Annotated in this window: 55 protein-coding genes and 1 pseudogene (2 of these 56 cut by a window edge); 35 read left to right on the forward strand and 21 right to left on the reverse strand. The window is 60.3% G+C overall.

Features of this window, described 5'->3' with window-relative positions:
* Both AC1D17_RS03290 and AC1D17_RS03295 read right to left on the reverse strand, forming a co-directional pair.
* On the reverse strand, positions 1–371 hold the start of the coding sequence (locus tag AC1D17_RS03290) for an AraC family transcriptional regulator (RefSeq protein WP_477564001.1). It extends 469 nt beyond the left edge of the window; only the first 371 of its 840 coding nucleotides appear in the window; its start codon is at positions 369–371; the stop codon falls past the left edge of the window.
* A 96-nt stretch (positions 372–467) separates the two neighbouring features.
* Positions 468–1,166: a TetR/AcrR family transcriptional regulator gene (locus AC1D17_RS03295; RefSeq protein ID WP_477564002.1), complete on the reverse strand. Its 699-nt coding sequence runs from the start codon at positions 1,164–1,166 to the stop codon at positions 468–470.
* A gap of 128 nt (positions 1,167–1,294) precedes the next feature.
* Between AC1D17_RS03295 and AC1D17_RS03300 the strand changes: the two genes are divergently transcribed.
* From AC1D17_RS03300 to AC1D17_RS03330, 7 genes and pseudogenes are all read left to right on the forward strand, one after another.
* Positions 1,295–2,521, forward strand: a complete 1,227-nt coding sequence (locus AC1D17_RS03300) for an HlyD family secretion protein (protein ID WP_477564003.1) — start codon at positions 1,295–1,297, stop codon at positions 2,519–2,521.
* Positions 2,522–2,667: 146 nt separating this feature from the next.
* A complete protein-coding gene (locus AC1D17_RS03305; protein ID WP_477564004.1) occupies positions 2,668–4,263 on the forward strand; it encodes a DHA2 family efflux MFS transporter permease subunit in 1,596 nt (531 codons plus the stop codon).
* Between the two features lie 86 nt (positions 4,264–4,349).
* Complete coding sequence (locus AC1D17_RS03310) at positions 4,350–5,483, forward strand: metallophosphoesterase (protein ID WP_477564005.1); 1,134 nt, start codon at positions 4,350–4,352, stop codon at positions 5,481–5,483.
* 106 nt (positions 5,484–5,589) lie between these two features.
* Positions 5,590–6,612, forward strand: a pseudogene (locus tag AC1D17_RS03315) (LacI family DNA-binding transcriptional regulator); the annotation flags it as partial.
* 88 nt (positions 6,613–6,700) lie between these two features.
* Entirely contained in the window at positions 6,701–8,155 is a 1,455-nt protein-coding gene (xylB, locus tag AC1D17_RS03320) for a xylulokinase (protein WP_477564006.1), read from the forward strand.
* Positions 8,156–8,324: 169 nt separating this feature from the next.
* Entirely contained in the window at positions 8,325–9,632 is a 1,308-nt protein-coding gene (gene xylA / locus AC1D17_RS03325) for a xylose isomerase (RefSeq protein ID WP_477564007.1), read from the forward strand.
* Positions 9,633–9,927: 295 nt separating this feature from the next.
* Positions 9,928–11,442: a methyl-accepting chemotaxis protein gene (locus AC1D17_RS03330; protein ID WP_477564008.1), complete on the forward strand. Its 1,515-nt coding sequence runs from the start codon at positions 9,928–9,930 to the stop codon at positions 11,440–11,442.
* A gap of 46 nt (positions 11,443–11,488) precedes the next feature.
* Here AC1D17_RS03330 and AC1D17_RS03335 read toward each other — a convergent pair whose 3' ends face one another.
* Complete coding sequence (locus AC1D17_RS03335) at positions 11,489–12,520, reverse strand: LacI family DNA-binding transcriptional regulator (RefSeq protein WP_477564009.1); 1,032 nt, start codon at positions 12,518–12,520, stop codon at positions 11,489–11,491.
* Between the two features lie 165 nt (positions 12,521–12,685).
* Here AC1D17_RS03335 and AC1D17_RS03340 point away from each other — a divergent pair, with 165 nt between their 5' ends.
* The 5 genes from AC1D17_RS03340 to AC1D17_RS03360 all read left to right on the forward strand — a co-directional run bounded on the left by AC1D17_RS03340 (position 12,686) and on the right by AC1D17_RS03360 (position 18,957).
* Positions 12,686–14,215 carry a sugar ABC transporter ATP-binding protein gene (locus AC1D17_RS03340; RefSeq protein WP_477564010.1) on the forward strand — a complete coding sequence of 510 codons (1,530 nt, stop codon included), beginning with the start codon at positions 12,686–12,688 and terminating at the stop codon, positions 14,213–14,215.
* 45 nt (positions 14,216–14,260) lie between these two features.
* Positions 14,261–15,289, forward strand: a complete 1,029-nt coding sequence (locus tag AC1D17_RS03345) for an ABC transporter permease (protein ID WP_477564011.1) — start codon at positions 14,261–14,263, stop codon at positions 15,287–15,289.
* A gap of 69 nt (positions 15,290–15,358) precedes the next feature.
* Positions 15,359–16,309: a substrate-binding domain-containing protein gene (locus AC1D17_RS03350; protein ID WP_477564012.1), complete on the forward strand. Its 951-nt coding sequence runs from the start codon at positions 15,359–15,361 to the stop codon at positions 16,307–16,309.
* 246 nt (positions 16,310–16,555) lie between these two features.
* Positions 16,556–17,608 (forward strand): sugar phosphate isomerase/epimerase family protein, encoded by a 1,053-nt coding sequence (locus tag AC1D17_RS03355; protein WP_264220108.1) that lies wholly within the window; start codon positions 16,556–16,558, stop codon positions 17,606–17,608.
* Positions 17,609–17,775: 167 nt separating this feature from the next.
* Positions 17,776–18,957 (forward strand): Gfo/Idh/MocA family protein, encoded by a 1,182-nt coding sequence (locus AC1D17_RS03360; RefSeq protein WP_477564013.1) that lies wholly within the window; start codon positions 17,776–17,778, stop codon positions 18,955–18,957.
* Between the two features lie 15 nt (positions 18,958–18,972).
* Here AC1D17_RS03360 and AC1D17_RS03365 read toward each other — a convergent pair whose 3' ends face one another.
* Genes AC1D17_RS03365 through AC1D17_RS03375 form a run of 3 tightly spaced genes read right to left on the reverse strand, consistent with a single transcriptional unit; the run spans position 18,973 to position 20,295 of the window.
* A complete protein-coding gene (locus AC1D17_RS03365) occupies positions 18,973–19,356 on the reverse strand; it encodes a TfoX/Sxy family protein (protein ID WP_477564014.1) in 384 nt (127 codons plus the stop codon).
* The gene (locus AC1D17_RS03370) at positions 19,353–19,718 is read right to left on the reverse strand and encodes a nuclear transport factor 2 family protein (protein ID WP_477564015.1); all 366 of its coding nucleotides are present in this window, start codon (positions 19,716–19,718) and stop codon (positions 19,353–19,355) included. Before AC1D17_RS03370 ends, AC1D17_RS03365 begins: the two co-directional genes overlap by 4 nt.
* Entirely contained in the window at positions 19,708–20,295 is a 588-nt protein-coding gene (locus AC1D17_RS03375; protein ID WP_477564259.1) for a TetR/AcrR family transcriptional regulator, read from the reverse strand. The genes AC1D17_RS03370 and AC1D17_RS03375 overlap by 11 nt, the downstream gene beginning before the upstream one ends.
* Before the next feature lie 226 nt (positions 20,296–20,521).
* Between AC1D17_RS03375 and AC1D17_RS03380 the strand changes: the two genes are divergently transcribed.
* Both AC1D17_RS03380 and AC1D17_RS03385 read left to right on the forward strand, forming a co-directional pair.
* Complete coding sequence (locus tag AC1D17_RS03380; protein WP_477564016.1) at positions 20,522–21,895, forward strand: GH1 family beta-glucosidase; 1,374 nt, start codon at positions 20,522–20,524, stop codon at positions 21,893–21,895.
* Positions 21,896–21,950: 55 nt separating this feature from the next.
* A complete protein-coding gene (locus AC1D17_RS03385) occupies positions 21,951–22,520 on the forward strand; it encodes an NADPH-dependent FMN reductase (RefSeq protein WP_477564260.1) in 570 nt (189 codons plus the stop codon).
* A gap of 62 nt (positions 22,521–22,582) precedes the next feature.
* Here the strand turns inward: AC1D17_RS03385 and trhO are convergent, their stop codons facing one another.
* The 5 genes from trhO to AC1D17_RS03410 form a co-directional block, all read right to left on the reverse strand.
* Positions 22,583–23,527 (reverse strand): oxygen-dependent tRNA uridine(34) hydroxylase TrhO, encoded by a 945-nt coding sequence (gene trhO, locus AC1D17_RS03390; protein ID WP_477564017.1) that lies wholly within the window; start codon positions 23,525–23,527, stop codon positions 22,583–22,585.
* 98 nt (positions 23,528–23,625) lie between these two features.
* Positions 23,626–23,994 (reverse strand): VOC family protein, encoded by a 369-nt coding sequence (locus tag AC1D17_RS03395; protein ID WP_477564018.1) that lies wholly within the window; start codon positions 23,992–23,994, stop codon positions 23,626–23,628.
* A 66-nt stretch (positions 23,995–24,060) separates the two neighbouring features.
* Entirely contained in the window at positions 24,061–24,753 is a 693-nt protein-coding gene (locus AC1D17_RS03400; protein WP_477564019.1) for a helix-turn-helix transcriptional regulator, read from the reverse strand.
* A gap of 30 nt (positions 24,754–24,783) precedes the next feature.
* Positions 24,784–25,707, reverse strand: coding sequence for a CHAD domain-containing protein (locus tag AC1D17_RS03405; protein ID WP_477564020.1), 924 nt, complete (start codon positions 25,705–25,707; stop codon positions 24,784–24,786).
* Positions 25,682–26,179 carry a CYTH domain-containing protein gene (locus tag AC1D17_RS03410; RefSeq protein WP_477564021.1) on the reverse strand — a complete coding sequence of 166 codons (498 nt, stop codon included), beginning with the start codon at positions 26,177–26,179 and terminating at the stop codon, positions 25,682–25,684. Before AC1D17_RS03410 ends, AC1D17_RS03405 begins: the two co-directional genes overlap by 26 nt.
* A 224-nt stretch (positions 26,180–26,403) precedes the next feature.
* On the opposite strand from AC1D17_RS03410, the gene AC1D17_RS03415 reads away from it, so the two are divergent.
* The 4 genes from AC1D17_RS03415 to AC1D17_RS03430 all read left to right on the forward strand — a co-directional run bounded on the left by AC1D17_RS03415 (position 26,404) and on the right by AC1D17_RS03430 (position 29,077).
* Positions 26,404–27,042 carry a 2-dehydro-3-deoxy-phosphogluconate aldolase gene (locus AC1D17_RS03415; RefSeq protein WP_477564022.1) on the forward strand — a complete coding sequence of 213 codons (639 nt, stop codon included), beginning with the start codon at positions 26,404–26,406 and terminating at the stop codon, positions 27,040–27,042.
* A 213-nt stretch (positions 27,043–27,255) separates the two neighbouring features.
* Positions 27,256–28,035, forward strand: a complete 780-nt coding sequence (locus tag AC1D17_RS03420; protein ID WP_477564023.1) for a tellurite resistance TerB family protein — start codon at positions 27,256–27,258, stop codon at positions 28,033–28,035.
* Positions 28,036–28,172: 137 nt separating this feature from the next.
* Positions 28,173–28,865 (forward strand): GNAT family N-acetyltransferase, encoded by a 693-nt coding sequence (locus AC1D17_RS03425; protein WP_477564024.1) that lies wholly within the window; start codon positions 28,173–28,175, stop codon positions 28,863–28,865.
* Entirely contained in the window at positions 28,862–29,077 is a 216-nt protein-coding gene (locus AC1D17_RS03430) for a hypothetical protein (protein ID WP_477564025.1), read from the forward strand. Before AC1D17_RS03425 ends, AC1D17_RS03430 begins: the two co-directional genes overlap by 4 nt.
* Positions 29,078–29,275: 198 nt before the next feature.
* On the opposite strand, the gene AC1D17_RS03435 is transcribed toward AC1D17_RS03430, so the two are convergent.
* The 3 genes from AC1D17_RS03435 to AC1D17_RS03445 form a co-directional block, all read right to left on the reverse strand.
* Complete coding sequence (locus AC1D17_RS03435) at positions 29,276–30,301, reverse strand: nickel/cobalt transporter (protein ID WP_477564026.1); 1,026 nt, start codon at positions 30,299–30,301, stop codon at positions 29,276–29,278.
* A complete protein-coding gene (locus tag AC1D17_RS03440; protein ID WP_477564027.1) occupies positions 30,295–30,936 on the reverse strand; it encodes a DUF1007 family protein in 642 nt (213 codons plus the stop codon). Before AC1D17_RS03440 ends, AC1D17_RS03435 begins: the two co-directional genes overlap by 7 nt.
* Before the next feature lie 99 nt (positions 30,937–31,035).
* Positions 31,036–31,935 carry a LysR family transcriptional regulator gene (locus AC1D17_RS03445; protein WP_477564028.1) on the reverse strand — a complete coding sequence of 300 codons (900 nt, stop codon included), beginning with the start codon at positions 31,933–31,935 and terminating at the stop codon, positions 31,036–31,038.
* A 709-nt stretch (positions 31,936–32,644) separates the two neighbouring features.
* Here AC1D17_RS03445 and odc2 point away from each other — a divergent pair.
* Both odc2 and AC1D17_RS03455 read left to right on the forward strand, forming a co-directional pair.
* Positions 32,645–33,778, forward strand: coding sequence for an ornithine/lysine decarboxylase (gene odc2 / locus AC1D17_RS03450; protein ID WP_477564029.1), 1,134 nt, complete (start codon positions 32,645–32,647; stop codon positions 33,776–33,778).
* A 94-nt stretch (positions 33,779–33,872) separates the two neighbouring features.
* Positions 33,873–34,463, forward strand: a complete 591-nt coding sequence (locus tag AC1D17_RS03455; RefSeq protein ID WP_477564030.1) for a GNAT family N-acetyltransferase — start codon at positions 33,873–33,875, stop codon at positions 34,461–34,463.
* Positions 34,464–34,582: 119 nt separating this feature from the next.
* Here AC1D17_RS03455 and AC1D17_RS03460 read toward each other — a convergent pair whose 3' ends face one another.
* Positions 34,583–35,749 carry a hypothetical protein gene (locus tag AC1D17_RS03460; RefSeq protein ID WP_477564031.1) on the reverse strand — a complete coding sequence of 389 codons (1,167 nt, stop codon included), beginning with the start codon at positions 35,747–35,749 and terminating at the stop codon, positions 34,583–34,585.
* A gap of 264 nt (positions 35,750–36,013) precedes the next feature.
* Between AC1D17_RS03460 and AC1D17_RS03465 the strand changes: the two genes are divergently transcribed.
* Both AC1D17_RS03465 and AC1D17_RS03470 read left to right on the forward strand, forming a co-directional pair.
* On the forward strand, positions 36,014–36,319 hold the full coding sequence (locus tag AC1D17_RS03465) for a hypothetical protein (RefSeq protein ID WP_477564032.1): 306 nt from the start codon (positions 36,014–36,016) through the stop codon (positions 36,317–36,319).
* 296 nt (positions 36,320–36,615) lie between these two features.
* Positions 36,616–37,059, forward strand: a complete 444-nt coding sequence (locus AC1D17_RS03470) for a glyoxalase superfamily protein (RefSeq protein ID WP_477564033.1) — start codon at positions 36,616–36,618, stop codon at positions 37,057–37,059.
* A gap of 143 nt (positions 37,060–37,202) precedes the next feature.
* Here the strand turns inward: AC1D17_RS03470 and AC1D17_RS03475 are convergent, their stop codons facing one another.
* The 3 genes from AC1D17_RS03475 to AC1D17_RS03485 form a co-directional block, all read right to left on the reverse strand.
* Positions 37,203–38,192, reverse strand: a complete 990-nt coding sequence (locus AC1D17_RS03475; protein WP_477564034.1) for a WD40 repeat domain-containing protein — start codon at positions 38,190–38,192, stop codon at positions 37,203–37,205.
* Entirely contained in the window at positions 38,192–39,313 is a 1,122-nt protein-coding gene (locus AC1D17_RS03480) for a CobW family GTP-binding protein (RefSeq protein WP_477564035.1), read from the reverse strand. Before AC1D17_RS03480 ends, AC1D17_RS03475 begins: the two co-directional genes overlap by 1 nt.
* A gap of 144 nt (positions 39,314–39,457) precedes the next feature.
* A complete protein-coding gene (locus AC1D17_RS03485; RefSeq protein ID WP_477564036.1) occupies positions 39,458–40,249 on the reverse strand; it encodes a creatininase family protein in 792 nt (263 codons plus the stop codon).
* A gap of 94 nt (positions 40,250–40,343) precedes the next feature.
* On the opposite strand from AC1D17_RS03485, the gene AC1D17_RS03490 reads away from it, so the two are divergent.
* From AC1D17_RS03490 to AC1D17_RS03500, 3 genes are all read left to right on the forward strand, one after another.
* Positions 40,344–40,844, forward strand: coding sequence for a MarR family winged helix-turn-helix transcriptional regulator (locus tag AC1D17_RS03490; protein ID WP_477564037.1), 501 nt, complete (start codon positions 40,344–40,346; stop codon positions 40,842–40,844).
* A gap of 104 nt (positions 40,845–40,948) precedes the next feature.
* On the forward strand, positions 40,949–41,977 hold the full coding sequence (locus AC1D17_RS03495; protein WP_477564038.1) for a LacI family DNA-binding transcriptional regulator: 1,029 nt from the start codon (positions 40,949–40,951) through the stop codon (positions 41,975–41,977).
* Positions 41,978–42,004: 27 nt separating this feature from the next.
* Complete coding sequence (locus AC1D17_RS03500) at positions 42,005–42,976, forward strand: 2-hydroxyacid dehydrogenase (RefSeq protein WP_477564039.1); 972 nt, start codon at positions 42,005–42,007, stop codon at positions 42,974–42,976.
* 4 nt (positions 42,977–42,980) lie between these two features.
* Here AC1D17_RS03500 and AC1D17_RS03505 read toward each other — a convergent pair whose 3' ends face one another.
* Positions 42,981–43,739, reverse strand: a complete 759-nt coding sequence (locus AC1D17_RS03505) for a gamma-glutamyl-gamma-aminobutyrate hydrolase family protein (protein WP_477564040.1) — start codon at positions 43,737–43,739, stop codon at positions 42,981–42,983.
* A gap of 426 nt (positions 43,740–44,165) precedes the next feature.
* Between AC1D17_RS03505 and AC1D17_RS03510 the strand changes: the two genes are divergently transcribed.
* From AC1D17_RS03510 to AC1D17_RS03540, 7 genes are all read left to right on the forward strand, one after another.
* A complete protein-coding gene (locus tag AC1D17_RS03510) occupies positions 44,166–46,475 on the forward strand; it encodes a putative bifunctional diguanylate cyclase/phosphodiesterase (protein WP_477564041.1) in 2,310 nt (769 codons plus the stop codon).
* 229 nt (positions 46,476–46,704) lie between these two features.
* Positions 46,705–47,454, forward strand: a complete 750-nt coding sequence (locus AC1D17_RS03515; RefSeq protein ID WP_477564042.1) for an N-acyl amino acid synthase FeeM domain-containing protein — start codon at positions 46,705–46,707, stop codon at positions 47,452–47,454.
* 222 nt (positions 47,455–47,676) lie between these two features.
* Positions 47,677–47,901, forward strand: coding sequence for an aa3-type cytochrome c oxidase subunit IV (locus AC1D17_RS03520; protein ID WP_477564043.1), 225 nt, complete (start codon positions 47,677–47,679; stop codon positions 47,899–47,901).
* Between the two features lie 195 nt (positions 47,902–48,096).
* Entirely contained in the window at positions 48,097–49,254 is a 1,158-nt protein-coding gene (locus tag AC1D17_RS03525; RefSeq protein WP_477564044.1) for a Re/Si-specific NAD(P)(+) transhydrogenase subunit alpha, read from the forward strand.
* A 61-nt stretch (positions 49,255–49,315) separates the two neighbouring features.
* Entirely contained in the window at positions 49,316–49,726 is a 411-nt protein-coding gene (locus tag AC1D17_RS03530; protein ID WP_264220139.1) for a proton-translocating transhydrogenase family protein, read from the forward strand.
* 10 nt (positions 49,727–49,736) lie between these two features.
* Positions 49,737–51,137, forward strand: a complete 1,401-nt coding sequence (locus AC1D17_RS03535; RefSeq protein ID WP_477564045.1) for an NAD(P)(+) transhydrogenase (Re/Si-specific) subunit beta — start codon at positions 49,737–49,739, stop codon at positions 51,135–51,137.
* Positions 51,138–51,295: 158 nt separating this feature from the next.
* Positions 51,296–52,501, forward strand: a complete 1,206-nt coding sequence (locus AC1D17_RS03540; RefSeq protein ID WP_477564046.1) for a GGDEF domain-containing protein — start codon at positions 51,296–51,298, stop codon at positions 52,499–52,501.
* Positions 52,502–52,534: 33 nt separating this feature from the next.
* On the opposite strand, the gene AC1D17_RS03545 is transcribed toward AC1D17_RS03540, so the two are convergent.
* Both AC1D17_RS03545 and rpsU read right to left on the reverse strand, forming a co-directional pair.
* On the reverse strand, positions 52,535–53,431 hold the full coding sequence (locus AC1D17_RS03545) for a tetratricopeptide repeat protein (protein WP_477564047.1): 897 nt from the start codon (positions 53,429–53,431) through the stop codon (positions 52,535–52,537).
* Between the two features lie 262 nt (positions 53,432–53,693).
* Complete coding sequence (rpsU, locus tag AC1D17_RS03550) at positions 53,694–53,930, reverse strand: 30S ribosomal protein S21 (protein ID WP_264220143.1); 237 nt, start codon at positions 53,928–53,930, stop codon at positions 53,694–53,696.
* A gap of 429 nt (positions 53,931–54,359) precedes the next feature.
* Here rpsU and AC1D17_RS03555 point away from each other — a divergent pair, with 429 nt between their 5' ends.
* The 3 genes in view from AC1D17_RS03555 to AC1D17_RS03565 are tightly spaced (at most 12 nt apart) and all read left to right on the forward strand, a layout consistent with a single transcriptional unit that may run on beyond the window.
* Positions 54,360–55,613 carry a sarcosine oxidase subunit beta gene (locus tag AC1D17_RS03555; RefSeq protein WP_037164496.1) on the forward strand — a complete coding sequence of 418 codons (1,254 nt, stop codon included), beginning with the start codon at positions 54,360–54,362 and terminating at the stop codon, positions 55,611–55,613.
* A gap of 12 nt (positions 55,614–55,625) precedes the next feature.
* Entirely contained in the window at positions 55,626–55,970 is a 345-nt protein-coding gene (locus tag AC1D17_RS03560; RefSeq protein ID WP_477564048.1) for a sarcosine oxidase subunit delta, read from the forward strand.
* Positions 55,967–56,306 carry the beginning of a sarcosine oxidase subunit alpha gene (locus AC1D17_RS03565; protein WP_477564049.1) on the forward strand. The gene runs 2,654 nt beyond the window's last position, so only the first 340 of its 2,994 coding nucleotides appear in the window; it begins with the start codon at positions 55,967–55,969; the stop codon falls past the right edge of the window. Before AC1D17_RS03560 ends, AC1D17_RS03565 begins: the two co-directional genes overlap by 4 nt.

The raw sequence follows: 56,306 nt of genomic DNA on the forward strand, positions 1-56,306 counted from the left end.
TTCGGAAGGGGTGCGGTGTTCATGCGGATCGGCTCCATAAGATCGAGATCGCCAATATGCCCTCTGTTGCGAACCTCTTCCGGTGTCACGCCGAAATGATCGCGGAAGGCACGGGTGAAGGCTTCATGCGAGCTGTAGCCCGCATCAAGGGCGACTGCGAGAATGCTGGATGCGCCACCGGCAAGCGACACGGCCGCGGTGCTCAAGCGCCGGGCCCTGATGTAACCACTGATCGAAACGCCCGTGGTCAGGCCAAATACCCGCGACAGGTGATAGCGGGAAAGCCCCGCCGTCTCCGCGATGTCCTCAAGTGAAATGTCCGTGGCGTAGTGGCTTTCGATAAACCAGAGCGCCTTGCCGATTGCATTCATCCAACCTCCCACAGCAAACCGGATATGATCTTAGTGCCGATCAGGCAGCGTCATTTGATCGTGGTTGCTGGATTGATACCGGCATGCCCGCAGCTTTCAGGCCGTCTGCCGCGCTCCATAAGCGGCCATGAAAACGCGAACGGCGCCGCTGATGACCCGATCGATCTCCTCCGCCGGGGGTGGGGTCTCCATGGTTCCGAAGAGGCGAAGCTTGAAGAAGCCGCCACTGGAGAGGTCGAGGAACTGGCCTGCCGCCAGGTCGAGGTCATCGATCTTCAGGGCGCCGATCTCGACCTGATGCGCCAGGAACTCCTGGAGGACCGTCCGCAGATTTTCCGGTCCTTTGAAGAAGCGCTTGCACAAATCGGGCATGCGATCACGAACGCCGAGAACGGTGCGCATCGCGTTGATCACCTTTTCTTCGGTCATATGCGTGACGAAGCTGACGCCGAACCTGTAAAGGCCGGTTTCGACATCCTCATGGGCGGCCAACACCGTGCGAACCGCCGCGAGGAAAAGCGCACGCTCCTTTTCGACCATTGCCGAAAACAGGTCTTCCTTGTTCTCGAAATAGACATAGATCGTGCCCTTGGAAACGCCTGCTTCGCGCGTTATGTCGTTCATGCTGGCGGCATCGAAGCCGACGCTCATGAAAACGCGTTTTGCGCCCTCGATGATCTGCTCGCGCTTTGCCGGGTCTTCGCCGGCGGCACGGCGGCCGGAAAGCGAATAGCCTTCGCCGGGACAGCTGACGGCACCCGCTGGTTCTGCCAATTTTTCGTTATCCTCGGACATTTTTGTCTCATTGTTAACTTTTCGAACCGAACGGTTCGATTTGACTTGATATGTGCGTGTTTTCGCTCTATGTCAATCGAACTGAACGGTTCGGTTCGAATTTCTCATATTAGGACTGGTAGTGCAATATGTCAGTTTCAAGCAAATCCGCTGCTGCCCATGTCCGCCCCGTTGGCGATGACTACGAGGCTCCCGGCGAACAGATCGAGGCCCCTGAGGCCAAAAAGATAGCCGAGCCTGCAGCCGAAGCGCAAGCGCCGCCGCAGGCTGCCGTCGCGGCAGAAAAGCCGGCCCCCAAGCGCCGCAAGATGGTGTTTCCCGTCATGGTTATCGCCGCGCTCGCTGTCGGTGGCTGGTATGGTTACGAGTGGTGGACCAACGGCCGTTTCATGATCTCGACCGATGACGCCTATATCGAAGGCGATATCGCGTCGATCTCGCCGAAGGTGTCCGGCTATATCGAGAAGGTCAATGTCGTCGCCAACCAGCACGTTAAGGCTGGCGACCCGCTGATCACCCTCGACAAGGAAGATTACCGTATTGCTGCCGATCAGGCGCAGGCGCAGATCGAAACCGAAAAGCTGTCGCTGCAGCGTTTCGATGCGCAGATCGCTGGCGCCAAGGCCAGCTTGCAGCAGGCGCAGGCGCAGAAAACCGCCCTTGAGGCGACCGTCCGGGGTGCCCAGATCACGTTCAAGCGTGCGAGCGACCTCCAGTCAAAGGCAGTCGGTACGGTCGCCTCGCTCGACGACGCCACGGTTGCGCTCGATCAGGCCAAGGCAAACCTGATCGGTGCCGATGCCAGCATCGCCACGGCGAATGCCAATATCGCAGTCCTGGTTGCGCAGCGCGCCGAGGCCGAGAGCACCATCCGGTCGCTCGAACTGGCCCGCGACAAGGCTGAGCGCGACTTGGGCTTCACGGTTCTGAAGGCGCCCTATGATGGCGTCGTCGGCAATCTAGCCGTACAGGATGGCGATCTTGTTTCCGCCGGTCAGCGTCTGGCCGCGCTGGTGCCAACCAATCAGCTCTATATCGACGCCAATTTCAAGGAAACGCAGATCGCTCACATGGTTCCGGGCTCGAAGGTCAATATCCATGTGGATGCCTTCGACGAGGCGCCGATCGTCGGCACTGTGCAGTCGATTTCGCCGGCTTCCGGCTCGGTGTTCTCGCTGCTGCCGGCTGAAAACGCCACGGGCAACTTCACCAAGGTGATCCAGCGCGTTCCGGTCCGCATCGTCTTCCCGAAGGACGTGCTTGACAGCGGCCGCCTGCGCGCCGGTTTGAGCGTCGTTGTCGATGTCGATACCCGCACGGCGCCGAAGACGCAGGATACCGCAGCGGTCAACTGATCCGTGCGCTGCATCATTTAGGGTGCTGTTTCAACGGTTGAGAGAGACGTCCCGGGCAGACGCACCGGGACGATATGATGCACCATTTTCATGATCACGATCGCCGCCCCTTCGCTTGAGCAAGGGGCGCGCCAGGAGCAACGCCGATGGCTGCCACTGCAACAGCGGGTTCGATGCCGCTACCTGCCGCCCGCGCGGAAGAGAAGATGGATCCGAAACGGCTGATCGCCTTTTTCGCGATGGTCTTCGGCATGTTCATGTCGATCCTCGACATCCAGATTGTCTCGGCCTCGCTGGCCGAGATTCAGGCGGGCCTGTCTGCCGGTTCCGATGAAGTCGCCTGGGTGCAGACGGCCTATCTGATCGCAGAAGTCATCATGATCCCGCTGTCGGGCACTTTGGCCCGCATCGTTTCCACGCGCGTGCTGTTTTCGGTGTCGGCGGCCGGCTTCACGGCGGCGAGCGCGCTTGCGGCGACCGCGACCAATATCGACCAGATGATCGTCTATCGCGCGCTGCAGGGCTTCATCGGCGGCGGCATGATCCCGTCTGTTTTCGCGGCCGCCTTCACGATCTTCCCGCCGTCCAAGCGTAGCATCGTCTCGCCGATCATCGGCCTTGTCGCGACGCTGGCGCCGACCATCGGTCCGACCGTCGGCGGCTATCTCAGCCACGCCTTTTCCTGGCACTGGCTGTTCCTGGTCAATATCATCCCGGGCATTGTCGTCACGATCATCACCTGGAATTTCATCGACTTCGACAAGCCGGAACTCAGCCTGTTCAAGAAATTTGACTGGTGGGGCCTGTTGTCGATGGCGGTGTTCCTCGGCTCGCTGGAATATGTGCTGGAAGAGGGCAATGCCAACGACTGGTTCAGCGACGAATATATCTTCATGGGTGCAATCGCGTCGGCCATCGGTGCGCTGGTGTTTTTCTATCGAGCGTTCAAGGTCGATTTCCCCATCGTCGATTTAAGGGCCTTCGCCAATCGAAACTTCGCCTTCGGCTCTCTGTTCTCCTTCGTCATGGGCATCGGGCTCTATGGTCTGACCTATCTATATCCGCTCTATCTCGGCCGGATCCGCGATTACGATTCGCTGATGATCGGCGAGACGATGTTTGTTTCCGGCCTTGCGATGTTCTGCACCGCGCCGGTGGCCGGCAAGCTGTCGACCAAGCTCGATCCGCGCGTGATGATGGCGATCGGTTTTACCAGCTTTGCCTCGGGTACCTGGCTGATGAGCCACCTGACGACCGACTGGGATTTCTACGAACTCCTGATCCCACAGATCCTGCGCGGCGTCGGCCTGATGCTGTGTATGGTGCCGATCAACAACGTGGCGCTCGGTACGCTGTCACCGGAGCGCGTGCGTGGCGCGTCGGGCCTGTTCAACCTGACGCGTAACCTCGGTGGCGCTGTCGGCCTGGCTGCCATCAACACGATCCTGACCCAGCGCGAGCAGGTGCATTACGCCCGGCTGCAGGAACATGTGCAATGGGGCAACCCGGAAGCCATGGACCAGCTCAACAGCATGATCGCGAAATACAATTCGCATGGTCTCGATGGCGCGACGATCGCGATCCAGAAACTGTCGGGCATGGTGACGCAGCAGGCGGTGATCCTGTCGTTCATCGACGTGTTCCTGATCCTCACCGGCCTGTTCGGTACGCTGGTGGTTTGTGCCTTCCTGATCAAGAAGCCGCAGGCGGCGCCAACCGGCGGCGGTGGCGGCGGGCATTAGCCGCTGCGACCCCTGAACATCCGGTCTGTACGTCGTACCTTTCCTCCGCCAGAATGCCCTGAAGGTGAAACTTCAGGGCATTTAGCATGGCGGATCATCCATTTCCTCTGCTTCCCAGGCGTTCGTTTCTAGCCAATCTCCTTGGCCTCGGGGTCGTCTCGTCGGTTGGTCCGGCGCTTGCAGCTGTGGCCGCAAAGGCGGCCTGGCCTCCTATCGACGCAACATTCCTGTTTGCCGCTGATGTTCATACCTGCCTGATCTCCGGTGGCGTGCTCAGCCCCAATTGCGCGCAGGAGGGTAAGACCGATGCCAATCTTCTGCGGCACGTGGCGGCTCTAAACCATATTGCAGAGTTTGACTGGCCAACGGAGATCGGTGGCGTCGCGACCGGACTTGCGGGGGCAGGCAAGCGGATCGCCCAGCCGCTTGGCCTCGTCATCGGTGGAGACATGACCGATGACGGCGGCGGGCAGGTGAAAGTCCCCGGCGAAGGCCATCAGCTGCTGCAATTCTCCAGCCGTTACCAGAAAGGCACGGGTCCAGACCGGGTGCATTTCCCCGTTTATAATGGCCTTGGCAATCACGATCTCGATCAGGATGGCGCGCCGCCGCATATCGACTGGTACCGCCGCGAACTGCGCGACTATGTCGAACTCAATCATCGCCAGACGGTGTTCTACAAACCGCCGGTAGCGGTTCCCAATTACGATATCGATTCCGACAACTACTCGTGGGACTGGGGTGGCTTGCATCTGGTGCAGCTGCAGCGCTTTGGTGGTGATACCAACAAGGGCGCGATCAGCGGTCTGGACTGGCTGAAGCAGGATCTCGCCAGTTCGGCGGCCGATGGCAGGCCGGTGGTGGTATTCCAGCACTATGGCTGGGATTCCTTCTCGCTGGAAAAATGGGACTCGGCGAAGATGACCTTCGATGCTGAGGGCTCCGGCCATGCCCACTGGTGGGACGACGGCGATCGCGCCGCGTTGCTTGCGATCTTGAAAGGCTACAATGTCGCCGGCCTGTTTCACGGCCATGAGCATGATACGCCGATGATCTACAGGCAGGATGGCCTCGATCTGTTCAAGCCGGTCGCCGCCTTCAAGGGTGGCTTTGCCGTCGCCCATGTCACCAATCGATACATGGACGTCGTTCTCGCGCAGGCTGAGGAGACTGACGGTGACGTGACTTTTCTCAAGGCGTTCAGCAAGTGTTTTGCCTGATCCATGTTGGTACCGATTTCACAAAAACAGCGGGTACCGGTGTCGCTGGTAATTTTCTGATTTACGTACATCAAATTTTCCTCTAAGGCTCTTTCCCGGAGGAAACATGCGCCCGACAGTTCACGATATTGCCGCAGCGGCAGGGGTCAGCCTTGCGACCGTCGACCGCGTTTTGAATCAGCGCGCCGGCGTCCGGACCGTGACGCGCGAAAAGGTGGAGCAGGCGATCGAGCGCATCGGCTATGTCCGTGATGTTGCCGCCGCCAATCTTGCCAAGAGCCGCGTCTATCCGCTCGTGTTCATCCTGCCCTTTGGCGACAATTCTTTCATGCGCGGGCTTGAGGCGCAGGTGCGTGCGGCGATCAGCCGTTCAGCCGTCGAGCGCACCGACATTTCCATCGTCTCCGTCCCGGCATTCGATGTCGAAGCATTGGTCGTGGCTTTGGATGAGGCGCGTGCACGATCTCCAGCCGGTGTGGCGGTCGTGGCAATCGATTCTCCCGATGTCGTCGCCGCCGTCGATCGCCTGCGGTCAGATCGCATTCCGGTTGTCACCCTGGTTTCCGATCTGGCGGGTTCGAAGCGGGATCATTTCGCCGGCGTCGACAACATCGCCGCGGGCCGCACGGCAGCAAGCCTGATGGGACGCTTTCTCGGTGGCCGGTCCGGGCCGGTCGCAGTGCTGGCCGGTTCGATGCTGGTGCGCGACCATCGCGAACGACTGGATGGTTTCTGCGCTGTCATGAATGAGAGTTTCGCCGGGCATGCCGTGCTGCCGGTCATCGAAGGGCAGGACGATCCCGCTTTGGCGGAGCGGCTTGTCGGCGAGGCGCTTGCCGCATCGCCGGAGATCGCCGGTATCTACAGCCTCGGCGCCGGTAATCGCGGTCTGATCGCCGCCTTGAAGCAGCAAGGCGGCGGCTCGCCGGTCTGTGTCATCGCCCATGAACTGACGCAACATACGCGGGCGGCGCTGAGTGACGGTCTGATCGACGCGGTTCTCAACCAGGACGCCGGTCATGAGGTGCGCAGCGCCATCCGCGTGCTGAAGGCAAAGGCCGACGGGGTTGCCGTCATTGGCGCGCAGGAGCGTATCCGGATCGATATTTTCCTGAAAGACAACCTGCCCTTCGAAGCGGGTAGCGAAACAGATGTGCCCTTCGAGCAGGGCAGCAACCAAGAGCCCGAACAGGGCAGGCAAGACTAGGGAGACCACCATGTATCTCGGCATCGACCTCGGCACCTCCGGGGTGAAGGCACTGCTGATCGATGACGGCCAGCGGGTCGTCGGCTCGGCATCCGGCGCCATGGATGTGTCGCGTCCGCACCCCGGATGGTCGGAGCAGGATCCGGCTCATTGGGTCAGGGCAACGGAAGAGGCGATCGCCGGGTTGAAGGCGGCCCATCCCAAGGAGCTGGCCGCCGTCAAGGGCATCGGCCTCTCCGGCCACATGCATGGCGCGACGCTTTTGGATGAAAATGATAAAGTCCTGCGCCCCTGCATTCTCTGGAACGATACGCGCAGCCACAAGCAGGCGCTGGCGCTGGACGCCGATCCGCAGTTTAGGAGGCTGACCGGCAATATTGTCTTTCCGGGATTCACTGCACCGAAGCTCGCCTGGGTAGCCGAAAATGAGCCCGCTGTCTTCGACAAGGTCGACTGGGTTTTGCTGCCGAAGGATTATCTGCGCCTGTGGCTGACCGGTGAGCATATTTCCGAAATGTCGGATTCTGCCGGCACGTCCTGGCTCGATACGGGCAAACGCGCCTGGTCTGAAAGCTTGCTCGATGCGACAGGCCTGACTGAAAGGCAGATGCCGTCGCTGGTTGAAGGCACCGAATATGGCGGCACGCTGAAGGCTGATCTTGCCGCCAAATGGGGCATGGGCGCCGGCGTTATCGTTGCCGGCGGGGCAGGGGACAATGCTGCGTCCGCCTGCGGCATGGGCACGGTCGCCGAAGGCCATGCGTTCGTGTCGCTTGGCACATCCGGCGTGCTGTTTGCCGCCAATGCCAGCTATCTGCCCAATCCGGCCAGCGCCGTGCATGCGTTCTGCCATGCCCTGCCCAACACCTGGCACCAGATGGGCGTCATCCTCTCGGCAACCGATGCACTCAATTGGCATTCGCAGATCACCGGCAAGAGTGCAGCCGAGCTGACAGCGGAACTCGGCGATAGCCTCAACGCGCCGTCCGGCGTCACTTTCCTGCCGTATCTCTCTGGCGAGCGCACGCCGCATAATGACGCAGCCATCCGCGGTGTCTTTGCCGGGCTTGGCCATGAAAGCAGCCGCGCGGTTCTGACCCAGGCCGTCGTGGAAGGCGTTTCCTTTGCGCTCCGCGATAGTCTCGAGGCCCTGCGTGTGGCTGGCACCACCCTGTCCCGGGTCACCGCCATCGGCGGTGGTTCACGCTCGCGCTACTGGTTGAAGTCGATCGCGACTGCACTCGACCTGGCCGTCGATGTTCCTGCCGATGGCGATTTTGGTGCGGCTTTCGGCGCCGCCCGTCTCGGCCTTGTTGCTGCGACAAAGGCTGATCCGCTGTCGGTGTTCACGGCTCCGGCGACCGCGGAAACGGTTCAGCCGGAGGCTTCCCTGCGCGGCGCCTATGAAGATGCCTACCAGCGCTATCGCCGCGTCTATCCGGCGATCAAATCCGCAATGTTGTAACGTATTGCCCCCACCCCTCTCCCTGCAAGCGGGGAGAGGGGTAACCGAATTTTGCCGCTTGTTCCTTCACCCGTCACGACGGCGAGAAGGTGCCCGCCCTTCCTGTCAAACAGCTAGGGACGGATGAGGGGCATCGCTAGATCCAATTGCAAACCGAGAGGAAACACCCATGAGCACAGGTTTTTTCGGCGATATCGCCAAGATCAAATATGAAGGCCCCGACAGCACCAACCCGCTGGCCTTCCGCCATTACAATCCCGACGAAATCGTCATGGGCAAGCGCATGGAAGATCACCTGCGCTTTGCCGTCGCCTATTGGCACACCTTCGTCTGGCCGGGCGGCGACCCCTTTGGTGGTCAGACGTTCGAGCGCCCCTGGTTCGAAGACAGCATGAAGGCAGCCAAGCTGAAGGCCGACGTTGCCTTCGAATTCTTCTCGCTGCTCGGCGTGCCCTTCTATTGCTTCCATGACGCGGACGTGCGCCCGGAAGGCCGGAATTTTGCCGAGAACACCAAAAACCTCAAGGAGATCGTCGATTACTTCGCCAAGAAGCAGTCCGACACCGGCGTCAAGCTGCTCTGGGGCACGGCCAACTTGTTCTCCAACCGCCGTTATATGTCAGGTGCTGCCACCAACCCGGATCCGGATGTCTTTGCCTTTGCTGCGGCAACGGTGAAGACCTGCATGGATGCGACGCTGAAGCTTGGTGGCGACAATTACGTGCTGTGGGGCGGCCGCGAAGGCTATGAGACCCTTCTCAACACCAACCTGAAGCAGGAACTCGACCAGCTCGGCCGCTTCGTCAACATGGTCGTGGAATACAAGCACAAGATCGGCTTCAAGGGTGCGATCCTGATCGAGCCGAAGCCGCAGGAACCGACCAAGCATCAGTACGATTACGACGTCGCGACGGTCTACGGCTTCCTCAAGACCTATGGCCTTGAAAACGAGGTCAAGGTCAATATCGAGCAGGGCCATGCGATCCTCGCCGGCCATTCCTTCGAGCATGAACTGGCGCTTGCCAATGCCTTCGGCATCTTCGGTTCGATCGACATGAACCGCAACGATTACCAGTCCGGCTGGGATACCGACCAGTTCCCGAACAACGTTCCGGAAATGGCGCTCGCCTATTACCAGGTCCTGTCCGGTGGCGGCTTCAAGACCGGCGGCACCAACTTCGATTCGAAGCTGCGCCGTCAGTCGATCGATCCGGAAGACCTGCTGATCGGTCACATCGGCGGCATGGATTGCTGCGCCCGGGGTCTGCGCGCGGCCGCGAAGATGGTCGAAGACAAGGCGCTGTCGGGCCCGCTCGACGCACGTTATGCCGGCTGGCAGTCGCCAGAGGGCCAGAAGCGCTTGACCAGCATGTCGCTGGAAGAAATCGCGGCCTATGTCGAAAAGACAGATCTCAACCCGCAGCCAAAGTCCGGCAAGCAGGAACTGCTCGAAAACGTCGTCAATCGCTACGTCTGATTGCCGTTGCAAGTTAGATTCATTGTCAATCGAAGGGGCGCCACCGGCGCCCCTTTTTGCGTGGAATGCTGGCTTAGGCGCTCAAAACAACCTCGGTCAGTTTGTCGCATTTTTGAGAAAAACGGTACCAAAACAGTGCTTTATTGCCGCGTTTGGTAGCGCGGTTCGTTTCGCCAGAAAGACATTCTTAACCATGCGAGCTTAGTTCTGAGCTCACGCCTTGGACCACCTGCCGGCATGATGCCGACCGCGCAGCGCGCATGCCTTTCCCTGTTTCGATCTAGGATGCTCCATTATGTCTGCGCCCGTTTCCACGACCAAACACCTGAATGAACGTCTCGACTTCGTCGGGCTCGTTGGCGAGGAGCGTGCCGCGCTCGTGCGGGCGAGGCCGGTGATTTCCGCATCCCTCGATGCCGCGCTCGACAAGTTCTACGCAAAGGCGACGGCCATTCCGGAAACCGCGAAGTTCTTTGCCAGCGATGCGCATGTCAAAAGCGCCAAGTCGCGCCAGGTTCGCCACTGGGACCAGATCGCTTCCGGAGAATTCGATGACAAATACGTCGAGGCGGTAACCGCCATCGGCAAGACGCATGCGCGCCTCGGGCTGGAACCGCGCTGGTATATTGGCGGTTACGCGCTGATCATGGAATCGATCATCAAGGCGGTTGTCGAAAAGCACCTCGAAGGCTTTCTCTACAAGAAGAAGGCGAAGGATATCAGCATTGAGGTGACCGCCATCATGAAAGCGGCGTTCGTCGACATGGACTACGCCATCTCGGTCTATCTGGATGCGCTGCAGGAGCAGCGGGCGATCGGTGAGGCCGAGCGGAAGACACTCTCGGCACAGCAGGACGAAGCCCTGTCGGCGCTCGACCGCTCGCTGACCGGACTTGCCAGTGGCGACCTGACCGCCAAGCTCAGCGCAGCCCTTGCACCGCAATTCGACGGCCTGAAAACCAACTTCAACTCGGCACTCGGCACGCTCGATAAGGCTCTTGGCTCGATTGTTCTGGCTGCGGGCGAAACGTCCGGCAATGCCGGCGAACTGGTGACCGCTGTCGATGACATGGCGCGCCGAACCGAACAACAGGCTGCATCGCTAGAACAGACCGCTGCAGCACTGGAAGAAATCACCACGATTTCCAAGGAAGCGGCACTCCGGACCGAGGAAGCCCGCCGCGTCGTCGGTTATGCGACCGAAGAGGCGCGCAAATCGGGTGAGGTGGTGCAGCAAGCTGTGTCCGCGATGAGCGCAATTGAGGAATCGTCCCAGAAGATCACCCAGATCATCGGCGTCATCGACCAGATTTCCTTCCAGACCAATCTGCTTGCGTTGAACGCTGGCGTCGAAGCAGCCCGCGCGGGGGATGCGGGCAAGGGTTTCGCCGTCGTGGCGCAGGAGGTGCGCGAGCTCGCGCAAAAATCCACGGATGCCGCAAAGCAGATCAAGGGCCTAATCGATAAGTCGTTTGAAGACGTGCTGACCGGGGTTTCTCTCGTCAACCGCACCGGCGAAGCCTTGCGTACGATCGGCGAGCAGGTCATGCATATCAACGGTCATATCGATGCCATTGCCGGTTCGGCGCGCGAACAGGCGATCGGCATTACCGAAATCAACACGGCGGTCACGGGCATGGATCAGATGACCCAGCAGAATGCCGCAATGGTCGAGCAGACTAACGCCGCCACCCATAATCTGATGCGCGTCAGCACGACGCTCAAGGATCTTGCCAACCAGTTCACGGTTTCAAATCGGCGGCATATTGAAGTGGTGTCGCGCCGTGCGCCTGAACGGCGTTACGCCTAACTGGTCAAGCTGCAGGATTGACTGATGGAGTGCTGGGCCGAAAGGGTCAGCGCTTCGTCCATTTCGATGAGGGGGCAGCAACGGAGTTGCGGACCACCAGATCGGGACGAAGCAGGATTTCCGTTTCCGGCGGCCGGCCGTCGGACAGAAGTTCCAGCAACAGCGCCATCGCATGCTTGCCGATCGCCGTTCGCGGCTGGCGAATGGTGGTCAGCGCCGGCGACATAAAGCTTGCCTGCGGTACATCGTCAAAACCTGTGACGGAAAAATCGCGCGGAATATCGTAGCCACGCGCCCCAAGCCCGATCATCACGCCGATTGCCGTCTGGTCGTTGACGCACATGAAGGCCGTCGGCAGCGTGTCGCGCATGAAAAGCTGCTCGACCGCCAGCCGGCCGCTTTCGATCGTGCCGTCGCCTTCAAAGACGATGCGCTGATCGGCGCTGACATTGGCCGCGTCCAGTCCGGCCTCATAGCCCATCCGGCGCCGGCTATAGGCAAGCCGGGTGCGGGAATCGCCGATGAAGGCGATCTTGCGGTGACCTTCGGCGAGAAGCAGATCGATCACCTTGCGGGCGCCCTCGGTATCATCGACGCCGACATAGGGAATGCCGCCATTGAAGACCGGCTCGAACACACCGACGCTGGGCGGAAGCCGTGCGGTCATCGACTGATGGCCGAAGGGCAGGATGCCGGTGAACAGGATCAGCCCGGCGGCCTGGTTGGAATTGAGGAATTTCAGATATTCCAGCCCACGTTGGGCATCGTTCTGGGTATGGCCGATCAGCACGCCGTAACCGTGCGAGCGCGCCTCGTTCTCCAGACCGACAAGAATATTGGAGAAATTCGGGTCGCCGATATCGGGCGCCACCACCAGAATCATGTTGGAACGGCCAAGCCTGAGGCTGCGCGCCATGGCGTTGGTGGTGTAGCCGGTGATGGCAATGGCCTGGTTGACCTTGAGCCGCGTCGAATTGGCGACTTTTTCCGGCATATGGATCGCGCGCGACACCGTCGCGATCGACACTTCCGCGATCCGGGCGACGTCTTCAATGGTTGCCGGCGTGGAATTCGACACTGCGCTCTGCCTTGGTTTTAGTCTCGGCGGGACACTACACAGACTTGCCCGGAGGTCAAAGCCTGCCCGAAGAATTTCTCTGTTATGCCTCGATGTAAACCTTTACACGATCTATGTAAAGGTTTACATAGCATTCAAGCGGACGGGAGCCGCAGGGAGGCATTCATGAATTCGCAGGCTAGCGGCGCCGGTGACGGCGCGGTCGTGCTGTCCGCAAGGCGCATCAGCAAGTCGTTCAGTGGCGTGCAGGTTCTGTTCAGCGTCGACTTCGATCTGCGTGCCGGTGAAATCCATGCCTTGATGGGCGAAAACGGCGCCGGAAAATCCACGCTCGTCAAGATTCTCTCCGGTTTCGAACAGCCGACGTCCGGCGAAATCATCCTTGATGGACATCCGGTCAAGCTGCCGCCGAACGGTGCTGCAGAAGCGCTTGGCGTCGTCATCATTCACCAGGAATTCAATCTTGCCGAACATCTGACCGTCACCGAGAGCCTGTTTCTCGGCCGCGAAGTCACCCGCTTCAGTGTGCTCGACCGCAAATATATGCGGGCTGAGACGCGGCGCGTGCTCGATCTGCTCGGCTCGCATGTCGATGAGAATGCGATGATCAGTTCGCTGTCCATTGCCGACAAGCAGATGGTGGAGATAGCCAAGGCCATCAGCCGCGATGCGCGCGTCGTGTTCATGGACGAGCCGACCGCCGTCCTGTCGCGCGAAGAAACCAACTTCCTGTTCAAGCAGGTGCGCAAGCTGCGTGACCAGGGTACGAGCTTTGTCTTCGTATCGCACAAGCTCGACGAGGTCATGGAACTGACGGACCGGGTGACGGTGCTGCGCGACGGTCAGTGGATCAAGACCTCGCCGACATCGATCCTTGACGGCGAATCGATTGCCCAGCTGATGGTCGGGCGTGAACTGTCGAAGCTCTATCCGGCCAAGCGTGAGCCGGATGTCGATGAGGAGGTCGTGCTCAGCGTCGATGCGGTATCGACCGGCTACGTCAAGGACGTGACTTTTGAGGTCCGCAAGGGTGAGATACTCGGGTTTTCCGGTATGATTGGCTCCGGCCGCACCGAGCTGATGGAAGCGGTTGCCGGACTGCGGTCGCGCGCCTCCGGCGAGGTGATCATCCGCGGTGAGACGGTCCCGTCAGGCGATGTGCATGCCGCCAATCGGCGCGGCCTTGCCTATATGACCAAGGACCGCAAGTCGAAGGGTCTTCTGCTCAATTCGCGCATGATTGCCAACCTGACGCTGCAATCGCTCGAAAATCACGGCAAGCTTGGCTATCTCAGTCCCGCCAGCGAGGCGCAGGCGCTGGCGCGCGCGCGCCGTCGCTTCGATATCCGGGTGCGCGACGGCAATGTGGTGGCCGGTCGCATGTCGGGCGGCAACCAGCAGAAGCTGCTGCTCGCCAAGGTCATGGAGACCGAGCCCGAGATCATCATCATCGACGAGCCCACTCGTGGCATCGATGTCGGCACCAAGCAGCAAATCTATCATTTCATCTCCGCGCTGGCGCGCGACGGCCGCTCGATCATCGTCGTTTCGTCGGAAATGCCGGAGGTTATCGGCCTTTGCACCCGCGTTGCTGTCATGCGGGAAGGACGGATCGTGGGGATGCTGGAGGGCGATGAGATCTCCGAACAGGAGATCATGCGCTATGCGGCCGGATTGAAGAAAAAGGCGGCCTGAACCGTGCTGGCGCGGGCAGGGCATTAAAAACAAATCCCAGGGACAATGGGACGGGAGGTTGGATTGGACACGAGCTTGAATGACGAAACCCGGGAAATCCGGCGCAGGAGCTGGCGGGATATCGATCTGCGGGCCGTGGCGCCGTTCGCCGCGCTGGTGCTGCTGCTTATCCTCGGCGCCATCGTCAATCCGAATTTCATCGGGATCAACAACCTCGCCAATGTCGCAACGCGCAGCGCCTTTATTGCCATCATCGCGATCGGCGCAACCTTCGTGATTTCGTCTGGTGATCTCGACCTGTCCGTGGGGTCGATGGTGGCATTTGTTGCCAGCCTGATGATCCTTTTCATGAATTCCGGCATCATTGCCGATCCGGCCCTGATGCTGACTGCGGCGGTGCTCTTTGCAGTGATTGCAGGCTCCCTGTGCGGCCTCGCAAATGGACTGATCACAACGGTCGGCAGGATCGAGCCGTTCATCGCAACGCTTGGCACCATGGGCATTTATCGCGGCCTGACGACCTGGCTGTCGCAGGGTGGGGCGATCACGTTGAAGGACCCGGCCCTCCAGGAAATGTACCGCCCTGCCTATTTCGGCTATATCCTCGGCGTGCCGGTGCCAATCGTGGTCATCCTGGCGGTCACCTCCGTTGCGGCCTTCATTCTCTATCGCACCCGCTATGGCCGGCATGTCGTCGCCGTCGGCTCGAACGCTGATGTTGCCCGCTATTCCGGCATTCCGGTCAACCGGGTTCGCACCATTGCCTTCGTCATCCAGGGGTTTTGTGTGGCGATTGCCGTTCTGCTTTACGTGCCGCGTCTTGGCTCGACCTCTGCGACCACCGGCATCCTCTGGGAGCTCCAGGCGATCACGGCCGTCGTCGTCGGCGGCACGGCACTCAAGGGTGGAGCCGGCCGGGTCTGGGGGACGATCTGCGGCGCCTTCATTCTCGAGCTCGTCGGCAACATCATGCTGCTTTCCAATTTCATCAGCGAATATCTGATCGGCGCCATCCAGGGCACGATCATCATTGTTGCGATGCTGGTCCAGCGCTCGCTGGTACGGAAATCGTGAATAACCGGGTTCAGGGGGTCGCCCGGTCGCAAAGACTGCAAGACCCGCATTCACTAGGGAGAGAGAAACATGCGTAAAGGACTATTGGGCGCTGCAGCCGTCGCCATGATGGCGCTGACCGGCGTGGCCCACGCGGAAGACAAGAAGGTCACGATCGGCGTTTCGATTCCGGCCGCCGACCATGGCTGGACCTCGGGTGTCGTGTTCCATGCCGAGCGCGTCGCCAAGCTGTTGATGGAACAGCATCCGGGCCTCAACGTCATCGTCAAGACGTCCCCGGATCCGGCCAGCCAGGCCAATGCGGTGCAGGATCTTGAAACCCAGGGCATCGATGCGCTGGTCATCCTGCCATCCGACCCGGATCCGCTGGTCAACGCCATCAAGGAAGTCAAGGGCAAGGGCACGTTCGTCGCCATCGTCGATCGCGCTCCAAGCGTCAACGACAACACGGTCCGTGACCTCTACGTTGCCGGCAACAACCCGGCGCTTGGCCAGACGGCCGGCGAATACATCAAGGCAACGACGCCGGATGCTGAAGTCGTCGTCATCCGCGGCCTGCCGATCCCGATCGACCAGCAGCGCCAGGACGGCTTCGACAAGGGTATCGAAGGCTCCAACGTCAAGGTTCTCGATCGCCAGTTCGGCAACTGGAATCGCGACGACGCCTTCAAGGTCATGCAGGACTACCTGACCAAGTACCCCAAGATCGACGTCGTATGGTGCCAGGATGACGACATGGCCGTCGGCGTGCTGCAGGCCATCGACCAGGCCAAGCGCACCGACATCCAGTATGTCGTGGCCGGTGCCGGTTCGAAAGACATGATCAAGAAGGTCATGGACGGCGACAAGATGATCCCGGTCGACGTGCTCTATCCGCCGGCAATGGTTGGTACCGCGCTCGAAATGACGGTTGCCAACTTCTACGGCCAGGTCCCGGTTCGCGGCACCTACACGATCGACGCGACGCTCGTGACCAAGGACAACGCCAAGGACTTCTACTTCCCCGATTCACCGTTCTGATCCGGGTGTGAAGTTTGAGCTGCCTGTGGCCCGTGCTGCAGGCAGCTTTTCATTTTGACGGCGATTTTCCGAAATTTTCGACCTGAAGCTGATTGCCCGGCAGCGCAAACATGCTAGCTTCCGCGGCGCTCTGCAACGTTTCAGGTCAAGCCGCAGCCACCGGATGTACGTACCGCAGAAGCGCATTTCACGATTGACTGATATGGCCGGGGTGAGCGGCCATTGTTTTGACGGAGGAAACGACAGATGAAGACCATCAAGGGCCCCGCGCTCTTTCTTGCACAATTCGCCGGCGATGCCGCTCCGTTCAACTCGTGGGATCAGATCACCAAATGGGCCGCCGATTGCGGCTACAAGGGTGTGCAGGTGCCGAGCTGGGATGGCCGTCTGATCGATCTGAAGAAGGCCGCCGAATCCAAGGCCTATTGCGATGAGTTCACTGGTGTGGCCCGTGACAACGGTATCGAGGTCACCGAGCTTTCCACGCATCTGCAAGGCCAGCTCGTTGCCGTGCACCCGGCCTATGACGAGGGTTTTGACGGCTTTGCCGTTCCGGAAGTGCGCGGCAACCCGAAGGCGCGCCAGCAATGGGCTGTCGAGCAGGTCAAGCTCGCATTGACCGCATCCAGGAACCTCGGTCTCAATGCCATGGCCAGTTTCTCGGGCGCGCTTGCCTGGCCCTATTTCTATCCGTGGCCGCAGCGCCCCGCTGGCCTGGTCGAGACGGCCTTCGATGAGCTTGCCCGCCGCTGGAAGCCGATCCTCGATCATGCCGAAGATTGCGGCATCGACATTTGCTACGAAATCCATCCCGGCGAAGACCTGCACGACGGCATCACCTACGAGATGTTTTTGGAGCGCACCGGCAACCATGCCCGCGCCAACATGCTCTACGACCCGTCGCACTATGTGCTGCAGTGCCTCGACTATCTGGAAAACATCGACATCTACAAGGATCGGATCCGGATGTTCCACGTCAAGGACGCGGAATTCAATCCGACCGGCCGGCAGGGCGTCTATGGCGGTTACCAGGGCTGGGTCAACCGTGCCGGCCGGTTCCGCTCGCTTGGCGATGGTCAGGTCGATTTCGGTGCGGTCTTCTCCAAGATGGCGGCCAATGACTTTGCCGGTTGGGCCGTGGTCGAATGGGAGTGCGCGCTGAAGCACCCGGAAGATGGTGCCCGCGAAGGTGCCGACTTCGTCAAGCACCACATCATCCGCGTCACCGAAAAAGCCTTCGACGATTTCGCTGATGGCGGCACCGACGAGGCGGCCAACCGGCGCATGCTCGGGCTTTAAGGAAACTGCCCCTCACCCTGACCCTCTCCCCGCAGGCGGGGAGAGGGGGCATGCCCTGATTTGGCTGAGGGGCTGCGGGTTGGTCCTTCTCCCCGCCTGCGGGGAGAAGGTGCCCGAAAGGGCGGATGAGGGGCTTATCAACACCAATTGAATTTCAGGAGAACACAATGGCTATCGAAGGAACCACAGAGGTTCGCGAAAAACGCATTCGCCTCGGCATGGTCGGCGGCGGTTCCGGTGCGTTTATCGGCGCGGTCCACCGCATGGCCGCGCGGCTTGACGATCATTTCGAACTGGTCGCGGGCGCCCTGTCGTCAACGCCGGAAAAGGCGAAAGCCTCCGGCGCCGAACTGGGCCTTGACCCGTCGCGCAGCTATTCCGATTTCAAGGAAATGGCGATCCGCGAGGCCAAGCTTAAGAACGGCATCGAGGCCGTCGCGATCGTCACGCCGAACCATGTGCACTACGAGGCCGCCAAGGAATTCCTGAAGCGCGGCATCCATGTGATCTGTGACAAGCCGCTGACCTCGACGCTATCAGATGCCAGGAAGCTGAAGAAGCTGGCGGACGAGAGCGATGCCCTGTTCGTGCTGACGCATAATTACACCGGTTATCCGATGGTTCGCCAGGCCCGCGAGATGATCGAGAATGGCGATATCGGCGCCGTCCGCCTCGTGCAGATGGAATATCCGCAGGATTGGCTGACCGAGAATATCGAACAGTCCGGCCAGAAGCAGGCGGCATGGCGCACCGATCCGTCGAAGTCGGGCGCTGGTGGCTCGACCGGCGATATCGGCACCCATGCCTATAATCTCGGCGCCTTCGTTTCCGGTCTGGAGCTTGAAGAGCTTGCCGCCGATCTCGACAGTTTCGTCGAAGGCCGGGCGCTGGATGACAACGCCCATGTGATGATGCGTTTCAAGGCAAAGAACGGCCAGCGTGCCAAGGGTATGCTGTGGTGCAGCCAGGTCGCTCCCGGCCACGAGAACGGCCTGATGGTCCGCGTCTATGGCACCAAGGGCGGCCTGGAGTGGACCCAGAAGGATCCGAACTATCTCTGGTATACGCCGTTCGGCGAACCGAAGCGGCTGATCACCCGTGCCGGTGCAGGCTCCGGCCCGGCCGCCGCGCGCGTGTCCCGCATCCCGTCCGGACATCCGGAAGGCTATCTCGAAGGCTTCGCCAATATCTACACCGAAGCCGCACGCGCGATCTTTGCCAAGCGCAAGGGCGAGGCGGCCGATCCGGCTGTCGTCTATCCGACAATCGACGATGGGATGAAGGGCATGGTGTTCGTCGATGCCTGCGTCCAGTCCTCCAAGCGTAACGGGGCGTGGGTGAAGGTCTGAACATCTTTGATCGGATCAGGCGCTATCGCGGACGTTTCGCGGTAGCACCTGTTTTGCGACATCTCGTTTTGGCCTGGGCGCCGCTGCGTGGGCGCGAACTGCCCAGAGGGAGAGCATATCGGGGTCATCCATGACCTCCGCCGGTGCTTCACAATAGCTTGTGACCGTCACCGTCTTCGACCTGCTCGAATATTGAAACGGCAATGCGCCCATTGCTTCGAATGCGGCGCGCCCGTCGCTGTCGACTCTCAGATAGAGAGAGCCCTTCATGACGAAACCGAATTGGACGCCATCTGCCTTCAGCGCAGCACCACCGAAAAAACGCGAGACTGAAACCGGCCCGATGCCTTGGATGCGCTCCGCAACCTCGCGGGCCAGATCAAGCGCGGCGATGCTCACGCTTCGACGCCCTGTTCTGCCGGGTAAAAGAAGCCGCTGATATCGCGCAAGCGACCATCCTCTGTGAGGGTGGCAAAGCTTGTGCCGGCCTGCAATATGCTGCCATCGGGTCCGTGCAGCGCCCAGCGGGCCAGTGATCGGCCGTGATGGTGAAGGACCGAGCGAATCTGGAACTGTCCACCCGGAGCGCTCTGCTGGAAATGGCCCATATATGTCGAAAGTTCCGCCGGTCCGTGGATGAGGCCATTCGGATCGCAATAGGTTGCGTCACCGGCAAGGCATTCTGCAAGCTCGGTCTTGCGCTGTTCGTCTTCCATCGACCAAACCGCCGCATATCGTTTCCACAGTGCTTCAGATGTCATAGTGAGCCTCCAATTCATGAAATTCCGCGGCGACGAGCCGCTCAAGCGCAGGTTTGTCTTGTCCTGCGCGAACAAGGACCAGCAGACCCTGATAAAGGGCCAGCAACTTCGTGGCCGCCAACTTGGGGTCGATGTCGGCGCGCAGACTGCCGTCGTGCCGTGCTGCCACCAGCCGCTCGGCGAAAACCTTGAAAAGCGTGTCCATGCCTGCATGCACGTGGCGGTAGGCGTCCTCGCCGCGGCCAAGTTCCACCGCGGAATTGGTGATCAGGCAGCCGTGGCTTTCACCATTCGGCTCGTGCATGAGCGAGGTGAAAAGGTCGCGCAAACCAGCCAAGCCGGCGGTGGCTGGAGCAAACCGTTCGATCCGGCCACCGAGGACGACTTGGTTGTAGTGCTCGAATGCGGCATCGAACAATCCCGCCTTGTCGCCGAAGCTGTTGTAGATGCTGCCTGCCTTGAGGCCGGTCGCATCCTCAAGATCCCGGATCGAGGCGCGCTGATATCCATCGCGACGGAAAGCATGCATGGCGCCCTTCAGTACGGACGATTCATCGTAGGAGCGGGGGCGGGACAAAATAAGCCTCATTTTTGAATTCTTATTCTAGAATATAAATTCAAAAACGACTTGTCAATCCCGGTATTTGCCCGGAACGCCCACGAGGGCCAAATGGACGTGTCTGACATAAATCTGTAACGTTGCAGACTTGCCATATACGCTCTGTACAAGGCTATTTCACTTGGCTAAACCCGCTACCGAACTCAGGGGCCGCAGCCCTGACGAATGTAGATCGGAGATTTTCATGATCGATCCAAAAAACCTTGCCGCTCGCTTCCCCGGCGATTTCATTTTCGGCGTGGCGACCGCCTCGTTCCAGATCGAGGGCGCCACCAAGGCCGATGGCCGCAAGCCGTCCATCTGGGACGCCTTCTCCAACATGCCGGGCCGGGTCTATCAGGGCCACAATGGCGACATCGCCTGCGATCATTACAACCGGCTGGATGAAGACCTCGACCTGATCCAGAGCCTCGGCGTCGAGGCCTACCGCTTCTCGATTGCCTGGCCGCGGATCATTCCGGAAGGCACCGGGCCGATCAACGAGAAGGGGCTGGATTTCTACGATCGCCTCGTTGACGGCCTGAAGAAGCGCAATATCAAGGCGTTCGCCACGCTCTATCACTGGGACCTGCCGCTGGCGCTAATGGGTGACGGCGGCTGGACGGCGCGCTCGACGGCCTATGCTTACCAGCGCTATGCCAAGACGGTGATCTCTCGCCTCGGCGATCGGCTGGATGCGGTCGCGACCTTCAACGAGCCATGGTGCTCCGTCTGGCTCAGCCATCTCTGGGGCATCCATGCGCCGGGCGAGCGCAACATGGATGCGGCCCTTCATGCGCTGCATTTCACCAATCTCGCCCATGGCCTCGGCGTCGCCACCGTTCGCGAGTTGCAGCCAAATCTGCCGGTCGGTATCGTCATCAACCCGATGCACATCTACGCCGGCAGCGATAGCGCCGAGGACAAGGCGGCCGCCGAGCGGGCTTTCGATTTCCACAACGGCGTGTTCTTCGGCCCGGTCTTCAAGGGCGAATATCCGGAAAGCTTCCTTTCGGCACTTGGCCATCGCATGCCGGCAATCGAGGATGGCGACATGGCGACGATCAGCCAGAAGACCGACTGGTGGGGCGTCAACTACTATACGCCGATGCGCGTTTCGCATGACCCGGCCGCAGGCGCCGAATTCCCGGCAACGATCAGTGCCAAGCCGGTCAGCGACGTGAAGACCGATATCGGCTGGGAAGTGTTTCCGCAGGCGCTGGGAGATCTCATCCGCACGGTCAATGACCGCTACGCGCTACCGGATTGTTACATCACCGAGAACGGCGCCGCCTATAATATGGGCGTCGAAAACGGCGGCGTCGACGATCAGCCGCGCCTCGACTATATCGCCGACCATCTTGCGATGACGGCGGACCTGATCAGGCAAGGCTATCCGATGAAGGGCTATTTCGCCTGGAGCCTGATGGACAATTTCGAATGGGCGGAGGGCTACAAAATGCGCTTCGGCATCGTCCACGTTGATTACGACACCCAGGTCCGCACCATCAAGAAGAGCGGTTACTGGTACAAGGAACTGGCCGAGCAGTTTCCGAAGGGCAACCACAAGGCCGGGTGACAGCTGCGGCGTAAACTGCATCATGGCCGGGATCGATTCTTTTGGGGAAACTTCGATGTCCGACCCGCTCGTCCTTTATGCCCTTTGCGGCAGCCTGCGAAAGGCTTCGACCAATCTTGCGTTGCTTGAAGCATTGCGCGATCTCGCTCCATTGGACATCAGGGTCGAAATCTGCGATCTGCTCGGCGAGTTGCCGATCTTCAACCCCGATCGGGAGACAGACGACATGCCGGGCTGCGTGCTGGCCCTGGCTGCAAAGATCCGCGACGCCGACGGGCTGATCGTTTCTTCGCCAGAATATGCTCATGGCATTCCGGGTGGCCTGAAGAACGCGCTCGACTGGCTCGTTTCCCGGGATGAGATTCCGCACAAGCCGGTCATGCTGGTGCATGCCTCCTATCGCGGCGACTTCGCTCTGGACGCGCTGGCGGAGGTACTGAAAACCATGTCCGTTCGACTGGTTAAGGAAGCCTCGTTGCGCATCAATCTGCTCGGCAAGTCGGCGGAGCAGCGTCAGACCATTTTGGCGAATCGTGAAAGTCAGACGCTTATTACGGACAATCTCCAACGCTTCGCGCATGTCTGCCGGGGCCATGGCCGGCTAGAGGCAATTGGCAGCGAATGAGCTGACATCCTATGCCGGGCCATGGTTCTTCACTTTTGCGCCGGAAAGTTGCGGACTGTGCTCTAGCTTCCCAGATGCCGTTCGCCGCGCTGCTTTGCCAATTCCATCTGGCGCTGTCTTTGGCGGTAGCGCCGGCGGTCTTCCTCGGTGCGGGTATCGTGGCAATGGATGCAGGTGACGCCATGCTCGTGATGCGGTGACAGAAGGTCCTGCGGCGTCAGCGGCTGGCGGCAGGCGTGACACAGCGTGTGTTCGCCTTCCTTCAGGCCGTGGGTCACCGACACCCGGTCGTCGAAGACGAAGCAGGCGCCGTCCCACAGGCTGTCCTCTTCCGGCGTTTCCTCCAGATATTTCAGGATGCCGCCCTTGAGGTGATAGACTTCGTCAAAACCCTGCTCCTTCATGAAGGCCGTCGCCTTCTCGCAGCGGATGCCGCCGGTGCAGTACATGGCGATCTTCGGCTTATTGTGGAGACCGGTGTTGCTCTTCACCCATTCGGGAAAATCGCGGAAACTCTTAGTGTTCGGATCGACCGCGCCGCGGAACATCCCGATGGCGGTCTCGTAATCGTTGCGCGTGTCGATTACCAGCGTGTCGGGATCGGAAATCAGCGCGTTCCAGTCCTTGGGCGCCACATAGGTGCCGACGATCTTGTTGGGGTCGATATCCTCGACGCCCATGGTGACGATTTCCTTCTTCAGCCGCGCCTTCATGCGCAGGAACGGCATGGAGGACGCCCAGCTTTCCTTGTGCTCGAGGCCCGCGAATTCAGGCTGCGCGCGCAGGAAGGCGAGGACGGCTCTGATGCCATCTTCCGGTCCGGCGATCGTACCGTTGATGCCTTCGTGCGCCAAAAGCAGCGTACCCTTGACTCCGTTATCGTCACAGATTGCCTGCAGCGGCTCGCGAAAGGCGGCGAACCGTTCGGACGAGACGAAATGGTAAAGCGCTGCCACCAGAAACTGGCCGCTGGCTTCCGGGCGAGGAGTTTGGATCGTGTCTGTCATGCGGCGTGAAATACAGCTTTCGGCTCTTTCGCGCAATTGCCATTGCGGCATGGCAGTCTTGCGGCCCGGTCGCTTCTGCCGGGCCGCGCCAAAGCGGATCAGATGCCTTCGGGCGTGAAGACGCGCAGGCGGTGGCCGTCCGGGTCTGCTCCGGTAAACGTATAGCCGAAATCCATGGCCACAGGTTCCTGCAGGATGGTCACGCCCTTCCGGCTCCATTCGGCGTGCAGCGCATCGACGCCTTCGCGTCCCGCAACCGAAATCGCCAGCTCGCTGCCGCCGGCAGTGCCAGTGACTTTCGGCTCCATGGTCTTTCTGGACCAGAGGCCAAGCTTGGTGCTTTCGTTCATCTTGAACAACGCGAAGGTCGGCGAGAGTTCAAGCGGCGTCGCGCCGAGAACTGTCTGATAGAAATTGGCGCTTTCTGCCGGGCTATCGACGGCAAGCAGGATGTAGTCGGCGGTCATGATGGTCTCCTTCGTGGTTGCGGAGACCGTTTTAGACCGGCATGCTGCCAGTTTATGGCAGTATGATCACATGTCCTGTATGAGGTTGTGCCGCCGCCGCCAGTCCGCCAGAAGGTGCTGGCGCCTGCGCGGGATACGGATGTCGGTTACCGTCATGGAGGTTATTCGTTCGGCGCGGAAATGACGAAAATCCTCGCGCATTTCGCACCATGCGGCCAGCACCCGGGTTTCCTCGAAATAGCCGAGTGCGAAAGGCCAGATACGCCGGCTGGTGGTTCGGCCGTTGACGTCGCCATAATCGATATCGAGCTTCAATCCCTGCCGTATGGCTTCTCTGACCGCGGCCAGATCCGTCGTTCCGACATTGGGTTTTCGGGCAGAGGAGACCAGCAGCGAATTCGTCTCCAGTTCGTGGCGCAGATCGGCGGGCAGCACCGCGGCGATCTTTGCCAGCGCATTGCGCGCCGCATCCTTCAGTTCGTCGTCGGTCCGCGCCGCCACCCAGCGCGCGCCGAGCACCAGCGCTTCAATCTCCTCTTCGCTGAGCATCATCGGCGGCATCAGGAAACCGGGCTTCAACACATAGCCGAAGCCGGGCGCGCCCTGAATGTCGGCGCCTTGCGCCTGCAGCGTGGCGATGTCGCGGTACAGTGTGCGGATGCTGATGCCCATGCGTTGCGCCAGCGCGCTGCCGCTCACCGGCCGTCGGTACGTGCGCAGAAGCTGAATAAGGTCGAGAAGCCGGGTAGAGCGGGACATGCCTCACCATACTGTCATGGAATGGCAGTATCAATGCGGGTAGCGTGTGTCAGCCGCATCTTGCCATAGAAGGCTGATCATGCGGCTTTCCTCTTTCGGATCGTCGGGGAAAACGGAATCGGCAACCTTCAACGCAGCTTCCCGCAGATATTCTTGCCGGGTGATCACGGCCGCCAGGAGATATGCAACGTCCTCGCTCTTTCCGAAAAGGTGCGGCTGCTCATCGACAAGCGAAGCGAGCAACGCGAGATCGTTGTGATGGCCGAGCAGATCGACGGCCTTCGTAACCTCGATCCGCTTTGCCCGCATCGCCGAGGGCCAGAGACGTTGCAACAGATCAAGATCGAAACGGTAGTCCTGGCTGCGTTTGCGCAACTCATGGAACACATGCGCATCGGTGGTGTCCGCGCAGGCCTCCCGCGCTGCGGCGGCACTTTCCAGCGTCTTGCGCCAACCTTTGGCAATGCGTTTGGCGCCCTTTTTGCCGCCATCCTGAAACGTGATGCGTGAAAGCGCGTCCAGTGCCCCGCGACAGGTGGTGATTGCCGCCGCCACGGTCTCTTCCAGCCGCTTCCCGCCATCGGCAGGTTCGTCGCGCCGGGCGTTCAACACCTTGCCGATCCGTTTCAGTGCCGCACGCTCGTCGCTGTTGCCGGCATGTTCCACGAGATACTGGCAGACCTCGACGAGGGCGGTTGCATCGCGGGAGGTTGAGAGCGTTCTTGCCATGTTGCGGATGCGGGCATTCTCCGAGCGCTGGAAGTCCGGTATGTCGGCGGCGGCGAGGCGATAGAGGGAGCGAAGTCTTTTGAAGTTCTTTCGGGCATCGTGGATCGCCTCCGCCAGCCCCTGCGGACGATCCGTCAGCGCGGCGATGGCGAGCGTCAACTGCTCGGTTCCGACCGCTTTGAATTCCGTCGTGAAATGGTCAGAAGGGCGAATATGATAGCTCATGATCTGCCTTCGATTCCAACGGGCTGGTTGAGAGATACTGGTTCGAGTAATGCGGGTCGCCGGTCACCTCAGTCCCTAGCCAGGAGGGGAGGTCCGGCGTGTCGCCTTCGGCGTCCAGTTCGACTTCGGCAACGACAAGGCCTTCATGCGCGCCAGCATAGACATCGACCTCCCAGACAAAGCCGCAATGCTCCAACTCGTAGCGGGTCTTTTCGATGATCAGGCCAACGGCTTTCGACATCATCTCCTTGGCGTCGGCAATCGGGATCTCGTATTCGAATTCGTCCCGCGTCATCGAGCCGGCGCCGATCTTGATCGTCAAATTCGCGCGCGTCTCGTCCATCAGGCGCACGCGCACGGAACGGTCGTCCATGGTGACGATGTAAGCCTGCAGAAAGCGCGTGCCGCCATCTGCGGTCTTGCGCCAGCCGTCGGACGCCACCAGAAACTTGCGTTCAATTTCCTTGGCCATTGATAAGTCTGCCGTTTCTGCCCTCACTCGCGCCCAGACTACAGGATTGTGACGCCGGGACAAGTTCAGGCTGTTGCGGCATTTGCATCGCGCTAACCCAGCCCCTCTTGTCAAGCATGCGTCACCGTGTCCGAATAGGGGCGGGCGGTCCCGTTCGGTATCGACAAAAGCCGACGGGAAGAGTATTCGAACCTCACTTCAATCGTTTTAAAAGGCTGTCCGGCATGAGCGAGAAAACCGATAGACTTCTTTCCGTCCTGAAATTGCAGCCGGTTGTTCCGGTGCTGATCATCGATGACGTCGCCACCGCCGTGCCTTTGGCGCGTGCCCTCGTCGCCGGTGGTTTGAAGGCGATCGAAATCACGCTGCGCACGACGGCCGCTCTCGAAGCGATCCGCGCCGTTGCCAACGAAGTCGAAGGCGCTGTCGCTGGCGCCGGAACCATCCTCAATGCCGCGCAATACGAGGCGGCTGTCGAGGCAGGATCGCAATTCATCGTCAGCCCCGGCACGACGCAGGAACTGATCGACGCTGCCAATGATTCCGACATTCCGCTTCTGCCGGGTGCCGCCACCGCCAGCGAAGTCATGGGCCTGCGCGAAGAAGGCTATAAGGTGATGAAGTTTTTCCCGGCCGAACAGGCGGGCGGCGCTGCCTACCTGAAGTCGTTGTCTTCGCCGCTTGCCGGCACCTTGTTCTGCCCGACCGGCGGTATTTCGCTGTCGAATGCGAAGGATTATCTGTCGCTGCCAAACGTCGTCTGCGTCGGCGGCTCCTGGGTCGCACCGAAGGAACTGGTCGCCAAGGGCGATTGGGCTGGCATCACCAAACTGGCTGCGGAAGCTTTCGCGCTGCGGGGCTGATCGCCCCTTTCGCATCCGGGGGCGGCCTTCTCCATGGGCAACGGCCCCGGGACAATATGCGGCCTTCATTCCACCCTGCGTAAAGGCGGGGTGGAATGCGATCTGTCGCGCATCCCGTGATTGCACCTATTTTGACTCCCGTTTTCAATTGTATTCCTCTCGTTGCATTCCTATGTCTCAATCCGACTTTAACCGGCCAGGGAGTGTGACCGAATGTTTGACGCGAAGAAATTGCTGGATCAGTTTTTAGGTTCGCAGATCCCCGGTGCCGGCGGCACGGTGCGCGAGCGCGCCGGACAGGCGACGCAGCTTGCCAAGGATAATCCGCTTGCGGCCGGCGCCATCGCGGCGGTGCTGCTCGGCACGGGGACCGGCCGTCAGGTCGCGGGCTCGGCCCTGAAGCTCGGCGGCCTCGCTGCTATCGCCGGCCTTGGCTATCAGGCCTACAAGAACTATCAGGCCGGCAAGGAGCCCGCCGCACAGCCGGAGGCGCAGGCCCAGCCGGAGCTTTTGCCGCCGCCGTCCGATTCCGGTTTCAGCACTGAACCCGCCGCCATCCGCAACGATTTCGTTCTCGTTCTTGTCCGCGCCATGATCGCCGCTGCCCGCGCCGATGGCCATATCGACGATGTCGAGCGCGCCCGCATCATGGACAAGGTTAAGGTCTCCGGCCTCGATTCCGAAGCCGAACAGTTCCTGCACGAAGAACTGAGCAAGCCCGTCGATCTCGATGCGATCGTCGCGGCGGCCGTGACCGAGGAGGAACGCGTCGAGCTTTACACCGCCTCGCGCCTGGCCATCGATGCCGACAGCCGGGCAGAGCGGGGTTATCTCGACCAGCTCGCCGGACGCCTCGGCCTTGCCGATGCGCTGATCGATCATATCGAAGCGACCGTTTCGGCGGCCAAGACGCCGGTTGTCGAGGCTCAGGCAAATCCGCCACAGACGTCAGTGCCGCAAACCGGTCAACCGCCAATCAAGTCGCCTTGGTGATCGATCCATCATCACTTTGCATTTGTGCGGATGCCTGAGCTGTCCTATGCCAGCATCAACGCCCTTGTCATGACCGGTCCGGGCAGCGCCCGCGCCGGTCGCAAGGCTGATGGTAGGATCTCTCCTGGAGTTTGCAGATGCGTGATTTGACCAATTGGACTGGCTGCCCGGCTCCAAAGCCAGTGGCTCTCGAAGGCCGCTACGTCCGGATCGTGCCCTATGATCGGGCAGCACATCTGGAAGCGCTGTGGCAGGCCTTTGGCGGTCTGGAGATCAATACGCGCCTTCAATATTTCGCCCAGGATAATTTTCGTGGGATCGAAGATTTCGATGCCTGGCTGACCGCGGTGCAGAAATCCGGCTGGATCACCGAGGTGTTCTGCGACAAGGCCAGTGGTGACGTCGTCGGCATGGCCAACTATATGCGGCCGGATCCGGCCAATGGCGTGGTCGAGGTCGGCGGTGTCGCCCATTCCTTCGCGATGGCCCGCTCTCCGCTGTCGACCGAAGTGCACTATCTGATGGCCAAGCACGCCTTCGAGGATCTCGGCTACCGGCGTTACGAATGGAAGTGCGACAACCGCAACGAGGCGAGCAAGAAGACGGCGAACCGCCTCGGTTTCAGCTTCGAAGGCGTCTTCCGCCAGCATATGCTGTCGAAGCGCGCCAATCGCGATACGGCCTGGTTTTCGATCATCGACGGCGAATGGCCTTTGCTCAACGCTTCTTTCGAAGCCTGGCTGTCGCCGGAGAATTTTGCCGCAGACGGCACGCAGAAGCGCAAGCTTGAAGATATCCGCGCCGGACTGGCGCAAAAGGAGACGGCATGACGACCCCGGAAAAAAAGGACCGCTCGCCGACGATTGCCGCAGCAGTCATCCTGCTTGTGGTCGGGGCAGGGTTCTTCTTCCTGCCGAAGATCATGCTCTGGCTCGGCACGTTCTCGCCCTGGCTGGCGGCTGCCTTCGGCGCGGTCTTCGTGCTCGCCTTCTTCCTGATCTTCTGGCTGCGGGCCCGCTACCAGCGCCGGCGCGGGCTCTGACCGGCTGCTGCATAATTCCTCAAGTCGGAATCGATTTAAGGAAAAATTATGCAGCAAATTTAAAGTGCTGCAGCGACCTTTACGCGTCATGAATGACGCGCGGCGCTGTAGAGCATTTCCGCATTTCTTCGAATCGCGAAAACGCTCTTTTGCGCAATTCCGGACGCACAACCGCTGCGCACTTTTGCTGGAATTGCTTTAGCCCTGCAGCGACGCCCCGAGCAGGACGATCCCCAGCACCAGCACCAGCAAGGCGCCGGATATTTCGATGCCATTGCTGATGCGCATGGCCGATGAGCCGCTGGATGCGTAACGCATGGCCAGGTCCTTGGCGGTGACGGCCAGCGTCGCCAGCGCAGAGACGGTGATCGCCGTGCCGATCGACATGGCAAAAACCGAAAGCACGCCTCCCAGGTAAAGCCCGTTCAAAAGTGCGAAGCTGAGCACGATCAGGGCGCCGGAGCAGGGCCGCAGGCCGACCGCAATGATCGCCGACCAGGCTTCGCGCAGCGCAAAGCGGTCGCCTTTCAGCATCGACGGATCGGGCGCATGGGCGTGACCGCAGGTATCGCAGACCTCGCCGGGGCCATGGCCGTGGTCATGGGAATGATGTTCGTGGCCGTGGTGATGCCCGTGATCGTGTTCGTGATCATGTGCCATGGCCGGAGCCAGACGGCGTTCCCGCATGCCCCGCAATTTGCGAAACAGCAACCAGCCGCCGAAGGCTGCAATCAGCGCGTAGCTCACCACTTCGAGGAAATGCGTCGCCTGCGTCATCGAGATCGATGATCCGCGCAGCACGAGATAGGCAGCACCCACGAGAAGAATGGCAACGCCTCCCTGCATCATCGATGACAGGAACGACAAAAGCACGCCGCGCTTCAGTTCGGTCTCGTTGGCGATCATGTAGGAGGAAATGACAGCCTTGCCGTGGCCCGGGCCGGCGGCGTGGAAGACGCCATAGGCAAAGGACAGGCCGATCAGCGACCAGAGGTGCCAGGGGTTTTCCCGCATGGCTTTGATTGATTCCGTCAGCGTATGGTAGAAACGCTGCTGTTCCATGTTCACCCAGGCGAAGAAGCCGCCGAAGATGCCCGTCGTGTTGAAGGCAGGCTCAGCGGTGCCGATGCCGAGCGGCGATTGTGCGTGGGCCATGGTGATACCGGCGACTGTCAGGATCAGCGCCAGACCCAGCAGGGGCGCGGGACGGCGCGCCCTCAGCATTTGAACTCGATTCGTGTGGCAAACATCTTCGACATGTCGGTTCCCGTCGGGTCGTTGAAGAAGGCGTCGGTGAGGCTTGCCTGGTTCTGGGCAAGCACTTCATCCGGGTCGGGACGAACCACCTTGTGCTCGCAGGCATTCAGCTGATCGCCGACCGCCACAAGATCGCCGTCCGTCGGAAAATCCATCGCCGTGTACATGGTGGGATCATAAACCCCGAATGACATATTCCCCTTGAGCGGCATCGGCTCGGCGGGCTTGACGGCAAACATCAAAAGCAGCTGCCCGTCCTTGTAGTCGGCGGTGATGGCATCCGGCTTGCTGACCTTGATGGTTTTGCCGTTGTCGGTGATCGTCGTGTAGTAATTGTACTCCTGCAGGGAATCGAGAACCGTCTGGCCGACCTCCTGCAGTTCGTCGGGATCAAGCTGAGCATTGGAATTCTTGTCGAAATCCATCACCACACTGGCAGAAAACAGCTCGTCGAAGCGCCAGACATTGCGCAGCTCGGTGATCTGGTTGGTGGCATCAGCAACGATCTCAAGCCGGGCCTCGGCGAAAATGTGCGGATGGGCAAGCGCCGCGCAGGGCGCAAGCACGGCCGCTGCCGTCAGGATCAGGGACGATCGGTTCATTCTGTCATGATTCCTTTGGCTGTTCCGGCGCAGTACCGGCATCCATGCAATGGATGTTAAATGGGACGGAATTGGGACTTTTGCCCTGCAACAGCCGCGTCAATTTCCCGTGTGCTTGCGAAACCAGTTGTGCAGGAAATCGACCAGGGTGCGCACTTTCGCCGGCAGATAGCGGCGATGCGGGTAGATCGCATAGATGCCGCGATCCTTCGGGAGATAGTCTTCCAGAATGGAAACCAGCGTGCCGGCGGCGATCTTTGGACGGGCGATGAATTCGGGAACGCCGGAGATGCCGATGCCGGATTCCGCCGCACGCACGGCAGCCAGCGGGCTGTTGACTTCGATCGGCCCGCCGACGGGAACGCTGAACCCGGTGCCGTCGGGTTCGACAAATCGCCAGTTGCTGTAGGAACGGCCGTTGGTATCGATGATGCAGGCGTGCCGGGAGAGTTCGGACGGATGTGTGATGGGGCCGCTCTTTTCGAGAAACTCGGGCGATGCACAGATCTTGACCTGAAAATCATCGAGCTTGCGGGCGATCAGCGTCGAATCCTCCAGCTTGGTGATGCGGATCGCCACGTCGAAGCCTTCCTCGACCAGATCGACGAAACGGTCGTCGGAGACGATTTCGAGCGACAGTTCCGGATGCGCCTTGCCGAAATCGATCAACGACTGGCCGATATCCGCATCCACGAAGGTGCGGGGTGCGGAAATGCGCAGGCGGCCCTTGAGATCGGAATTGCTGGCGCGGACGAGATCGGCGAGGTTGTCGATCTCCTTCAGGATTTCCGATGCTGTCCGGTAATAGGTATGCCCGGCTTCGGTCAGCGAAAACTGCCGGGTGGTGCGGTTGAGCAGCAGCGCGCCGAGTTCGTCTTCTAGCTCGCGCACATACTTGGACAGGAGCGCCTTCGAGCGGCCGATGCGCCGGGCGGCTGCGGAAAATCCCTCGGCATCGACGACATCGATGAAGGCGCGAATGCGGGTCAGTGTATCCATCGGGCTGCTGTTCCTGCCTGTTCGGGCTGCCGCCCGTTTGTGATTCGCTTTTCTCGCCGATGCAACGATAGACCGGCATTGCGGAAAGTCGAAGGACTGCCGCGCATGTTAACGTTTGGCGTTTCCCCAACGGCCTGTGCAGCTTTCCAAAAGTGATCTTAAAACAAGACTTTGGGTTCAGCTATGGGTTCGCGCAGATTGTTCAGGAAATGTGAACATCTTAACGGCTTTCGTTGCGCATAAAAAATCGGCAGCCAATTCGAAAAAAGTCTTGATTACGACAAGGTTTTTTCTTATCTCCGCTTCAGCCCAAAGTCGCACGTGCCCATGGGTGTCCGCCGACCCTCGAATTTGGTGAGGAACTCGGTAAGGTACCTGGAATTAACCCCTCCAGTCGCTACTCCGGCCAACCGGAAAATGCGAGGACATCTGAAGCAACGACGGTGCGGGCCTTTTTGTTCTCTCCCTGCTTTCCATCAGCGGGGGTTACTGAAGAGGCACACCTTCATTGCCGGAAGTGCGGTAGGGTCATCCTTCCAATCAATGGCAGACAAAGCGGATCAAAGCTCTTGGCGGGGCGTTGTTCCATCATTCGCGCATCGTGCGCATGTCTGGATCCGGGGTCTCCACCGGCTGGTTCCGGGGCATGTTCGCGTATGTCCTTTGTCCTCCACGTCTTCGTGGAGCATACCTGATTGGGGATAGAACCATGACGACTGCACGTATCATCGACTTCCTGAACACCCGACGTCCCGAAGGCCCATGCCTTGTGGTTGACCTCGATGTCGTGCGTGACAATTTCAAGGCTTTCCGCCACGCTCTGCCGGACAGCTCGATCTACTATGCCGTCAAGGCAAATCCGTCGCCGGAAATCCTGCGCCTGCTCGCTTCGATGGGCTCCAACTTCGATTGCGCGTCCGTCGCAGAAATCGAAATGGCGCTTGACGCCGGTGCGACCGCTTCGCGCATTTCCTTCGGCAACACCATCAAGAAGGAACGCGACGTTGCCAAGGCGCATGCGCTCGGCGTCTCGCTGTTTGCTGTCGACAGCCACGAGGAAGTCGAAAAGATCTCCCGCGCTGCGCCCGGCGCCCGCGTGTTCTGCCGCGTTCTGACAGATGGCGAAGGCGCCGAATGGCCGCTGTCGCGCAAGTTCGGCTGCGTCCCGCAGATGGCTGTCGACGTTCTCGTCTATGCCCATCAGCTGGGTCTTGCCTCGCACGGCGTCTCGTTCCATGTCGGTTCGCAGATGACCAAGGTCGATGCCTGGGATTCGGCGCTCGCCGATGCCAAGCGCGTCTTCGTGCAGCTGGCCAAGCAGGGCATCGAGCTCAAGATGGTCAACATGGGCGGCGGTTTTCCGACCAAGTACCTGCGCGACGTGCCGTCGGCGGAAGCCTATGGCAAGGCGATCTTTTCTTCGCTGCGCAAGCACTTCGGCAACAACATCCCCGAAACGATCATCGAGCCGGGCCGTGGCATGGTTGGCAATGCCGGCGTGATCAAGGCGGAAGTCGTCCTGATCTCGAAGAAGTCGGACAACGACAACCACCGTTGGGTGTTCCTCGACATCGGCAAGTTCGGCGGCCTCGCCGAAACCATGGACGAAGCGATCCGTTACCCGATCCGCACCATCCACGATGCCGACGAAATGGAGCCTTGCGTGCTGGCCGGCCCGACCTGCGATTCGGCTGACGTGATGTACGAGAAGACCATGTATCCGCTGCCGATCACGCTTTCGATCGGCGACGAAGTTCTGATCGAGGGCACGGGTGCCTACACCACGACCTATTCGGCCGTCGCCTTCAACGGTTTCGACCCGCTGAAGTCCTACGTCATCTGATTGGCGTCAAGCCTGCTCCGGGTCGAACCGGAGCAGCACATTCACAATTTGTCATAACCGCCGCTTATCACGGTTTTGGGTACGGGAGGCCAGCATGGCCGCTGTTCTTGATTCTGTTCGCGCCTTCTTTGCGCAGAATGCCTTCACCATCGACACGGAAAATCCGGGCGACGTCGTCGCACGCGAAAATCTGCTTGATCAGGCCATGGGGCCGAACCGCCGCCGCAAGTCGTCCGAGACACTGCGCCGTGGCCGCGTTCCGGCCGAAGGCCTGGCGCTGGTTGCCCGCGATCCGGATGGCCATGTGATCGGTACCGTGCGTCTGTGGAACGTCGAAGCCGGCGTCAGCCGCGACGGTGTCCCCGTTGACGCCTTGCTGCTTGGCCCGCTGGCGGTCGATGCCGCCCACGAGGGCAAGGGTATCGGCGGTGCGCTGATGCGGGCAGCTGTCGGCGAGGCAAAGACCCGCGGTCACGGCGCTATCCTGCTTGTCGGCGATGCGCCCTATTACGAGCGCTTCGGCTTCTTCGCCGTCAAGGCCCAGCATCTCGTCATGCCTGGCCCGTTCGAGCGCAGCCGTTTCTTGGGCCTGGAGCTGAAGGACGGCTGGCTGGAAGGTGCGGCCGGCATGCTGGTCGCCAGCGGCCGCAAGCTTGCCACGCCACGGCTGCGCCGCGCCGCCTGACAATGCAGATGCCATGCTTTCGGGGTGTGGCATCTCTTGCTTTGGGCGCCGAGCTTTAAGTTTCCAATTTTACGCATGTCGTTTTCGCAAAACCGCATCACGCTTTTGAGCGACAGGCTTCAGAACGACCCGCTGACGCGGGCTGTGACCTCGCTGCCCTTGTAGTTGTTGGCAGGGTCCGCTTCTGTCTGTCTGACATAGGCATAGCCGAGTTCGAATTTTGGCTTCTTTTCTTCGCCGAGCGTCAGCTTGGCCGAGACGTTCTTCGTCGTCCGGTCGTAGGCATAATAGACATATTCGCTCTCGGTCCGATCGTAGGCGAGCGTGACCTTTGCCCATGGATTGAGCTGGCGGGATACCGAAATCTTGTAGCTGTCGACGATCTCCGCCAGCGCATCGTCGATATCGCCGATCGTGACGTCATGTTTGTAGGCGGCGGTGAATTCGAGCTCAGCCGGGGCCTTCCATTTGGCTTCACCGCGCAGATAGGGACGGCTTTGCCGTCCTCCATGACTGAGGTCGTCGCTTGACAGCACGATGATGCCGGCTTCCGCGATCAGCGACAGGCTGCCTGCGAATTCCCGGCCGTAGGCGAGCGAGCCGCGCAAGGTCGAGGCCGGGAAGCGCGCGTAGACGGCCTGCTCGTCCTTGTCGATTATCGAGTGACTATACTCGAGGCAGAGGCAGAGTTCCCCGCCTTTGGCTGCGATGTAACGGCTGAGGCCGAGCGTCAAAAGCCCGACGTCCGGATCCAGCTTGACGGGCCTGATGAGGTCGGTCGTGAAGTGCGCGTCGCCTTTGAGCAACTGGCTTATCTTCGCTGTGAAAACCGTTTTGCTTCCAAACGCCGTGGTTGTAATTTTTCCGCCGGCTTGAAGCGCGCGATCCACGGCCCGGTATCCGATGATGTTTCCTGGAAGTTGCAGAAAGACGTCGCCAGAGCTGTTGCGAATGTAGGACGCCTCAAGCTCGACAATTGTATCCTTCCCCAGTTTCTGCGCGTATCCAAGGTTGAAACCTGTTTCGTGTGTATCGCCGAACCGGTAGGCGCCCGTTCGCAGTTCTTCCTGATAGATTGCGTAGCTGAGCTTGGCGTCGTCCTCGCCGATCGTACCCCTCAATTTGAGCGAGCCTTCCCAAAATGGCCCGGAAAGCGGGTCCGGACTTTCCAAAAGGTTGCTCGAGTATCCCTGCCTCGTCCAATATTCGACGGTTGTCTCACCATGCGCCACCCTTGCCACCGGCAGGATTGCCAAGGACATCACGGTGATCAACAAGGCGCGCATCCGCGATTTCCTCAACGCAAGGTTACTTAAGCGTAGTCTGTAGTTATATGGTTAAATAACTCCTATGACTGCTTTGTCGCGGGGCGGGGCGGGCGTCTTTCAGGAAGTATTTCCGGGGGAATTCAGGACTTGGTAATGAATCCTAAAGTTGTATTTATTATGGTTAACAATTTATTATAAAAACCATCGTCGCTTGAGTGTTTCGATTCTAGGCATATCCTCCTGGTTGTGCACAAGGGATGCACCAACAACGGAGGTAATACCATGAACTTTAAGTCCGCATTCATCGCATTCGCCTCTCTCGCAGCTGTTGCCGCCACGGTTTCGCCGGCGTCGGCAGGTGGCCTGTCGCTCAATCTTTTCAATGGCAAAAACAACGGTATCGCCAATGGCGGGATCGTCATCGCGCCGGCTGTCGGCGTCGGCGACGTTCTGTCCGGCAACAACGTTCTCAACAACGCGCTCAACGGCAACAGCGTCAACATTCTCAGCGGCATCCTGTCGGGAAATGACGCCGACCTGGATCTCGGTCTCGGAATCCTGTCCGGTGGTGGCAAGAAGCGCCGCTAAGGCTTGACGCGCAGGGAGGGCGCAGCCCTCTCTCCCTGCGGTTGCTTCCAAAGCGGCCCAACGGCGAATGACATCAGGAGGATGTCATTCGCCGTCCTGCGTTAGAGCCAATATTTGACAGGACCTTCGCGATGAAATAAATGCTCGCCAACGGGTGAGAGCCCCGGCCGTCCGCGAGCTCCGTGCTTTTGGTGAAGTCTCTCGTTCCTCTTCGGTCGTCCATCATTGTGGCGTGCGAACGGTGGCAAGGCGGGCTCCCTCCGAATGACTGCACGCTCCATGTTGGAGACCTGAAGATGCGCGGATCGATCCCGCTTCCCTCACTGGATGCCCTCAAAGACCAGGCAAAGCGGCTGCGTGCCGGCCTTGCTGGAGACGGTCAGGACATCACACATTCGAAATCGCTGGAACTGCTGGCTGTACAATACGGATTCCGGGACTGGAATACGCTGCATGCCGTGGTCGGTAACCGGCCGCCGCTTAATCCCTGGATGCTCGGTTCAAGGGTGAGGGGCCATTATCTCGGCCAGCCGTTCGAGGCGACCATCCTAGGTGTGCAAGCCGTTACCGCCCAGACCGGCCGCTACCGGCTGATGCTGGATTTCGACGAACCCGTGGATGTCGTCACCTTCGAGAGCTTCTCGGCCTTTAGAAAGCGCGTCCAGTGCACGATCGATGAGACCGGCCGAACGGTCGAGAAAACCTCGAACGGCCGGCCGCAGGTGGAGTTGATGTGGTAGCGACGGCAGATCAGACTGCCGGGCGAAACGCCAGTGTCACCTTACCCTTGCGGCCCGTGCCAGCGCATCGTTTTTGAACGATACGCCGATCGCGTGGCAGGCGCTGGCCGTCAAGCCTGCCACTGGCGTTCAAATGCCCATGATCAGCCGGCGATATCGACCACGCCGCAATCGCCTGCTTCCGAACCAAAGGCAAGCTGCCTTCCGTTCTTGTTCCAGGCCATGGCGGTGATTGCGCCCTTGCCTGGGCGGCGCAGCAGCACTTCCTTGCTGTCGGTGAAGCGCACCACCAGGATCATGCCGTCGGCATAGCCGATGGCTGCGATCTCTTCGACGGGATGACAGCAGACCTGCGTCACCATGATGTTGGCGCGGGTGCCGAGTTCGAGCGGCGCCTTGCCCATCGGGCCATCCTTGGCCTGGAACGGCCAGACGATGGCGGCCGGTGCGCCGGAGGAGGCGAGCCATTTGCCCTTGGCGGACCAGGAGACGGACTTGACCTTGGCCGGATAGCCGGTCATGCGCATATGGCGTGTTTCGGCGCCGGGCTTGGTATCGAGCTTCCAGCCGTGCAGCGCGTTTTCCTGCATTGAGGTGACGACGAAACGGCCGTCCGGCGAGAAGGTCACGCCGGTATGGGCGCCCTTCCATTCCAGTTCGACCGGCTGGCTTGCCATCGCCACCCAATGCAGCGAGACGCCGTTATAGCGGGCAACGGCAATGCGCAGGCCCTTGGGTGCAAAGGCGATGCCTTCGACGGTGCGTTCCTCGGTGAAATCCTTGACGGTCCCATCGGCGAGCCGCACATGCGCCGTCTTGCCATAGGCATAGGCAACCGACCCTTGCGGCCCGGCGGCGACCTGCGAAATCCACTTGCGCGGAACATTGGCGATTTCGCTTGTCGTGCCATCCGCCTTGATGCGCAGCACCTTGCCATCCTCGCCGCCGGTCAAAAGCGTATCCGTCGCCTCGTCGCGAATGGAGGAGAGCAGGCCCTGATGCGCTTCGACGGTTTTATGGCCGTGATCGAGGCTATGGATGAGGCCGGAGGATTCGGCAAAGAACGGAATGTCGCCGAGAAAGGCCACGCCGGCGACGTGACCTTGAAGGTCGAGAGGAGCAACTGTCGGCATCAGTGAGCTGCGGCCTCGGCGGGAACAGCCTCGCAGGCCTTGAACGTGCGTTCCAGCTTTTCACGGTCCAGTTCACGGCCGATGAAGACGAGACGGCTCTCATGCTTTTCGCCGTCCTTCCAGGCCCGCTGATGATCGCCTTCGATGATCATGTGCACGCCCTGGACGACATAACGCTCAGCGTCGTCCTTGAAGGCGATGATGCCCTTGAGACGCAGGATGTTTGGGCCTTCCGTCTGGGTGATCTTCTGGATCCACGGGAAGAAACGATCCGGATTCATCTCGCCGCCGCGCAGCGAAACCGACTGAACCGTCACGTCGTGGATCGGCGAGGGGCCGTGATCGTGATGATGGTGGTCATGGCCGTGATGATCATGATCGTGGTGATGATGGTCGTGATCATGGTGATCGTGGTCGCAATCCGGGCCGCAGGCATGATCGTGGTCGTGATGATCCTGGTCGAGGAAATGCGGCTCGTTTTCCAGCGCCCGTTCCAGATTGAATGCGCCCTGATCGAGCACCTTGGTCAGGGCGATATTGGAGCGCTCGGTGCGGTGGATGCGGGCCGACGGGTTGATGGCGCGCACGGTTGCTTCGATCTTTGCCAGCTCTTCCGGCGTGACGAGATCGGTCTTGTTGAGGAGCACCACATCGGCAAAGGCGATCTGGTCTTCAGCCTCTCGGCTGTCCTTCAGGCGCAGCGGCAGGTGCTTGGCATCAACCAGCGCCACGACGGCATCGAGCTCGGTCTTGGCGCGCACGTCGTCGTCCATGAAGAAGGTCTGGGCGACCGGCACCGGATCGGCAAGGCCGGTGGTTTCGACGATGATGGCATCGAAGCGGCCGGGGCGGCGCATGAGGCCTTCGACAACCCGGATCAGGTCGCCACGCACCGTGCAGCAGACACAGCCATTGTTCATTTCGTAGATTTCTTCGTCGGATTCGACGATCAGGTCATTGTCGATGCCGATCTCGCCGAATTCGTTGACGATGACGGCGTATTTCTTGCCATGGGCTTCCGTCAGGATGCGGTTCAAGAGCGTCGTCTTGCCGGCGCCGAGATAACCGGTGAGCACGGTGACGGGAATAGGCTTGGCAGCAGCTGTGGTTGCTTCGGTCATGGGAACCTCGGAAAAATCGGGATGCCGTCAGGCACGGGGTTATCGTTGATATAGGAGATGGGAAGCGCCAGCGCAAATGCCAGCCTGGCAATCTTCACGCTGTTTTATCCGGATCGAAGCGTTTGGGCCTCCCAATCGCGCTTGCTAACGCATGGCGGTCAGATCGAAGGCTGCGACGTCCTCCAGCAACTCGATGATTCCGGAGACGGCGTGGGCGATCAGTTTTTCGCCTCGCTTCGCCGTTGCGGCCGATGCGTCACCGGCGACGCCCTGCTCATTGAGGTCCGACATCTTCCAGCCGAAGGCGTGCGGACCGTAGGCGCGCAGATGCTGGAAACGATGGGCGAAATCGGTCTGGCGGGAGCCGAAGCGCGCCGCCTTCGACATATCCACCCTGTCCGGATACATCGCCAGCATCGCCGATGTCTCGATATCGCCGCCATGAATATCGATCGCCTTGTCGCCCGGTGCCATCCAGCCATCCGGTTGGCCGAATCGCGTCCAGCTCGTCGCCACCGCCAGCATGTTGAACCGTACCCGGGCTTCCGTCGCGACGATGGTCATCAGCGGCGAATTCCCCCCGTGGGCGTTCAGCATGACGAATTTGCCGATACCCTTGCCGTTCAGGTCCTGCGCGATGCCGAGCCAGCGCCGCACCGCCTCATCGTATCCCAGCGAACGCGTGCCTTCGACATCGAGATGTTCGATCGAATAGCCGACAGGCTCCGTGCCGAGAAAAGTGACAGGCAATCCAGCGGGCAGACGGGCAATGATCCGTTCGACGAGACCCTCGGCAATCAGCGCATCGGTTTCAAATGGCAAATGCGGCCCGTGCTGTTCATGGGCGCCGAGCGGCAGCACGGCGATCCAATCTGCCCTTGATGCGGGCGGAAGATTGGAAACATTGTCTTTCCAGCGCGGTGCGGGGAGTGTCATGCTCCTGAGAACCTTTCGGTTGTACTTGCGGTATGGCCGTTATTCGAGTCATACAGGTGGCGGATGGCCGTGCAAGAAATTTGGTGGAGGACCGATGGGAAAGAAGAGCAAGGCCGAAAAAAAAGCCAAGGGCGGCAAGAAGAAGCACCATGACGTCGCGGTCCACGCGCAGGACCTCGCATCGGTGCTGGTGCAGGCGGCGCGCTCGATGCGCACGGTGCTGTCACGCAATCTGCTCGAAAGCGGATTGTACGCCGGCCAGGATGGCGTCATGCTGGCGCTCGCCGATACGGACGGGCTGACCGCCGGTGTTCTGGCGATGAAGCTCGGCGTCAAGGCACCGACCATGACCCGCACCATCGGCCGGATGGAAGCGCAGGGCTTTCTGGAAAGGCGGGCTGACGACGAGGATGCGCGCCTGACCAAGGTCTATCTGACCACCATTGGCCGGGATCGCCTGCAGACTATCGCCGAAGCCGGCAAGACCTCGGAAGACATGGCCACGAAAGGCCTCACCGAAAAGCAGATCAAGACGCTGATGAAGCTGTTGCGCGCCATCGACGGCAATCTCCAGAGCACGGCCGCCGCCGAGTAGATTCCGCGAAGCCGGCTCATGATTTGGCGATTGCGGCGGCGATTTAAACAGTTTAAAGAGGATTTAAAATAGCGGTATTCAGCCGAGGCATCTGAGGGGGAAACGTGGCGCAGAAGATCAAGCTCTCCACCATTGCGGAAACGCTTGGTGTGTCCACGGCTACCGTTTCACTGGCATTGCGCGACAGTCCGCTGGTCGCCGCCATGACCCGCGACAAGATCAAGGATCAGGCCCGGGCGCTCGGCTATATCTACAATCGCCGCGCCGCCAGCCTTCGTACCTCCCGCTCCGGCATCATCGGCGTCGTCGTGCACGACATCATGAACCCGTTCTACGGCGAAATCCTGAAAGCCATCGAGGCCGAACTCGACCGCGACCGGCAGACCTTCATTCTTTCCAATCACTATGATTCCGTCGAAAAGCAGCGCGCCTTCATCGAGACGCTGCTGCAACTGGGCGGTGACGGTGTCATCATGTCGCCGGCAATCGGCACGCCGCCGGAAGATATCCAGCTGGCGGAAGACAATGGCATGCCGGCCATTCTGATTGCCCGCTCGATCGAAGGCCTCGACGTGCCGATCTTCCGGGGCGACGATGCCTATGGCATCTCGCTTGCCACCAATCACCTGATCAGCCTTGGCCATCGCGTTATCGCTATGGTCGGCGGCACGGACCAGACCTCGACCGGCCGCGACCGCTATCAGGGTTACGTCAACGCCCTGCGCAAGGCCAATATCGACGTCGATCCGGACCTGCGTATTCCAGGGCCCCGTTCTATGCAGGGCGGGTTCGAGGCGGCTGTCCACCTGCTGTCGCTGCCGCAGAAGCCGACGGCCGTGGTCTGCTGGAACGATCTCGTCGCCATCGGCATGATGAACGGCATTGCCCGTGCAGGCCTCGTTCCCGGCCGCGATGTGTCGGTCACCGGTTACGATGATCTTGAGGAAGCGTCGATCTCGACGCCGGCGCTGACCACCGTCTGGAACGGTCAGTCCGATGTCGGCCGCAGTGCCGCACGCGCGCTGCTCGACAAGCTGAACGGCAGCCACGAGCCGGATGGTATCCATCTGATCAAGCCGGAAATGCGGATTCGCCAGTCGACCGGCCCGCTTCGGTCCAATTCTGCCGAGTAATCGGGTCCAATCCTGAAGGAGCGAACCATGCCGCACGGCCGCCCTCGTATTCTTGTGCCCGGAAAGATGAGCCAGCGCGTGCTCGACCGTTTGCCGGATTATTTCGAGCCCGTTTTTGTCACTGCTGCCGATCCTGCTCTGGTGACGGCCGGCCTTGCATCCGGTGTTTCCGGTATCGCTGTTCAGGGCAAGATTCCGGCAGAATTCATCGACGCCTTTTCCAACCTCGAAATCATAGCCAATTTTGGCGTCGGCTATGATGGCGTCGATGCGGGACATGCGGCAAGTCGCGGTGTTGTCGTGACCAACACGCCGGATGTGCTGACGGAAGAGGTGGCCGATACAGCGATCGGACTTTTGCTCAACACCTTGCGTCGCTTTCCGGCAGCCGAACAATGGTTGCGGCAGGGGCGCTGGACCAAGGACGGCGCTTTCGCGCTGTCGCCGCTGACGCTGCGCGGCCGCACCGTTGGGCTTTATGGTCTTGGCCGCATCGGGCTGGCCATCGCCAAGCGGCTCGAAGCCTTTGGTGTTTCCATCGCCTACCATACCCGCACGCCGCGCGAGGGGCTAAACTACACCCATTATCCGGCACTCAAGGGGATGGCTGAGGCCGTCGATACGATCATCGTGATCGTGCCCGGCACAGAGAGCACCCGCAGGACGATCAATGCAGAGATTCTGGAGGCCTTGGGGCCGCAGGGTGTGCTGATCAATGTCGGACGCGGAACAACTGTTGACGAGGCAGCCCTTGCCGATGCCCTGCAGCGCGGCGTGATCGCAGCCGCTGGTCTCGATGTCTTCGAGAACGAGCCCTATGTCCCCGACGCTCTTTTAGCGCTGCCGAACGTCTCGCTGCTGCCGCATGTCGGCTCAGCCTCGCAGGCAACGCGCAATGCCATGGCCGATCTGGTCGTGGACAATCTCGTTGCGTGGTTTGAAACGGGTGCGGCATTGACGCCGGTCGTCGAGACGCCGTTCAGGCGCAAGACGGCTTAAACCGTCAGGCTTTCGACTTGGTCGCCGCATAGGCGCGTACCGCATCGCCGAAGGCCTGGAACAATGTCGAGGACGGACCGTCCTTGCCCACCCAGTATTCCGGATGCCATTGCACGCCGACGGCAAAGGCTTTTGCGTCGATGACGGATACGGCTTCGATCGTGCCGTCTTCGGCGACGGCTTCGACGGCGAGATGCGGCGCGGCCTTCGAGATTGCCTGCCGGTGCAGCGAATTCACCTGCACTTCGCCAGCGCCGAGGACGGAGGCAAGGCAACTTCCTTCCTTGACGATGATACTCTGGCGGATGCCATAGGCGACGTCGAGTTCCGGTACGTCCGGCTTGCGGTGATCCCACATGCCGGGCATGTCATGAATTTCGCTTGCCAGCGTGCCGCCCAGCGCAACGTTCAGTTCCTGGATGCCGCGGCAGATGGCGAGAAGCGGCACGCCGCGCTCAAGCGCGCGCCGGATCAGCGGCAGGCTCGTCGCATCACGGCCGGGATCGAAGGGGCCGTCATTGTCGGTTGCGTCTTTGCCATAGAGTGAAGGATGCACATTGGTGCGCGATCCGCTGACGAGAACGCCGTCCACCCGGTCGAGGATTTCATCGGCCTCATTGCCGGTCTCCAGTGCCGGAACGAGGAATGTCATCACGCCGGCGCCTTCGACGGCGGCACGAACATATTGATGCGGCGTGGCATGCCAGACATTGCCGTCGAACGTCCTGAAGTCGGCGGGTATGGCAACAACGGGTTTAGGCATTGCGGGTCTCCACCTGTGCGGCTGGCGAGTCGTATTTGTCCTGTCAAGCCATTGCCGTCAGCCGTACTATAAAGTCAACTCCGTTGACGAAAATCGCTGACCGCCGGCGCCGTTGGTCAGACCAGTAAGATTTGGCTATATCCCTTAGAGCTGGAGTAACCATTCGGGCCGATAAATAATCGGCCGCCGGCTGCAGAAATCGACGGTCGCAAGGCGCCACAGAACCGCTTCGCGGCCGAATCCATGCAAAGTTGCAGAAAAGCGATATTCTTTACGAGCGGCTGCAATACTGGGTTGAAATATTTCGATAGGGCAGCATCTAGACTGCAATGCCTGATATATGGAAAGATTTTTCCCGGTAAGCGCGCGAAATCTTTCGTTAAACCCTCGGGAATAACACTTCGCCAAACCGGAGCCCGGGGGTTCATGAAATCAAGTGAACAGAGCGCTCTTCCGACCGATGTGTACCTTTCGTTCGTAAGCTCGCTCTACGATTACCGCCAGACATTGTTGATCGGCATGCTGTCGCATGTCGTGACATTCCTGCTCGTCTTTGCAAAAACCAGTGATCCTTTTTTTCTCGGCAGCACGATCGCAATCGTGCTGATCTGGTTGGTGCGCAACATCGACATGCGCCGGTTCGACCGCGAAGACCTTGCATCGCTGGACTTTGAAGGCATCCGCCGCTGGGAAAACCGCTACAATGCCGGCGGGGTCTGCGCCACCATCACGCTCGGCACGGCCTGTGGTTATGCCATTCTGGTCAGCCGCGATCCATTCGCCGAGCTCGCCTGTATTTCCGTGACGCTCGCCACCATGGTATCCCTCGTGGGACGCAATTACGGCTCGGCCCGTGCGGTCGTTGTCATGTCCCTGTCTGCCTGCGGCCCGATCATCCTCGGTCTGCTCGGGCTGATGGATGGGTTCATGGCGCTGCTGGCGGTGTTGATGGTGCCGTTCATTCTCACGACCTGGTCGATGGCGCGCGGCGTGCGTGAAACATTACACAAGAACGTGCTTGCTGCGCGCGAGATATCGACGATCGCCAGCCGTTTCGATCTTGCCCTGAACAACATGCCGCATGGCCTGTTCATGCTGGACGACGACAACCGCATTCTGGTTGCCAACCGGCGGGCCTGCGAGCTTCTCAATCTCGGTGATCGCGAACGCGTCAAGGATTGCCACCTCGATGCGGTGCTGCGCTATGGTGTCCGCCATACGTTTCTGGAGCGGGATCAGGCAAAGCAGGTCTTGAAGCAGCTGGACCAGTTGCTGCAAGGCATGCAGTCGCGTGCGCTCATCCCCGTTTCCGACGATCTGTTTCTTGAGTTTTCGGCAAGCCGGCGCGCCAATGGCGGTGTCGTGCTGATCTTTGAAGACGTAACGGCGCGCGTGCGGGCGGAAAAGAAAATCCTGCAGATGGTGCGGTTCGATACGCTGACGGGTCTGCCCAATCGCGATTATTTCGGTGAGCTGGTCGGCAATGCGCTTGCCGATCAAAAACGCACCGGTCTCACCGGTTTCATGGTTCTCGATGTCGCCGAGTTCAAGCATGTCAACGATACGCGCGGCCATATCGTCGGCGACAGATTGCTGTGTGCGATCTCAGAGCGTCTGAAGAAGGTGACGGACGATACGGCGATCGCGGCACGCCTGATGGGCGACGAATTCGTTTTGTTTTTTTCAAGTGAGAACAACCGGCTTGTTCTGGAAGAGCGTATGCGGGCAGTGCACGCACAGATGCGCGGCGCCTATCTCGCCAACGGCTTTACCTTCAATATTTCGATGAGCGCCGGATACGTGATTGTCGATAGTGCCGGCTTCCGGCTGGAAGACATGCAGATCAAGGCCGACCTTGCGCTGTTTGAAAGCAAGAGCCGCGAAAAGGGAAGCTGTACCGCGTTCGAAGCGGAAATGGATGCGAACTATCTCGACCGGCAGAAACTGAAGACCGATCTGCGCGAGGCTCTTGAAACGGGCGGGCTGTCGGCCGTCTATCAGCCGATGTTCCTCGCCGACGGATCACGGATCGAATGCTGCGAGGCACTCGCGCGCTGGACCCACCGCGAGCGGGGTCCGGTACCGCCGGATGTCTTTATCCAGCTGGCCGAGGAAATCGGCGTCGTTTCCGACATCACAAGGTTCATGCTGCGTCAGGCCTGTCTCGATTGCCTGAAATGGCCCAAGCATATCGCCGTTTCGGTCAATCTCTCGGTTCTTGATCTGCGCAACGGCGACATCATCTCGACCGTGGCGGATATTCTGTCCGAGACGGGGCTTGATCCGTCCCGGCTTCACCTTGAAGTGACGGAAAGCTGCCTGATGGAGGAGGCGGCCAAGGTGCAGACCATTCTCCAGGAGCTGCGCACTCGCGGCATCACCATCGCCATCGATGATTTCGGCACGGGTTACTCGAGTCTCAGCTATCTCGATGCGCTGCCGCTCGATATCATCAAGATCGACCGCTCCTTCGTGCGCAATATCTGCGAGGACGCGCGCCGCTTCAAACTTCTGCACGGCATGGTCAACCTGGCGCGCGAGCTCGGGTTGAAAATCGTCATCGAAGGGGTCGAGACGAACGATCAGCTCGCGCTGATCAACCAGTACAAGTGTGCCGATCTGATCCAGGGTTATGTCTTTGCAGCGCCCATGCCGTCCCTGGCGATCGAAAGCCTTTCGGATACACTCCGGAAGAAGCTATCCGCGCCGAAACGGCGCGGCCGGCGCACGGCTTAGATTTTTCAACCCATTCGCAGCTTGCGTCTGCCCCCCCCCGTCACCTGACGGCCTGAAAGGCCAGAGCGCACCTGTTCCGACATGTTACGCAGGCAGATCATCCTTTCGTAATTTAGGGTTAACTATTTGTTAACCCTAACAAATAGTTTATGCTTAATAATCTATTAAAACATTGTGAGGTGCCTCCGTTTGGAAGATGAATGCCCCTTCAACAGGGGCGTTTGATGAAATGAAAGCGGAGCAGCAGAACAGATTTTCAGAGCGATTGCTGGAACTGTTGGATCATGTCGAATATCGCCGGGTCGAATCGGGGGAGGACATGGAAGATGTCGCCCGCATCCGATTTAAAGCCTACAAGATGGCCGATATACTGCCCTTGTCAGGCACGACGCTCATCGATGATATCGACTTCGACAGTCACGCCTATGTTTTCGGAATCTATTTCGAAGAGCGGCTGATCAGCACAGTACGGGTGCATCATGTGACGCCCGAGCATAGGACGAGTTCGTCCGGGTCCGTCTTCAGGGCGGAGATCGACGGTTTTCTCGACGCCGGCCTGACATTGATCGATCCGGTCCGCCTTGCCGCCGACCCGGAAATTCTGCGGGAAATGCCAGCCATTCCTTACCTCACCCTGCGCGTCGCCACCATGGCGTCCGAACATTTCGACGTCGATCGTTGCCTGTCGCTGGTGAAGCCGCAGCATGCGGCCTTCTACAAGCGGGTGTTCGATGCCGATACGATTGTTTCGCCGCAGAAGAACTGTGGTGATTACAAGATCGACCTGACGCTGCTCGCCGCCCGTGTCCGCGAGATCCGGCCCTGGCTCTATACCCGGTTTCCGTTCTTCGATTCGGAACCGCTCGAGCGGCGCATGATGTTCGGCGATAACCGGGAGGTGCCGTATACGCCGTTGACGGTGTTGCCAACCGCACGCCTGGCGTTGACGGCGCAGAGCCGTATGCGCACCCAGGCCTGACTAGGCGTTGCGTGAGCGTCACGAACGCCGGCCGAACCGTTATGCCGCATGTTACGCCTGCAGTTTTCGTTGCGTTTGATTGTGGCTTTGTGTAAGGCCACCTGTGTGCGATCGATGCTTTCAGGCACTCCGGATGCGCAGTGAATGGATTTGAGACGAGATGCCGCGCTCGCCGTTACAGGACAGGGGAGGGCGTAGCTGAATTTCAGGGAGATATGGACGATGGCTGAACATCATTCCGGACCGGCCGAATTGGGCGCGCCAATGGATTATGCCGAACACGAGAAGACCTACAATTTCTTTCTGGACGCGGCGAAAATCCTGACGATTTTCTGTGTCGCCCTGCTGATCGCCATGGCTGCCGGTTTCTTCACCAGCGCCGGCTTCTTCACGGCCCTCATTGTCTTCATCCTCATCAATGTCGGCGGCTTCGCGCTCCTGCGCTGATCGGCTTTCCAAAGTTTTGACGAAAGCGGCACTTGGGAGTGAGGTGCCGGCTTTTCCATGGCCCGGCGTTTGCCGGACCGGGAGAGACATGCGCGCGGGCCGCCTAAGGGCGGCTCGATGCGTGATTATCGAGTGTGCGGGAGAGTGGAAATCGCGGTCCGCCGTGTTCCGGAGACCCGTGTCAGGGAGGAACCCGTGGCAGATACCGTATTCATACCGTTGGAAACGTTTCCCGGCGAGGGGCGCGTTGCAGCGTCTCCCGAGAGTGTCAAGAAACTGAAGACGCTCGGCTTTAATGTTGTCGTTCAGGCCGGTGCCGGCACCTTGTCGCGCATTCCCGATAGCGAATTCGAAAAGGCCGGTGCGACGATCGGTGCTGTTGCCGATGCTGCCAGCGCCGAAGTGGTGCTGAAGGTACGCCGCCCCGCATCTGCGGAAGTCGCAGGCTACAAGTCCGGCGCCATCGTGCTGGCGATCATGGACCCCTATGGTAATGACCAGGCATTGGCCGACATGGCCAAGGCTGGCGTTTCGGCGTTTGCGATGGAGTTGATGCCGCGCATCACCCGCGCCCAGTCGATGGACGTGCTGTCGTCGCAGGCAAACCTTGCCGGTTACCAGGCGGTGATTGAAGCGGCATCCGAATATGACCGGGCCATGCCGATGATGATGACGGCGGCGGGCACTGTTCCTGCCGCAAAAGTCTTTGTCATGGGGGCGGGCGTTGCCGGTCTGCAGGCGATCGCGACGGCGCGCCGCCTGGGTGCGGTGGTGTCCGCGACCGACGTTCGCCCGGCTTCCAAGGAACAGGTTGCCTCGCTCGGCGCCAAGTTCATCGCGGTCGAGGACGAGGAGTTCAAGGCGGCCGAGACTTCAGGCGGTTATGCCAAGGAAATGTCGGCGGAATACAAGGCCAAGCAGGCAGCGCTGACCGCCGAGCATCTGGCCAAGCAGGATATCGTCATCACCACCGCGCTGATCCCGGGCCGTCCTGCACCACGGTTGATCACCCGCGAGATGCTCAAAGCCATGAAGCCCGGCTCTGTTGCCGTCGACCTTGCCGTCGAGCGTGGCGGCAATGTCGAAGGTGCTGTGGCTGATCAGGTGGTTGAGGTCGAGGGCGTCAAAGTCGTCGGCTATGCCAACATGCCAGGCCGTATCGCCGCTTCGGCTTCGGCGCTCTACGCCAAGAACCTCGTGACCTTCCTTGAGACCATGGTCGGCAAGGAAACCAAGGCGCTTGCCCTCAATGTCGAGGATGAACTCGTCAAGGCGACGATGCTGACGCACGGCGGTGCCGTGGTGCATCCGAATTTTGCCGCAGCGCCGGTCGTGGTTGCAGCAACAGCTTAAAAATGGAGAGGGCGGCGCTGGTGCTTCGGGGAGAAGTGCGGCTGCCCAAGGGAGAAATTTGATGGCCAATGAGCTTCTCGACAAGGCGATAGGCGACCTCGACCGGGCGGTCGAAGCGGTCCGCACCGCCGCCGAATATGTACCGGATTCCGCCGGCAATGTTGTCCACGGGTTGTCCGGTGGCGTGATCGATCCGTTCGTGTTCCAGCTGGCGATCTTCGTCCTGTCGATCTTCGTCGGCTACTACGTCGTCTGGTCGGTAACGCCCGCCTTGCATACGCCGTTGATGGCGGTCACCAACGCGATTTCCTCGGTCATCGTTGTCGGCGCGCTGCTCGCGGTCGGCATCTCGGCGTCCGGTCTTGCCACCGGCTTCGGTTTCGTGGCGCTGATCCTTGCCTCGGTCAATATCTTCGGCGGCTTTCTGGTGACCCAGCGCATGCTCGCCATGTACAAGAAAAAAGAGAAGTGAGGCTGCCGTCATGAGTGCCAATATCGCAGCCTTCCTCTATCTGGTTTCCGGCGTCCTGTTCATCATGGCGCTGCGCGGCCTGTCGCATCCGACCACCTCGCGCCGCGGCAACATTCTCGGCATGGTGGGCATGGGCATTGCCATCGTCACGACGCTGCTGCTCGCCACCCCGTCCTTTGGCGGTCTGGTGCTGATCGTGCTCGGTCTCGCCATCGGCGGCGGTGCCGGTGCCTATATTGCCCGTTCCATCCCAATGACCTCGATGCCGCAGCTGGTCGCCGGTTTCCATTCGCTGGTCGGCCTTGCCGCCGTGCTGGTGGCGGCCTCGGCGCTTTACACACCGTCGTCCTTCGGCATCGGCGAGATCGGTTCGATCCATGCCCAGGCGCTGGTCGAAATGGCGCTCGGTGTCGCCATCGGCGCCATTACCTTTACCGGCTCGATCATCGCCTTCCTGAAGCTTGATGGCCGCATGTCCGGCAAGCCGATCATGCTGCCGTACCGCCATGTCATCAACAGTGTGCTCTTGCTGCTGATCGTCTTCTTCATCGTCGGACTTGCAGCGTCCGAAAGCCATTTCGATTTCTGGGCGATCGTCGTTCTGTCGCTGGCGCTCGGCGTTCTCCTGATCGTGCCGATCGGTGGCGCCGACATGCCGGTGGTCGTCTCGATGCTGAATTCCTACTCCGGCTGGGCTGCCGCCGGCATTGGTTTCACGCTCGGCAATCTGGCCCTGATCATCACCGGCGCGCTGGTCGGTTCGTCCGGTGCGATTCTGTCCTACATCATGTGCAAGGGCATGAACCGTTCCTTCATCTCGGTCATCCTCGGCGGTTTCGGCGGCGATAACGGTGTTGCGGCGGCCGATGACGGCATCCAGCGCACGGTCAAGCAGGGCTCCGCCGACGACGCCGCGTTCCTGATGGCCAATGCCTCCAAGGTGATCATCGTTCCGGGCTACGGCATGGCCGTCGCCCAGGCCCAGCACGCGGTGCGTGAGCTCGCCGATGCCCTGAAGGCCAATGGCGTCGAAGTGAAATACGCCATTCACCCGGTCGCCGGCCGCATGCCCGGCCATATGAACGTGCTCCTGGCCGAAGCAAACGTCCCCTATGACGAGGTCTTCGAACTCGAAGACATCAACTCGGAGTTCGCCCAGGCCGACGTCGCCTATGTCATCGGCGCCAATGACGTGACCAATCCGGCGGCGCGCGACGACAAGACTTCGCCGATCTACGGCATGCCGATCCTCGACGTCGACAAGGCCAAGACCTGCCTGTTCGTCAAGCGCTCGCTCGGCTCCGGCTATGCCGGCATCGACAACACGCTGTTCTACAAGGACGGCACCATGATGCTGCTCGGCGATGCCAAGAAGATGACAGACGATATCGTCAAGGCGATGAACCACTAAGGCGATAATCCACTGAGCCTGTAGTGCCGCTCATTCGAGCGGCACTACATCGTATCCGGTCTTTTCCTCCGCCCGGTATTTTAATCGAAATTCAACGGTCCTCGCATATCGTTGGTTGCTATCCGCAATGGTTGGCGCCGGTGTTACGAAAGAGGATCATGAGTTCATCTTCGCAATTCGGTCATTCCCGGATCGGGCGTAACGCCCGGCAGCTTGACGCGGGAATCGGGTGGTTGCGATTCCAAGGCGAGATGGAGCGCGAATACGCGCTGCAGATCGACAGGGACGAGCGCCGGCCCGCAATGATTAGTGCGGTTTTCTCCCTGGCCTTCATCACTCTCTTCGGAGTCTCCGATTTTGTCCGGCTCCCGCTGGTGCAGCGCTTCCCCGACCTTACCGCCGATATGTGGGGCATTCTCGCAAGTCGGTTGGTAGCAATCCTGTTTCTGCTCGGCTGCATGTATATTTGCCATCTGCAGCGCGGGGCGTCGCGGGCGGCGCCCCTGTCGATAGCCGCGGTGCTGGCGCTTGCGGTGAGTGGGGCGGTGTCGGTTTGCCTTTACAAGCGCAACTACCTCGGCCATGCCGAGTTCGCCCAGCTTCTGTTCGTTATGGGAGCATTCTCTCCGCTAGGGCTCCGCTTCCGCCACAGCATCGTGCTGGCAACTGGCGTTGTCGTCCTGACTTTCTCGTTGCGATACTGGCTGCTGCCGATGGAACTACAGGAGCAGCAATTCAACGCTATGCTGCTTTTGACGCTGATCTTCTCGGCAGTCGGCGGCTATCTCCGGGAGCGTGCGCACCGCGAGCAATTCCTCTTGCGCGGCATTCTCAAGGAGCAAGCGTCACGGGATCCCCTGACAGGGCTCGCCAACCGGCGTGGTCTTGATGAGCAGCTTGAGGTGATCCGTCAGCAAGCCCGACGGGAAAACGTACCGGTCGGCTTGCTGTTGCTCGATGTCGATTTTTTCAAGCGTTACAACGATCGCTACGGGCATCAGGCCGGCGATCTGGCATTGCAGCGGGTGGCAGCGTGTCTGGACGCCTTTGCGCGCCGTCCACTCGATATGGCTTGCCGGATGGGCGGAGAGGAGTTCACGCTTGTACTGTACGATTGCGGCGGCACGTCGTTGAAGGACCGTGTGGATGAGCTTTGCGCCGAGGTACGGGGGCTCCGTATCGATCATGCCACGTCCGATATCAGCGCTTTTTTGACGGTCAGTATCGGAGGTGTCTTGTTGCAGCCGCAAGAAACAGCCTGGTCCGCTCTCGATCGAGCAGACCAGTTGCTTTACGAGGCCAAACGGGAGGGGCGCAATCGCACTTCTGTCGAGCGCCTGTTGCCCGTGGCTGCGGTCGCATGACCGGCGCGCGGCATCCCGCCGCGCCTTTTCTCGTCAGCTGCCCGCCTTGACACGGGCGAGACCGGCGCGGGCCGGCTCGTATTTCGGGTCAAGCGAAATGGCGTGCGAATAGGACTTCGCCGCCTTCACCTTGTCGCCGCGGCGCTCGTAGACCAGCGCCTGGTTGGCCCAGGATTCGGCGATCTTGCCGTTCAGGTTGATCGCGGTGTTGAAATCCGAGAATGCATTGTCGTCGTCGTTGGTGGCAACATAGGAAATGCCGCGGCCGTTATAGGGCTCGGGCGAATTTGGCGCCAGCGAGATGGCGGTGGAGAAATCCTCGATCGCCTGGGCATGCTGCTTGCGTGCCTGATAGATCAGGCCGCGATTGTGATAGGCGCGCGGGTCCGTCGTGTCGAGTTCGATCGCCTTGTTGAAATCGGCGAAAGCCTGATCCAGCTGGCCGGCCTGGCGGTAGAGATTGCCGCGGCCGATGAAAGCGACGTCATAACGCGGGTTGAGCTGCAGGGCCATGTTGTAGTCGGACTGTGCTGCCGACTGGTCGCCCATGTTGCGCTCCACAAGAGCCCGGTTGGCGTAGGCCTGGTAGAATCGCGGGTTGAGTTCGATTGCCTTGTTGAAATCAGCCAGCGCCCGGCGGAATTCACCGGCGCGGCCATAGGCCGAGCCACGAACGTTGTAGCCTTCCGGATCGCTCGGGTTGGCAGAAATCACGGCAGAGAGCGAGGCGATGTTCTCTTCGCTGCCCTGGGCCCGCTCGACGCGCATCATGTCGCCCGAGGTGTCTGCGGTGGTGCAGCCTGACAGCATCAGCGCTCCGGCCACGGCCAGCATGGAGGCGAGGGCGAATCCGCGCCGGTTGGAGCGTCCGGCAAAGCCGGCATGGTCGGGATGGACGGAAAAATCCGCGGTCCTGGCAGTCGATGTCAAGATTGATTCCCTCGATTAAGCGAAGCGTCTCGGCATGTCCCGGGCCTCAAGCGGCGGATCGGGCCAGCAGTTTCAAATCTTGGAGCACATCAGCTGCACCGTCTTGGGTGCCCGCTCCGTGTCCGAAGACAGTGTAGCACGCTCTGCGCGCTGGTCGCCTGTGTCCGGAATTATATCCGGCGGCATGCGATGAAACAGAAAGAGCGGTGGCGATCATGTCGCCCCCGCCCGAATTACGCGTCAGATGTGCTGTAAACGCTGATCAGCGTGCAGCCGCCGCAGGGCGGGCGGTAACGATACCGCTTTCGCGCTGCAAACGCTTGCGGGCCAGCTTGCGAATGCGGCGAACGCCTTCGGCCTTTTCGCGGGCGCGCTTCTGGGATGGCTTTTCGTAGGCCTCGCGCATCTTCATTTCGCGGAAAATGCCTTCACGCTGCATCTTCTTCTTGAGTGCGCGAAGCGCTTGATCGACATTGTTGTCGCGGACTAGTACCTGCACGTTAATCCCATTCCTTCAGTTTCGGGTTATCGCCTCATGAAGTCAGGTCAACGAGGCAAAAAAATAAGGTTCGCGGAGCCCGAAAGCTTTACGATTGAGAGAGCGGATACCAGATCGGTTGCTCAAAGTCCAGCTTCGAGTTGTCTTCCATGGCTGAAGGTGCCGGTTAACCGTGGCTCTACAGCGTTGGTCACCGGAATTGCACCGGGATTATAACAGGGCGTCGTCGTGCCGGTGCGGGTGTAGAGTGGTTCCTCTTCTGTGAAGTGCCTTAGACCGTCACCGGGGATGCGGCATGTCGCAACTCGTGCGACAAGCGCCGTCTCGCGTCGCAAAAGAAACGTTGCGGAAGTCCGGGATTTGCGATTTCTAAGATCGACCACAAGAAATTCACCGGCCTTTTGGCAGGACTACGGAGTGTGAAAGCGGATGCGCAAATATTCGGTTTTTGCTGTCGCTCGCGAAGCGATGCGCGGCCACAGGGGATGGGAGGCGCAATGGACCTCGCCCGAGCCGCGCAAGGAATATGATGTTATCATCATCGGCGCCGGCGGCCATGGCCTGGGCACCGCCTATTACCTCGCCAAGGAGCACGGTATCACCAATATTGCCGTGCTTGAAAAAGGCTGGCTCGGCGGCGGCAATACCGGCCGCAACACCACCATCATCCGCTCCAACTATCTCTATGACGAAAGTGCCGGGATCTACGATCACGCGCTGAAGCTCTGGGATGGCTTGAGCCAGGACCTCAACTACAACGTCATGTATTCGGCGCGCGGCGTGATGATGCTGTCGCACAACATCCATGACCAGCAGGTATTCAAGCGTCATATTCATGCCAATCGCCTGAACGGCATCGACAATGAATGGCTGACGCCGGAGCAGGCCAAGGAATTCTGCCCGCCGCTCGATATTTCCCGCACCGCCCGCTACCCGATCAACGGTGCTGCCCTGCAGCGCCGCGGCGGCACCGCTCGCCACGATGCCGTCGCCTGGGGCTACGCTCGTGCTGCCGCCGATCGCGGCGTGCACATCATCCAGAACTGCGAAGTGACCGGCATCCGGCGTAATCCGGATGGTTCCGTCGCCGGCGTCGATACCAATCGCGGTCAGATCAACGCCAAGAAGGTCGGCGTCGTTGCTGCAGGTCACACCTCTGTGCTGATGGAAATGGCCGGCGTTCGCATGCCGCTGGTCAGCTATCCGCTGCAGGCGCTGGTTTCCGAGCCGATCAAGCCGATCTTCCCCTGCGTCGTCATGTCGAACACCGTGCATGCCTACATCTCGCAGTCCGACAAGGGCGAACTCGTCATTGGCGCCGGCACCGATCAATATTCGTCCTATTCCCAGACCGGCGGTCTGCAGATCATCACCCACACGCTGGATGCGATCTGCGAACTCTTCCCGATCTTCCGCCGCATGAAGATGATGCGGTCCTGGGGCGGCATCGTCGATGTGACGCCGGATCGCTCACCGATCCTCGCCAAGACCCCGGTCCAGGGGCTTTACGTCAATTGCGGCTGGGGCACCGGCGGCTTCAAGGCAACGCCTGGTTCGGCCAATGTCTTTGCCCACACCATCGCCAACGACGCGCCGCACAAGATCAACGCGCCGTTCACGCTGGAACGCTTCCGCTCGGGCCGCCTGATCGACGAGGCGGCCGCGGCTGCCGTCGCGCATTAAGGGGAAAACACCATGCTTCTGATCTACTGCCCCTATTGCGAGGAAGAGCGTTCCGAGCTCGAATTCCGCCAGGCCGGCGACGCCCATATCGCCCGGCCCACCAACATGACCGAGATGACTGACGAGGAGTTCGAGGCCTTCTTCTTCCTGCGCGACAACGTCAAGGGCCTGACATATGAGCGCTGGCGGCACCTGAACGGCTGCGGCCGTTTCTTCAACGCGGCCCGCGATACCGTCAGCGACAAGTTCCTGACGACCTACAAGGCCGGTCTGCCGAAGCCCGATCTCAGCACGCTGCGCCCGGCAACGGAAGCCATTGTCGAAACCTATGAAGCCACGGAGTCGGACGCGAAATGAGCGGCGCCAATCGTATCCCCGGCGCAGGCCGTCTCACCCCTGCAAAAACCGCCCGTTTCTTCTTCGATGGCAAGAGTTATGCGGCCCTTGAAGGCGATACCGTTGCCTCGGCGCTGCTTGCCAACGGCGTTCACTTGGTCGGACGTTCTTTCAAGTACCATCGTCCGCGCGGCATCGTCTCGGCCGGTGCCGAAGAGCCGAACGCTCTGATCGGCGTCGAGCGAGATGCTGCCCGCAAGCAGCCGAACGTCCGCGCCACCGTGCAGGACGTGTTCGACGGCATGAAGGTGATCTCGCAGAACCGCTGGCCGTCGCTCGCCTTCGACGTCGGCGCGG

It is taken from the genome of Pararhizobium sp. P1_E7 (genome assembly GCF_056405855.1).

Excerpts from the sequence above, each read along its gene's own strand:
- AC1D17_RS03560 (WP_477564048.1), top strand. The coding sequence starts at position 55,626 with ATGCTTCTGATCTACTGCCCCTATTGCGAGGAAGAGCGTTCCGAGCTC.
- AC1D17_RS03360 (WP_477564013.1), top strand. The coding sequence starts at position 17,776 with ATGGCTATCGAAGGAACCACAGAGGTTCGCGAAAAACGCATTCGCCTC.
- AC1D17_RS03510 (WP_477564041.1), top strand. The coding sequence starts at position 44,166 with ATGAAATCAAGTGAACAGAGCGCTCTTCCGACCGATGTGTACCTTTCG.
- AC1D17_RS03490 (WP_477564037.1), top strand. The coding sequence starts at position 40,344 with ATGGGAAAGAAGAGCAAGGCCGAAAAAAAAGCCAAGGGCGGCAAGAAG.
- AC1D17_RS03370 (WP_477564015.1), bottom strand. The coding sequence starts at position 19,718 with ATGACATCTGAAGCACTGTGGAAACGATATGCGGCGGTTTGGTCGATG.
- AC1D17_RS03445 (WP_477564028.1), bottom strand. The coding sequence starts at position 31,935 with ATGGATACACTGACCCGCATTCGCGCCTTCATCGATGTCGTCGATGCC.
- AC1D17_RS03310 (WP_477564005.1), top strand. The coding sequence starts at position 4,350 with ATGGCGGATCATCCATTTCCTCTGCTTCCCAGGCGTTCGTTTCTAGCC.
- AC1D17_RS03355 (WP_264220108.1), top strand. The coding sequence starts at position 16,556 with ATGAAGACCATCAAGGGCCCCGCGCTCTTTCTTGCACAATTCGCCGGC.
- AC1D17_RS03300 (WP_477564003.1), top strand. The coding sequence starts at position 1,295 with ATGTCAGTTTCAAGCAAATCCGCTGCTGCCCATGTCCGCCCCGTTGGC.
- AC1D17_RS03485 (WP_477564036.1), bottom strand. The coding sequence starts at position 40,249 with ATGACACTCCCCGCACCGCGCTGGAAAGACAATGTTTCCAATCTTCCG.
- AC1D17_RS03515 (WP_477564042.1), top strand. The coding sequence starts at position 46,705 with ATGAAAGCGGAGCAGCAGAACAGATTTTCAGAGCGATTGCTGGAACTG.
- AC1D17_RS03340 (WP_477564010.1), top strand. The coding sequence starts at position 12,686 with ATGAATTCGCAGGCTAGCGGCGCCGGTGACGGCGCGGTCGTGCTGTCC.
- AC1D17_RS03455 (WP_477564030.1), top strand. The coding sequence starts at position 33,873 with ATGGCCGCTGTTCTTGATTCTGTTCGCGCCTTCTTTGCGCAGAATGCC.
- AC1D17_RS03295 (WP_477564002.1), bottom strand. The coding sequence starts at position 1,166 with ATGTCCGAGGATAACGAAAAATTGGCAGAACCAGCGGGTGCCGTCAGC.
- odc2 (WP_477564029.1), top strand. The coding sequence starts at position 32,645 with ATGACGACTGCACGTATCATCGACTTCCTGAACACCCGACGTCCCGAA.
- AC1D17_RS03405 (WP_477564020.1), bottom strand. The coding sequence starts at position 25,707 with ATGAGCTATCATATTCGCCCTTCTGACCATTTCACGACGGAATTCAAA.
- AC1D17_RS03555 (WP_037164496.1), top strand. The coding sequence starts at position 54,360 with ATGCGCAAATATTCGGTTTTTGCTGTCGCTCGCGAAGCGATGCGCGGC.
- AC1D17_RS03385 (WP_477564260.1), top strand. The coding sequence starts at position 21,951 with ATGTCCGACCCGCTCGTCCTTTATGCCCTTTGCGGCAGCCTGCGAAAG.
- AC1D17_RS03330 (WP_477564008.1), top strand. The coding sequence starts at position 9,928 with ATGTCTGCGCCCGTTTCCACGACCAAACACCTGAATGAACGTCTCGAC.
- AC1D17_RS03305 (WP_477564004.1), top strand. The coding sequence starts at position 2,668 with ATGGCTGCCACTGCAACAGCGGGTTCGATGCCGCTACCTGCCGCCCGC.
- AC1D17_RS03410 (WP_477564021.1), bottom strand. The coding sequence starts at position 26,179 with ATGGCCAAGGAAATTGAACGCAAGTTTCTGGTGGCGTCCGACGGCTGG.
- AC1D17_RS03520 (WP_477564043.1), top strand. The coding sequence starts at position 47,677 with ATGGCTGAACATCATTCCGGACCGGCCGAATTGGGCGCGCCAATGGAT.
- AC1D17_RS03480 (WP_477564035.1), bottom strand. The coding sequence starts at position 39,313 with ATGACCGAAGCAACCACAGCTGCTGCCAAGCCTATTCCCGTCACCGTG.
- AC1D17_RS03430 (WP_477564025.1), top strand. The coding sequence starts at position 28,862 with ATGACGACCCCGGAAAAAAAGGACCGCTCGCCGACGATTGCCGCAGCA.
- AC1D17_RS03470 (WP_477564033.1), top strand. The coding sequence starts at position 36,616 with ATGCGCGGATCGATCCCGCTTCCCTCACTGGATGCCCTCAAAGACCAG.
- AC1D17_RS03535 (WP_477564045.1), top strand. The coding sequence starts at position 49,737 with ATGAGTGCCAATATCGCAGCCTTCCTCTATCTGGTTTCCGGCGTCCTG.
- AC1D17_RS03400 (WP_477564019.1), bottom strand. The coding sequence starts at position 24,753 with ATGTCCCGCTCTACCCGGCTTCTCGACCTTATTCAGCTTCTGCGCACG.
- AC1D17_RS03460 (WP_477564031.1), bottom strand. The coding sequence starts at position 35,749 with ATGCGCGCCTTGTTGATCACCGTGATGTCCTTGGCAATCCTGCCGGTG.
- AC1D17_RS03540 (WP_477564046.1), top strand. The coding sequence starts at position 51,296 with ATGAGTTCATCTTCGCAATTCGGTCATTCCCGGATCGGGCGTAACGCC.
- AC1D17_RS03380 (WP_477564016.1), top strand. The coding sequence starts at position 20,522 with ATGATCGATCCAAAAAACCTTGCCGCTCGCTTCCCCGGCGATTTCATT.
- trhO (WP_477564017.1), bottom strand. The coding sequence starts at position 23,527 with ATGACAGACACGATCCAAACTCCTCGCCCGGAAGCCAGCGGCCAGTTT.
- xylB (WP_477564006.1), top strand. The coding sequence starts at position 6,701 with ATGTATCTCGGCATCGACCTCGGCACCTCCGGGGTGAAGGCACTGCTG.
- AC1D17_RS03530 (WP_264220139.1), top strand. The coding sequence starts at position 49,316 with ATGGCCAATGAGCTTCTCGACAAGGCGATAGGCGACCTCGACCGGGCG.
- xylA (WP_477564007.1), top strand. The coding sequence starts at position 8,325 with ATGAGCACAGGTTTTTTCGGCGATATCGCCAAGATCAAATATGAAGGC.
- AC1D17_RS03350 (WP_477564012.1), top strand. The coding sequence starts at position 15,359 with ATGCGTAAAGGACTATTGGGCGCTGCAGCCGTCGCCATGATGGCGCTG.
- AC1D17_RS03425 (WP_477564024.1), top strand. The coding sequence starts at position 28,173 with ATGCGTGATTTGACCAATTGGACTGGCTGCCCGGCTCCAAAGCCAGTG.
- AC1D17_RS03475 (WP_477564034.1), bottom strand. The coding sequence starts at position 38,192 with ATGCCGACAGTTGCTCCTCTCGACCTTCAAGGTCACGTCGCCGGCGTG.
- AC1D17_RS03435 (WP_477564026.1), bottom strand. The coding sequence starts at position 30,301 with ATGCTGAGGGCGCGCCGTCCCGCGCCCCTGCTGGGTCTGGCGCTGATC.
- AC1D17_RS03500 (WP_477564039.1), top strand. The coding sequence starts at position 42,005 with ATGCCGCACGGCCGCCCTCGTATTCTTGTGCCCGGAAAGATGAGCCAG.
- AC1D17_RS03395 (WP_477564018.1), bottom strand. The coding sequence starts at position 23,994 with ATGACCGCCGACTACATCCTGCTTGCCGTCGATAGCCCGGCAGAAAGC.
- AC1D17_RS03415 (WP_477564022.1), top strand. The coding sequence starts at position 26,404 with ATGAGCGAGAAAACCGATAGACTTCTTTCCGTCCTGAAATTGCAGCCG.
- AC1D17_RS03440 (WP_477564027.1), bottom strand. The coding sequence starts at position 30,936 with ATGAACCGATCGTCCCTGATCCTGACGGCAGCGGCCGTGCTTGCGCCC.
- AC1D17_RS03420 (WP_477564023.1), top strand. The coding sequence starts at position 27,256 with ATGTTTGACGCGAAGAAATTGCTGGATCAGTTTTTAGGTTCGCAGATC.
- AC1D17_RS03505 (WP_477564040.1), bottom strand. The coding sequence starts at position 43,739 with ATGCCTAAACCCGTTGTTGCCATACCCGCCGACTTCAGGACGTTCGAC.
- AC1D17_RS03465 (WP_477564032.1), top strand. The coding sequence starts at position 36,014 with ATGAACTTTAAGTCCGCATTCATCGCATTCGCCTCTCTCGCAGCTGTT.
- AC1D17_RS03345 (WP_477564011.1), top strand. The coding sequence starts at position 14,261 with ATGGGACGGGAGGTTGGATTGGACACGAGCTTGAATGACGAAACCCGG.